This window comes from Rhodococcus quanlei (assembly GCF_055231015.1).
The window spans coordinates 57,672-115,342 of sequence record NZ_JBUYWD010000002.1 but is presented as its reverse complement, the minus strand read 5'-3'; the positions used below and the strand labels follow the sequence as shown (position 1 = coordinate 115,342).

52 protein-coding genes (2 of these 52 cut by a window edge) are annotated in these 57,671 nt (G+C 64.7%); 40 read left to right on the top strand and 12 right to left on the bottom strand.

What is annotated here, in order from left to right; all coding sequences use genetic code 11:
- The 35 genes from ACZI8Q_RS01295 to ppc all read left to right on the top strand — a co-directional run.
- A protein-coding gene (locus tag ACZI8Q_RS01295) for a M24 family metallopeptidase (protein ID WP_463371692.1) crosses the window boundary here: on the top strand, positions 1–464 show its final stretch. The gene continues 631 nt to the left of window position 1, outside the view; the window shows 464 of its 1,095 coding nt (coding positions 632–1,095); its start codon lies off the left edge, out of view; it ends in the stop codon at positions 462–464.
- 39 nt (positions 465–503) lie between these two features.
- Positions 504–1,067, top strand: a complete 564-nt coding sequence (efp, locus tag ACZI8Q_RS01290) for an elongation factor P (protein ID WP_463371691.1) — start codon at positions 504–506, stop codon at positions 1,065–1,067.
- Positions 1,068–1,616, top strand: a complete 549-nt coding sequence (nusB, locus tag ACZI8Q_RS01285) for a transcription antitermination factor NusB (RefSeq protein ID WP_463371690.1) — start codon at positions 1,068–1,070, stop codon at positions 1,614–1,616.
- A 169-nt stretch (positions 1,617–1,785) separates the two neighbouring features.
- Positions 1,786–2,397: a bifunctional pyr operon transcriptional regulator/uracil phosphoribosyltransferase PyrR gene (gene pyrR, locus ACZI8Q_RS01280; protein WP_463371689.1), complete on the top strand. Its 612-nt coding sequence runs from the start codon at positions 1,786–1,788 to the stop codon at positions 2,395–2,397.
- On the top strand, positions 2,394–3,338 hold the full coding sequence (locus ACZI8Q_RS01275; RefSeq protein WP_463371688.1) for an aspartate carbamoyltransferase catalytic subunit: 945 nt from the start codon (positions 2,394–2,396) through the stop codon (positions 3,336–3,338). The genes pyrR and ACZI8Q_RS01275 overlap by 4 nt, the downstream gene beginning before the upstream one ends.
- A gap of 47 nt (positions 3,339–3,385) precedes the next feature.
- The gene (locus ACZI8Q_RS01270) at positions 3,386–4,702 is read left to right on the top strand and encodes a dihydroorotase (RefSeq protein ID WP_463371687.1); all 1,317 of its coding nucleotides are present in this window, start codon (positions 3,386–3,388) and stop codon (positions 4,700–4,702) included.
- Between the two features lie 3 nt (positions 4,703–4,705).
- Positions 4,706–5,248, top strand: a complete 543-nt coding sequence (locus tag ACZI8Q_RS01265; protein WP_463371686.1) for a PH-like domain-containing protein — start codon at positions 4,706–4,708, stop codon at positions 5,246–5,248.
- 29 nt (positions 5,249–5,277) lie between these two features.
- Entirely contained in the window at positions 5,278–6,447 is a 1,170-nt protein-coding gene (gene carA / locus ACZI8Q_RS01260) for a glutamine-hydrolyzing carbamoyl-phosphate synthase small subunit (protein WP_463371784.1), read from the top strand.
- Positions 6,447–9,794 carry a carbamoyl-phosphate synthase large subunit gene (gene carB / locus ACZI8Q_RS01255; protein WP_463371685.1) on the top strand — a complete coding sequence of 1,116 codons (3,348 nt, stop codon included), beginning with the start codon at positions 6,447–6,449 and terminating at the stop codon, positions 9,792–9,794. Before carA ends, carB begins: the two co-directional genes overlap by 1 nt.
- A gap of 14 nt (positions 9,795–9,808) precedes the next feature.
- Complete coding sequence (pyrF, locus tag ACZI8Q_RS01250; RefSeq protein ID WP_463371684.1) at positions 9,809–10,639, top strand: orotidine-5'-phosphate decarboxylase; 831 nt, start codon at positions 9,809–9,811, stop codon at positions 10,637–10,639.
- Positions 10,640–10,765: 126 nt separating this feature from the next.
- On the top strand, positions 10,766–11,086 hold the full coding sequence (gene mihF / locus ACZI8Q_RS01245; protein ID WP_463371683.1) for an integration host factor, actinobacterial type: 321 nt from the start codon (positions 10,766–10,768) through the stop codon (positions 11,084–11,086).
- An 8-nt stretch (positions 11,087–11,094) separates the two neighbouring features.
- Positions 11,095–11,697: a guanylate kinase gene (gene gmk / locus ACZI8Q_RS01240; RefSeq protein WP_463371682.1), complete on the top strand. Its 603-nt coding sequence runs from the start codon at positions 11,095–11,097 to the stop codon at positions 11,695–11,697.
- A gap of 92 nt (positions 11,698–11,789) precedes the next feature.
- On the top strand, positions 11,790–12,092 hold the full coding sequence (rpoZ, locus tag ACZI8Q_RS01235; protein ID WP_463371681.1) for a DNA-directed RNA polymerase subunit omega: 303 nt from the start codon (positions 11,790–11,792) through the stop codon (positions 12,090–12,092).
- Between the two features lie 38 nt (positions 12,093–12,130).
- The gene (coaBC, locus tag ACZI8Q_RS01230; protein ID WP_463371783.1) at positions 12,131–13,399 is read left to right on the top strand and encodes a bifunctional phosphopantothenoylcysteine decarboxylase/phosphopantothenate--cysteine ligase CoaBC; all 1,269 of its coding nucleotides are present in this window, start codon (positions 12,131–12,133) and stop codon (positions 13,397–13,399) included.
- A gap of 200 nt (positions 13,400–13,599) precedes the next feature.
- Positions 13,600–14,814, top strand: coding sequence for a methionine adenosyltransferase (gene metK, locus ACZI8Q_RS01225; RefSeq protein WP_463371782.1), 1,215 nt, complete (start codon positions 13,600–13,602; stop codon positions 14,812–14,814).
- A 28-nt stretch (positions 14,815–14,842) separates the two neighbouring features.
- A complete protein-coding gene (locus ACZI8Q_RS01220; protein WP_463371680.1) occupies positions 14,843–16,885 on the top strand; it encodes a primosomal protein N' in 2,043 nt (680 codons plus the stop codon).
- Positions 16,886–17,061: 176 nt separating this feature from the next.
- On the top strand, positions 17,062–18,045 hold the full coding sequence (locus ACZI8Q_RS01215) for an esterase/lipase family protein (RefSeq protein ID WP_463371781.1): 984 nt from the start codon (positions 17,062–17,064) through the stop codon (positions 18,043–18,045).
- A gap of 319 nt (positions 18,046–18,364) precedes the next feature.
- Entirely contained in the window at positions 18,365–19,288 is a 924-nt protein-coding gene (gene fmt, locus ACZI8Q_RS01210) for a methionyl-tRNA formyltransferase (protein WP_463371679.1), read from the top strand.
- Complete coding sequence (locus ACZI8Q_RS01205) at positions 19,285–20,724, top strand: RsmB/NOP family class I SAM-dependent RNA methyltransferase (protein ID WP_463371678.1); 1,440 nt, start codon at positions 19,285–19,287, stop codon at positions 20,722–20,724. Before fmt ends, ACZI8Q_RS01205 begins: the two co-directional genes overlap by 4 nt.
- Before the next feature lie 55 nt (positions 20,725–20,779).
- Positions 20,780–21,637, top strand: coding sequence for a mycofactocin-coupled SDR family oxidoreductase (locus tag ACZI8Q_RS01200; RefSeq protein ID WP_463371677.1), 858 nt, complete (start codon positions 20,780–20,782; stop codon positions 21,635–21,637).
- 125 nt (positions 21,638–21,762) lie between these two features.
- Complete coding sequence (rpe, locus tag ACZI8Q_RS01195) at positions 21,763–22,446, top strand: ribulose-phosphate 3-epimerase (protein WP_463371676.1); 684 nt, start codon at positions 21,763–21,765, stop codon at positions 22,444–22,446.
- Positions 22,447–22,454: 8 nt separating this feature from the next.
- Positions 22,455–23,531 carry a bifunctional diaminohydroxyphosphoribosylaminopyrimidine deaminase/5-amino-6-(5-phosphoribosylamino)uracil reductase RibD gene (gene ribD, locus ACZI8Q_RS01190; protein ID WP_463371675.1) on the top strand — a complete coding sequence of 359 codons (1,077 nt, stop codon included), beginning with the start codon at positions 22,455–22,457 and terminating at the stop codon, positions 23,529–23,531.
- 6 nt (positions 23,532–23,537) lie between these two features.
- Positions 23,538–24,146: a riboflavin synthase gene (locus ACZI8Q_RS01185; RefSeq protein WP_463371674.1), complete on the top strand. Its 609-nt coding sequence runs from the start codon at positions 23,538–23,540 to the stop codon at positions 24,144–24,146.
- A gap of 83 nt (positions 24,147–24,229) precedes the next feature.
- Positions 24,230–25,483: a bifunctional 3,4-dihydroxy-2-butanone-4-phosphate synthase/GTP cyclohydrolase II gene (locus tag ACZI8Q_RS01180; protein ID WP_463371673.1), complete on the top strand. Its 1,254-nt coding sequence runs from the start codon at positions 24,230–24,232 to the stop codon at positions 25,481–25,483.
- On the top strand, positions 25,480–25,971 hold the full coding sequence (gene ribH / locus ACZI8Q_RS01175; RefSeq protein WP_463371672.1) for a 6,7-dimethyl-8-ribityllumazine synthase: 492 nt from the start codon (positions 25,480–25,482) through the stop codon (positions 25,969–25,971). Before ACZI8Q_RS01180 ends, ribH begins: the two co-directional genes overlap by 4 nt.
- Positions 25,968–26,423 (top strand): PH domain-containing protein, encoded by a 456-nt coding sequence (locus ACZI8Q_RS01170; RefSeq protein ID WP_463371671.1) that lies wholly within the window; start codon positions 25,968–25,970, stop codon positions 26,421–26,423. The genes ribH and ACZI8Q_RS01170 overlap by 4 nt, the downstream gene beginning before the upstream one ends.
- A gap of 46 nt (positions 26,424–26,469) precedes the next feature.
- Entirely contained in the window at positions 26,470–28,722 is a 2,253-nt protein-coding gene (uvrC, locus tag ACZI8Q_RS01165) for an excinuclease ABC subunit UvrC (RefSeq protein WP_463371670.1), read from the top strand.
- Between the two features lie 44 nt (positions 28,723–28,766).
- Positions 28,767–29,633: an RNase adapter RapZ gene (gene rapZ, locus ACZI8Q_RS01160; RefSeq protein ID WP_463371780.1), complete on the top strand. Its 867-nt coding sequence runs from the start codon at positions 28,767–28,769 to the stop codon at positions 29,631–29,633.
- Positions 29,630–30,667: a gluconeogenesis factor YvcK family protein gene (locus tag ACZI8Q_RS01155; RefSeq protein ID WP_463371669.1), complete on the top strand. Its 1,038-nt coding sequence runs from the start codon at positions 29,630–29,632 to the stop codon at positions 30,665–30,667. The genes rapZ and ACZI8Q_RS01155 overlap by 4 nt, the downstream gene beginning before the upstream one ends.
- The gene (whiA, locus tag ACZI8Q_RS01150; protein WP_463371668.1) at positions 30,658–31,641 is read left to right on the top strand and encodes a DNA-binding protein WhiA; all 984 of its coding nucleotides are present in this window, start codon (positions 30,658–30,660) and stop codon (positions 31,639–31,641) included. Before ACZI8Q_RS01155 ends, whiA begins: the two co-directional genes overlap by 10 nt.
- A 176-nt stretch (positions 31,642–31,817) precedes the next feature.
- Positions 31,818–32,837: a type I glyceraldehyde-3-phosphate dehydrogenase gene (gap, locus tag ACZI8Q_RS01145; protein ID WP_463371667.1), complete on the top strand. Its 1,020-nt coding sequence runs from the start codon at positions 31,818–31,820 to the stop codon at positions 32,835–32,837.
- A gap of 17 nt (positions 32,838–32,854) precedes the next feature.
- Positions 32,855–34,066: a phosphoglycerate kinase gene (locus ACZI8Q_RS01140; protein ID WP_463371666.1), complete on the top strand. Its 1,212-nt coding sequence runs from the start codon at positions 32,855–32,857 to the stop codon at positions 34,064–34,066.
- 2 nt (positions 34,067–34,068) lie between these two features.
- Positions 34,069–34,884 (top strand): triose-phosphate isomerase, encoded by an 816-nt coding sequence (gene tpiA / locus ACZI8Q_RS01135; protein ID WP_463371665.1) that lies wholly within the window; start codon positions 34,069–34,071, stop codon positions 34,882–34,884.
- Between the two features lie 137 nt (positions 34,885–35,021).
- Entirely contained in the window at positions 35,022–35,255 is a 234-nt protein-coding gene (gene secG, locus ACZI8Q_RS01130) for a preprotein translocase subunit SecG (protein WP_463371664.1), read from the top strand.
- 40 nt (positions 35,256–35,295) lie between these two features.
- Positions 35,296–38,103: a phosphoenolpyruvate carboxylase gene (gene ppc, locus ACZI8Q_RS01125; protein WP_463371663.1), complete on the top strand. Its 2,808-nt coding sequence runs from the start codon at positions 35,296–35,298 to the stop codon at positions 38,101–38,103.
- On the opposite strand, the gene ACZI8Q_RS01120 is transcribed toward ppc, so the two are convergent.
- Positions 38,059–39,477 carry a GH1 family beta-glucosidase gene (locus tag ACZI8Q_RS01120; protein WP_463371662.1) on the bottom strand — a complete coding sequence of 473 codons (1,419 nt, stop codon included), beginning with the start codon at positions 39,475–39,477 and terminating at the stop codon, positions 38,059–38,061. The two genes, ppc and ACZI8Q_RS01120, sit on opposite strands and share 45 nt — an antisense overlap.
- Before the next feature lie 67 nt (positions 39,478–39,544).
- Between ACZI8Q_RS01120 and ACZI8Q_RS01115 the strand changes: the two genes are divergently transcribed.
- Together ACZI8Q_RS01115 and ACZI8Q_RS01110 are read left to right on the top strand one after the other, a co-directional pair.
- A complete protein-coding gene (locus ACZI8Q_RS01115; RefSeq protein WP_463371661.1) occupies positions 39,545–40,138 on the top strand; it encodes a TetR/AcrR family transcriptional regulator in 594 nt (197 codons plus the stop codon).
- Positions 40,139–40,245: 107 nt separating this feature from the next.
- A complete protein-coding gene (locus ACZI8Q_RS01110; RefSeq protein WP_463371660.1) occupies positions 40,246–41,904 on the top strand; it encodes a Coagulation factor 5/8 type domain-containing protein in 1,659 nt (552 codons plus the stop codon).
- Positions 41,905–42,176: 272 nt separating this feature from the next.
- Here ACZI8Q_RS01110 and pgl read toward each other — a convergent pair whose 3' ends face one another.
- From pgl to tkt, 5 genes are read right to left on the bottom strand one after another with little or no spacing between them, the layout of a single operon-like run.
- Positions 42,177–42,944 (bottom strand): 6-phosphogluconolactonase, encoded by a 768-nt coding sequence (pgl, locus tag ACZI8Q_RS01105; protein ID WP_463371659.1) that lies wholly within the window; start codon positions 42,942–42,944, stop codon positions 42,177–42,179.
- On the bottom strand, positions 42,937–43,848 hold the full coding sequence (opcA, locus tag ACZI8Q_RS01100; RefSeq protein WP_463371779.1) for a glucose-6-phosphate dehydrogenase assembly protein OpcA: 912 nt from the start codon (positions 43,846–43,848) through the stop codon (positions 42,937–42,939). The genes pgl and opcA overlap by 8 nt, the downstream gene beginning before the upstream one ends.
- Before the next feature lie 2 nt (positions 43,849–43,850).
- Positions 43,851–45,395, bottom strand: a complete 1,545-nt coding sequence (gene zwf / locus ACZI8Q_RS01095) for a glucose-6-phosphate dehydrogenase (RefSeq protein WP_463371658.1) — start codon at positions 45,393–45,395, stop codon at positions 43,851–43,853.
- Positions 45,396–45,399: 4 nt separating this feature from the next.
- Positions 45,400–46,524 (bottom strand): transaldolase, encoded by a 1,125-nt coding sequence (gene tal / locus ACZI8Q_RS01090; protein WP_463371657.1) that lies wholly within the window; start codon positions 46,522–46,524, stop codon positions 45,400–45,402.
- Between the two features lie 5 nt (positions 46,525–46,529).
- Complete coding sequence (gene tkt, locus ACZI8Q_RS01085; protein WP_463371656.1) at positions 46,530–48,638, bottom strand: transketolase; 2,109 nt, start codon at positions 48,636–48,638, stop codon at positions 46,530–46,532.
- Positions 48,639–48,840: 202 nt separating this feature from the next.
- Here tkt and ACZI8Q_RS01080 point away from each other — a divergent pair, with 202 nt between their 5' ends.
- On the top strand, positions 48,841–49,821 hold the full coding sequence (locus ACZI8Q_RS01080) for a heme o synthase (protein WP_463371655.1): 981 nt from the start codon (positions 48,841–48,843) through the stop codon (positions 49,819–49,821).
- A 39-nt stretch (positions 49,822–49,860) separates the two neighbouring features.
- Here ACZI8Q_RS01080 and ACZI8Q_RS01075 read toward each other — a convergent pair whose 3' ends face one another.
- The gene (locus tag ACZI8Q_RS01075; RefSeq protein WP_463371654.1) at positions 49,861–50,826 is read right to left on the bottom strand and encodes a quinone oxidoreductase family protein; all 966 of its coding nucleotides are present in this window, start codon (positions 50,824–50,826) and stop codon (positions 49,861–49,863) included.
- Positions 50,827–50,883: 57 nt separating this feature from the next.
- Here ACZI8Q_RS01075 and ACZI8Q_RS01070 point away from each other — a divergent pair, with 57 nt between their 5' ends.
- Positions 50,884–51,261: a hypothetical protein gene (locus ACZI8Q_RS01070; protein WP_463371653.1), complete on the top strand. Its 378-nt coding sequence runs from the start codon at positions 50,884–50,886 to the stop codon at positions 51,259–51,261.
- Here the strand turns inward: ACZI8Q_RS01070 and ACZI8Q_RS01065 are convergent.
- From ACZI8Q_RS01065 to mptB, 5 genes are read right to left on the bottom strand one after another with little or no spacing between them, the layout of a single operon-like run.
- Positions 51,258–52,241 (bottom strand): COX15/CtaA family protein, encoded by a 984-nt coding sequence (locus tag ACZI8Q_RS01065; RefSeq protein WP_463371652.1) that lies wholly within the window; start codon positions 52,239–52,241, stop codon positions 51,258–51,260. The two genes, ACZI8Q_RS01070 and ACZI8Q_RS01065, sit on opposite strands and share 4 nt — an antisense overlap.
- A gap of 56 nt (positions 52,242–52,297) precedes the next feature.
- Positions 52,298–53,833 (bottom strand): hypothetical protein, encoded by a 1,536-nt coding sequence (locus tag ACZI8Q_RS01060; protein ID WP_463371651.1) that lies wholly within the window; start codon positions 53,831–53,833, stop codon positions 52,298–52,300.
- 52 nt (positions 53,834–53,885) lie between these two features.
- Positions 53,886–54,680 (bottom strand): ABC transporter permease, encoded by a 795-nt coding sequence (locus tag ACZI8Q_RS01055; RefSeq protein WP_463371650.1) that lies wholly within the window; start codon positions 54,678–54,680, stop codon positions 53,886–53,888.
- On the bottom strand, positions 54,677–55,621 hold the full coding sequence (locus tag ACZI8Q_RS01050) for an ABC transporter ATP-binding protein (protein ID WP_463371649.1): 945 nt from the start codon (positions 55,619–55,621) through the stop codon (positions 54,677–54,679). Before ACZI8Q_RS01050 ends, ACZI8Q_RS01055 begins: the two co-directional genes overlap by 4 nt.
- Positions 55,618–57,321 (bottom strand): polyprenol phosphomannose-dependent alpha 1,6 mannosyltransferase MptB, encoded by a 1,704-nt coding sequence (gene mptB / locus ACZI8Q_RS01045; protein ID WP_463371778.1) that lies wholly within the window; start codon positions 57,319–57,321, stop codon positions 55,618–55,620. Before mptB ends, ACZI8Q_RS01050 begins: the two co-directional genes overlap by 4 nt.
- A gap of 204 nt (positions 57,322–57,525) precedes the next feature.
- Here mptB and ACZI8Q_RS01040 point away from each other — a divergent pair, with 204 nt between their 5' ends.
- A protein-coding gene (locus ACZI8Q_RS01040) for a helix-turn-helix transcriptional regulator (protein WP_463371648.1) crosses the window boundary here: on the top strand, positions 57,526–57,671 show its start. It continues 637 nt past the right edge of the window; 146 of the gene's 783 nt are visible here — the first part of the coding sequence; the start codon lies at positions 57,526–57,528; the stop codon falls past the right edge of the window.

Below are 57,671 nucleotides of genomic sequence, written 5' to 3'. Positions count from 1 at the left end.
GCGACATGTTGGCCTCGGGTGACTTCGTGAAACTCGATTTCGGGGCCGAGGTCGGTGGCTATCACTCGGACATGACGCGAACACTCGTGTTGGGAGAGCCGGCCGACTGGCAGCGGGACGTGTACGACCTGGTTGCACGCGCTCAGGCGGCCGGGCGAGAGGCCCTGGTTCCGGGCGCCGAGGTCGCGTCGGTGGACGCCGCGGCGCGACGAGTCATCGAGGATGCGGGCCACGGGGAACTGTTCCTGCACGGACTCGGACATGGCGTCGGTCTCGAGATCCACGAAGCTCCGGGAATCGGCAAGCTCGGCACCGGTACACTTCTGTGCGGTGCGACGGTGACCGTCGAGCCGGGCGTGTACTTCTCCGGGCGCGGAGGTGTGCGGATCGAGGACACGCTCGTGGTCCGTGAGCAGGGTCCGGAGCTGCTCACACGCACCACCAAAGACCTGACTGTCGTGTAGACGGTCCCGAACCGAACGTACATAGGAGACGCGAAGCAAGTGGCTTCCACCACCGATTTCAAGAACGGTCTTGTCCTGAAGATCGAAGGACAGCTGTGGGCGATCATCGAGTTTCAGCACGTGAAGCCGGGTAAGGGCCCCGCGTTCGTGCGTACGAAGCTGAAGAATGTCGTGTCCGGCAAGACCGTGGACAAGACCTTCAACGCCGGTGTCAAGGTGGAGACGGCGACAGTCGACCGCCGTGACATGACATACCTGTACCACGACGGTTCCGACTACGTCTTCATGGACGGCGAAACTTTCGACCAGATCCCGGTCTCCGCCACGGTCGTCGGCGACAGCGCACGTTTCATGCTCGAGAACATGGCCGTTCAGGTTGCCGTGCACGAGGATCTACCGCTGTTCGTGGAGCTGCCCGTCACGGTCGAGCTCGTCGTGAAGCAGACCGACCCCGGTCTGCAGGGTGACCGCTCCACGGGCGGAACGAAGCCGGCGATCATGGAGACGGATGCCGAGATTCAGGTTCCGCTGTTCATCAACACCGGTGACAAGCTGAAGGTCGACTCGCGTGATGGCAACTACCTCGGGCGTGTGAATTCCTGAGTGGCCGGTACGCACAAGAAGCTCGGCGCCCGTCACAAGGCGCGTAAGCGGGCTGTCGATTTTCTCTTCGAGGCCGAGGCCCGCGACGTCGATCCGGTGAATCTTGCCTCGGAGCGCGCAGATCTGTCCGGCAAGGACGACACGGTCGCTCCGGTTCCGCCGTACACCGTCACCGTGGTGACGGGAGTAGCAGAAAACCTCGACCGACTGGACCAGGTGATTTCCTCGCACCTGCAGGACTGGACGCTCGAGCGACTCCCGGCAGTGGACCGCGCGATCCTGCGCATCGCCGTGTGGGAACTCTTTCACGCCACCGACGTGCCACCCGTGGTGGCCGTCGACGAGGCGGTCGAACTGGCGAAGCAGTTGTCCACCGACGATTCACCCGGCTTCGTCAACGGTGTCCTCGGCCAGGTCGTGCTGGTCGCACCGCAGGTCAGGTCCGCGGCAGCGGCCACGTCGTCACGGGCTGCAGATTCCGCGACAGACGACGTCGATGCATCGCACGCTCCGCGAACTTCGAGCGGAAATACCGATTCGATCGAGTAGCGAGCATTCGTTTCGAGCAGGCGGGGCACACATGCATGCATGTGTGCCCCGACGCATGTGTGCACTGTCACGGGCAAGCTGTTCGGATGGTCCGACCGCCGCTGATAAAGTGAGATCGTCAGACATCCTTTAACGATCCGTCCCGTGAGGCGGAGAAGGAGGTCGTTGCGTGAGCGAACCCGAAGGGTCTCTCCCCGTAAACGAATCTGCCGACCCGAGTCGGTCGGCTCGCGAGTTGTTGTCGGCGGCAGACGTGAGTCGTACCGTTGCGCGAATCGCGCACCAGATCATCGAGAAGACTGCGCTCGACGCGGATGGCGGCGAGAGCGCACGGGTCGTCCTCATCGGCATCCCCACCCGTGGAACGACTCTGGCTCATCGCCTCCGTGATCGCATCGAAGATTTTTCCGGTGTGCGGCTGCCGATCGGGTCACTCGACATCACGTTGTATCGCGATGATCTGCGGAACAAACCGCACCGTCCTCTCGAGCGAACTTCGGTGCCCGATGGCGGCATCGACAACACCCTGGTCGTGCTGGTGGACGATGTGTTGTTCTCCGGGCGCACCGTGCGGTCCGCTCTCGATGCTCTGCGCGATCTCGGTCGCCCGAAAGCCGTACAACTGGCGGTGCTGGTCGATCGGGGGCACCGCGAACTTCCTCTCCGCGCCGATTACGTCGGCAAGAATGTGCCGACGGCTCGCACCGAGGACGTCAAGGTCCTGTTGGACGAACACGACGGCCGCGATGCGGTCATGATCTCCGGGGGAAAGCACCTGTGAAACATCTGCTGTCGATCGCCGACCTCGACCGGGAGAATGCGATCGAACTTCTCGACGAGGCAGAACGTTTCGAACAGGCCCTTCTCGGCCGTGAGGTTCGGAAGCTCCCCACTCTTCGCGGTCGCACCGTGATGACCGTGTTCTTCGAGAACTCGACCCGCACACGCGTGTCGTTCGAGGTCGCCGGCAAGTGGATGAGTGCGGACGTCATCAACGTCAGCGCGTCGAGTTCGTCGGTGTCGAAGGGGGAGTCCCTGCGTGACACCGCGCTGACGTTGCGAGCGGCGGGTGCCGATGCGCTGATCGTGCGTCATCCTGCGTCGGGTGCGGCGCATCAGATCGCCGCATGGACGGGTGGTCTCGAAGACGGTGGTCCGGCGGTGATCAACGCCGGCGATGGAACGCACGAACACCCCACCCAGGCACTCCTCGACGCATTGACGTTGCGTCAACGGTTGGGCGGCCTCGACGGCAAGCGCGTCGCGATCGTCGGTGACATTCTGCACAGTCGTGTCGCCCGGTCGAACGCATTGCTTCTGTCGCTGCTCGGTGTGGAAGTCGTTCTGGTGGCGCCGCCGACCCTGCTCCCCGTCGGCGTGTCCACGTGGCCGGTGACGGTGGCGCATTCGCTGGATGCGGAGCTTCCGGGGCTGGACGCGGTGCTGATGCTGCGTGTTCAGGCCGAACGCATGAACGGCGGGTTCTTTCCTTCACAGCGCGAGTACTCGATCAATTACGGACTGTCCGAGAAGCGGATGGCGCTTCTGCCCGACCATGCGGTGGTGCTGCACCCGGGGCCGATGCTGCGCGGCATGGAGATTGCGTCCGCAGTCGCGGACTCCTCGCGCACCGCGGTTCTGCAACAGGTGACCAACGGTGTGCACATGCGCATGGCCGTGTTGTTCCGGCTGCTGGTGGGCTCCGCGGACGTGACCATATGAGTGACAACCGGACGAACGACGACGAGACGAAAACAGGAGATGCGCGCGTGGCAGACCGGACCGGTGAGTTGCTGATCCAGAACGTCCTGATCTACGGCGAGGGCGAACCGACGGATGTGCTGGTGCGTGACGGGGCCATTGCGGAGATCGGCTCCGGGCTGGCGGCCGACGGCGTAGAGGTGGTCGAGGGGCATGGGCAGATCCTGTTGCCCGGATTCGTGGATCTGCACACGCACCTGCGTGAGCCGGGCCGGGAAGACACGGAGACCATCGATTCGGGTTCGGCTGCCGCGGCGATCGGTGGGTACACCGCCGTGTTCGCAATGGCGAACACGGCGCCCGTCGCAGACTCGGTCGTGGTGACGGACCACGTCTGGCGTCGCGGCCAGGAAGTCGGTCTCGTCGACGTGCATCCGGTGGGCGCTGTCACGGTGGGCCTCGAGGGCAAGCAGCTCGCGGAAATGGCGACCATGGCCGCGGGAACCGGCCGCGTGCGCATGTTCTCCGACGACGGGCACTGCGTGTACGACCCGCTCATCATGCGACGCGCACTCGAATACTCGAGCGCGTTGGGTGTGCTCATTGCGCAGCACGCCGAGGAGCCGCGTCTCACCGTTGGTGCGGTCGCACACGAGGGGCCTACCGCGGCACGGCTGGGCCTGACAGGCTGGCCGCGGGCCGCGGAAGAATCGATCGTCGCTCGTGACGCCCTCCTTGCGCGGGACGCTGGAGCACGGGTCCACATCTGCCACGCGTCGACCGCCGGAACGGTGGAGTTGGTGAAATGGGCCAGAACGCAGGGGATCACGATCTCGGCGGAGGTGACCCCGCACCACCTGCTGCTCGACGATTCACGTCTCGAAACCTACGATGCGGTCAACAAGGTGAACCCACCACTGCGTGAGGCCAGCGACGTCGACGCGCTGCGTAAAGGTCTTGCCGATGGAGTGATCGACTGTGTGGCCACCGACCACGCGCCGCACGCGGAGCAGGACAAATGCTGTGAGTTCGCTGCTGCGCGCCCCGGAATGCTCGGATTGGAAACAGCGTTGTCGATCGTCATCGACACGATGGTGAAGCCGGGTTTGCTCGATTGGCGCGGTGTGGCGCGGGTGATGAGCGAGCGTCCCGCCGAGATCGTCGGGCTCGACGATCAGGGTCGCCCCGTGGAGGTAGGGGAGCCGGCCAACCTGGTGTTGGTGGACCCCGACGTGGAGTGGATCGTGCACGGGCCCGAGCTGGCGAGCGTGGCGTCCAATACCCCGTACGAATCGATGACCTTACCGGGCCGCGTCACCGTCACGGTGCTGCGCGGCAGGATCACCGCCCGCGACGGAGCGGTTCGCTCGCGAGAAGAGGTATAGCTGGTGGAACGAGCATTGTGGGTCATCGGCCTGGCGATCTTCTGGGCAGTGATGATCGGACTCATGTACCGAGGTTGGCGCGGACGCGCCCGCCGGCAGGCCGACCGTATCGGGCAATTGCCGCCCGTGCCACGGGAACTGGGGCCGCCTGTGGTTGCTCCGGTGACGGGTCTGTACGTCGGCAGCACGGTGGCACCGAGTTGGCAGGACCGGATCGCGGTGGGTGATCTGGGCTTTCGCGCCGCCGGTGAGATCGCGCGCTACACGAGCGGAATCCTGCTCGAGCGCGACGGTGCGACGCCGATCTGGATTCCCGAGACCTCGATTCGCGCGGTGCGTACGGAACGCGGACTTGCGGGCAAGGTCATGACGAAAGACGGAGTGCTGGTCATTCGGTGGGAACTGCCGACCGGCACCGAGATCGACACGGGGTTCCGCGCCGACGACAAATCCGTATACCCGACCTGGGTGCGGAGCAAAGACAACGAAGATTCATCGAATGCGACGGGCTCTGGTGAGGTCGAGCAGAACGGAGAGAACGCGTGAGCGGCCCAGGCACGACATCCAACACCCCGATCGGTGCTGCATCGGCAGCACTCGTCCTCGAAGACGGACGAGTGTTCCGGGGAATGTCCTTCGGCGCGGTGGGGCAGACGTTGGGAGAGGCGGTCTTCAGTACCGGAATGACCGGGTACCAGGAAACCCTCACCGACCCGAGCTACCACCGGCAGATCGTGGTGTCGACCGCACCCCAGATCGGCAACACCGGGTGGAACGAGGAGGACGACGAGTCCGTCGGTCCGACCGGTGACAGTGCGGAGGCGAAGATCTGGGTGGCGGGTTACGTGGTGCGCGATCCGTCGCGTTGCACGTCGAGTTGGCGCGCCACCGGGTCGCTCCACGACGAACTCGTCCAGCAGAACATCGTCGGAATTGCCGAGATCGATACTCGGGCTCTCGTGCGCCACCTGCGCTCACGCGGTTCGATGCGCGCCGGTGTGTTCTCCGGAGACGCGCTCGCATGGTCCGGTGAGAGTCTCGACGTCGACACACTGGTCGCCCGGGTCCGGCAGCAGCCGTCGATGCTCGGCGCGGATCTCGCCGGGGAAGTGACCACCACCAGTGGGTACACGGTGGAACCGGTGGGTGGTCAGGCTCGGTTCACCGTCGCCGCGATGGACCTCGGCATCAAGACGAATACCCCGCGCATGTTCGCGGAGCGGGGAGTTCGGGTCCACGTGTTGCCGTCGAACGCCACCCTCGACCAGATTCGCGATCTGAAGGCAGACGGTGTCTTCCTGTCCAATGGGCCCGGTGACCCCGCCACTGCGGACGGTGCCGTGAACCTGACCAAGGAGGTGCTGGGGCAAGGGATTCCGCTGTTCGGCATCTGTTTCGGTAACCAGATTCTGGGGCGGGCACTGGGCCTGGGCACATACAAGATGAAGTTCGGTCACCGTGGAATCAACATTCCGGTCGTCGAGCACGAGACCGGTCGTATCGCCATCACAGCCCAGAACCACGGCTTCGCTCTCGAAGGCGAGGCCGGCCAGGAGTTCGACACCCCGTTCGGTAAGGGTGTCATCAGCCACACGTGCGCCAACGACGGCACGGTCGAGGGTGTTCGCCTCGTCGACGGTCGCGCCTTCTCGGTGCAGTACCACCCGGAGGCGGCGGCCGGACCGCACGATGCCGCGTACCTGTTCGATCGTTTCACCAGCCTGCTCGAGGGAGACAAGAAGTAATGCCACGCCGTACAGATCTCTCGCACATCCTGGTGATCGGATCGGGTCCGATCGTGATCGGTCAGGCCTGCGAGTTCGACTATTCCGGAACCCAGGCGTGCCGGGTGCTACGCGAGGAAGGTCTGCGCGTGAGCCTCGTGAACTCCAACCCGGCCACGATCATGACCGACCCCGAATTCGCGGACGCCACCTACGTGGAGCCGATCACCGCGGAGTTCGTGGAAAAGGTCATCGCACTCGAAGCGGAGAAGGGACACCCTATCGACGCAGTGCTCGCGACGCTGGGTGGGCAGACGGCTCTCAACACCGCGGTCGCTCTGCACGAACAGGGAATCCTCGAGAAGTACGACGTCGAACTCATCGGCGCCGATTTCGACGCCATCCAACGCGGTGAGGATCGCCAGAAGTTCAAGGACATCGTCGCCAAGGTCGGCGGCGAGTCGGCACGGTCCCGCGTTTGCTACACGATGGACGAGGTGCGGGACACGGTGTCCGAACTCGGCTTCCCGGTGGTGGTCCGTCCGTCGTTCACGATGGGAGGTCTCGGCTCGGGCCTGGCCTACAACGATGCAGATCTCGATCAGATCGCCGGTGGGGGGCTGGCCGCGTCGCCCACAGCGAATGTGCTGATCGAGGAGTCGATCCTCGGCTGGAAGGAATACGAACTCGAACTGATGCGGGACGGCCGCGACAACGTCGTGATCGTCTGCTCGATCGAGAACGTGGACCCGGTCGGTGTGCACACCGGTGACTCGGTGACGGTCGCCCCGGCGATGACGCTCACCGACCGCGAGTACCAGAAGATGCGCGACCTGTCGATCGACATCCTCCGTGAGGTCGGCGTCGACACCGGCGGCTGCAACATCCAGTTCGCGATGGACCCCACCGACGGGCGCCTCGTCGTCATCGAGATGAACCCGCGTGTGTCGCGGTCGTCTGCGCTGGCGTCGAAGGCGACGGGGTACCCGATCGCGAAGATGGCTGCGAAGCTGGCCATCGGCTACTCGCTCGACGAGATCGTCAACGACATCACCAAGGAGACCCCGGCCTGCTTCGAGCCGACCCTCGACTACGTGGTGGTCAAGGCTCCCCGGTTCGCCTTCGAGAAGTTCCCGGGTGCGGACGGAACGCTGACCACCACGATGAAATCCGTCGGTGAGGCGATGTCGATCGGGCGCAACTTCACCGAGGCGCTCGGCAAGGTGATGCGCTCACTCGAAACCAAGAGCACCGGGTTCTGGACGGGTCCGGAGTCGGAGCGGGGCGATCTGGATTCTCTGCTGGCAGAGCTGGCGGTCCCGCACGAGGGGCGCCTGTACGGCATCGAGCGGGCGATGAGCTGGGGTGCCACCGACGAGCAACTGTTCGAGGCAACCAAGCTCGATCCGTGGTTCCTCGACCAGATTCGGCAGATCCACGAACTCGGCAATGCTGTTCACGATGCCCCGACGGTCGACGAGACCCTGCTGCGCAGGGCCAAGTACCGCGGGCTATCGGACCGCCAGATCGCGGCGTTGCGGCCGGAACTGGGTGGGGAGGATGCCGTCCGTGCCCTGCGCGAAGAGCTGCGCGTGCATCCCGTCTACAAGACGGTCGACACCTGCGCTGCGGAGTTCGAGGCGAAGACGCCGTATCACTACTCGACGTACGAACTCGACCCCGAAGCGGAGTCCGAGGTCGCGCCGCAGACCGACCGTCCGAAGGTATTGATCCTCGGTTCGGGGCCCAACCGAATCGGACAGGGAATCGAGTTCGACTACTCGTGCGTGCACGCGGCGCAAACGTTGTCGGACGCCGGATACGAGACCGTCATGGTCAACTGCAACCCCGAAACCGTGTCGACCGACTACGACACGGCCGACCGGCTCTACTTCGAGCCGCTGACCTTCGAGGACGTCTTCGAGGTGTACCGGGCGGAGTCCGAGTCCGGCACGGTCGCCGGCGTCATCGTGCAGCTCGGCGGTCAGACCCCCTTGGGTCTTGCACACGCTCTCGAGGCGGCCGGTGTGCCGATCGTCGGCACCAGTCCCGAGGCCATCGACCTCGCGGAGGACCGCGGTGAATTCGGTAAGGTGCTGACCGAAGCAGGGCTGCCCGCACCCAAGTTCGGTACCGCCACGTCGTTCGAGGGCGCCCGCGAGATCGCGACCAAGATCGGATACCCGGTCCTGGTCCGTCCGTCGTACGTGCTGGGTGGACGCGGAATGGAAATCGTCTACGACGAAACCTCGCTGGAGAACTACATCTCGCGTGCGACCGAGATTTCCGACGACCGGCCGGTGCTGGTCGACCGATTCCTCGAGGACGCGGTCGAGATCGACGTCGATGCGCTGTGCGATGGCACGCAGGTGTACCTGGGCGGGGTCATGGAACATATCGAGGAGGCCGGTATCCACTCCGGTGATTCCGCGTGTGCACTACCCCCGATCACGCTCGGTCGGGCGGACATCGAGAACGTCCGCCGATCGACCGAGGCACTGGCCAAGGGGATCGGCGTCAAGGGTCTGCTGAATGTGCAGTACGCGCTCAAGGACGACATCCTGTACGTCCTCGAGGCGAATCCGCGTGCCAGCCGCACCGTGCCTTTCGTCTCGAAGGCGACGGCCGTTCAGCTTGCCAAGGCGTGCGCCCGGGTGATGCTCGGTGAGTCGATCGCCGACCTACGGAAGAAGGGCCTGCTCCCAGCGGAAGGCGACGGCGGCACACTCCCGCCCGACTCTCCGGTGGCGGTCAAGGAAGCGGTGCTGCCGTTCAATCGCTTCCGGCGTGCGGACGGGACCGGTGTCGACACCCTCCTGAGCCCCGAGATGAAGTCCACGGGTGAGGTCATGGGAATCGATGCCGACTTCGGTACCGCGTTCGCGAAGAGTCAGGCCGGCGCCTACGGCTCGTTGCCGACCACGGGATCGGTGTTCGTCTCCGTCGCGAACAAGGACAAGCGGTCGCTGATCTTCCCGGTCAAGCGCCTCGCAGACCTTGGGTTCCGGATTCTGGCCACCGAGGGCACCGCGGATGTTCTCCGCCGCAACGGCATCGCATGCGAGCGGGTGCACAAGCATTCCGGTGAAGATCTTCCGGAAGGTTCACGCACAATCGTCGAGCAGATCCGCGACGGCGAGGTCGACATGGTGATCAACACTCCGTACGGCAATTCGGGCCCGCGCGTGGACGGCTACGAGATTCGGAGTGCGGCCATCGCCGCAACGATCCCCTGCGTCACGACCGTGCAGGGAGCGTCTGCGGCGGTTCAGGGCATCGAGGCCGCCATTCGAGGCGATATCGGTGTGCAGTCGCTCCAGGACCTCCATGCGCGTCTGCGCGAGCCCGCCGAGGCCTCCGAATCGTGACGGATGGTCGGACTGTGAGGGATGGGCCGGCATGGGGCGAGCGGCTGCGTGAGGCGGTCGCTCGCCGCGGGCGACTGTGCGTGGGGATCGATCCCCACCCCGAACTGCTCCGTTCCTGGGGGCTGCCGGTATCGGCGGTGGGCCTCGAGTCGTTCGCCGAAATCTGTGTGGAGGCATTCGTCGGAGAAGTAGCCCTCGTGAAGCCCCAGGTGGCCTTCTTCGAGGCGTACGGCTCCCAGGGCTATGCAGTCCTCGAACGAACCATTTCTGCCCTGAGAAAGGCCGGCACGCTCGTCGTGGCAGACGCCAAACGTGGCGATATCGGCTCGACGATGGCGGCCTACGGGCAGACGTGGCTCGGAAGCGATGTGCCGCTGGCGGCGGATGCACTCACGGTGTCGCCGTACCTGGGCTTCGGATCGCTGGAACCGGCGGTGTCGTTGGCTGTGCGCAACGGTCGTGGATTGTTCGTGCTCGCCCGTACGTCCAACCCGGAAGGCAGCGGTATTCAGGAGTCTCGCACCGCCGCCGGCGTGAGCGTCGCGCAGTCCATCGTGGACGAATCGGAGGCGGTCAACGCGGGTGAACCGGACATTGCGGGGCTGGTGGTGGGCGCGACACGCGGACACGGCTTGGATTTGTCGAAATTTTCCGGACCAATCCTCGCACCGGGGCTGGGCGCTCAAGGTGCGACGGTTGCAGATCTGGCCGAAATTTTCCCCGACTCGCGAAAGTTATTGCTCCCCAACACTTCTCGAGGAGTTCTCAAGTTCGGCCCGTCTGTTGGATCGTTGCGTGACGCCGCGATGAAGGTTCGCGACGAGATCGAGGTCGGGCTCGCATAGCCGACCCGAATCTGCCGCTGACCTTGGGGGGTGGGTTCGCAATCGGCGCGAAGGCTGAGTACGGTCGCTATCGCCGCTGGTTAACCAGTGGTTTGGACTGTTTGCCAACGATGAGACGGAGGAACCGTGGCCCTTCCCCAGTTGACTGATGAGCAGCGCGCCGCTGCTCTGGAGAAGGCGGCTGCTGCCCGTCGTGCCAGGGCTGAGCTCAAAGATCGCCTCAAGCGCGGCGGCACGGACCTGAAGCAGGTTCTGGCCGACGCCGAGAACGACGAGATCCTCGGCAAGATGAAGGTGTCGGCGCTGCTCGAGGCCCTGCCCAAGGTGGGTAAGGTCAAGGCGCAGGAGATCATGACCGAGCTGGAGATCGCTCCGACCCGTCGCCTTCGTGGCCTCGGCGATCGGCAGCGTAAGGCTCTCCTCGCGAAGTTCGATTTCGAGGCCTGAGTACGACAGTGGTGGCTGACGCACAAGTGTCAGAGAGTGAGACCGCAGTGCGGAGGGGTCGGCTGGTTGTACTGGCCGGCCCCTCGGCTGTCGGAAAGTCGAGTGTGGTGCGGGTGCTGCGCGAGCGGATGCCGGAACTGATGTTCAGCGTTTCCGCGACGACGCGTGCACCGCGCCCCGGTGAGGTCGACGGTATCGACTATCGCTTCACTTCGCGCGAAGATTTTCAACGGATGATCGACGACGGAGAACTCCTCGAGTGGGCGGAGATCCACGGCGGTCTTCAGCGGTCGGGCACACCGGCAGCGCCGGTCCGCGACGCGCTCGAGGCAGGCAAGCCTGTTCTCGTCGAGGTCGATCTTGTCGGTGCTCGCGCCGTTCGGGAAGCCATGCCGGAGGCTGTGCTGGTGTTCATGGCACCTCCGAGCTGGGATGTTCTGGTGGAGCGTTTGGCAGGTCGGGGCACCGAACCGCCCGAGGTGGTGGAGCGCCGTCTCGAAACTGCACGTGTCGAACTGGCAGCACGTGACGAATTCGACGAGGTCATCGTCAACGAGGATGTCAACCAATCGTGCGACGAGTTGGTATCCTTGTTGGTTGGACGGCCGTGATGGTCGATCAGTAAGCATTGTTCGCCCGCGAACCGCACTGGTTTCCGTGGGTAGTACAAACCGAATCCCAGATCCAATTCAGGAGATACCGAGTGAGCAGCACCCCCGCAGCAGCGTCCGCAGTCGAGGCCCACGGTCTGCCTGCATACGACACCCCGCTCGGCATCACCAACCCGCCGATCGACGAGCTCCTCGAGCGCACATCGTCGAAGTACGCGCTGGTGATCTACTCGGCGAAGCGCGCTCGCCAGATCAACGACTACTACAACCAGCTCGGTGACGGCATCCTCGAGTACGTCGGCCCGCTCGTCGAGCCCGGTCTTCAGGAGAAGCCGTTGTCCATCGCACTTCGTGAGATCCACTCCGACCTGCTCGAGCACACCGAAGGCGAGTGAGCGGAGGGGCTGCTGTGCCTGAGCAGACGTCCGCTTCGATCGATCCCGGTGCGTTCGGCGCCGGGCGTGGCGGCGGTAAGCGGATCGTCGTCGGAGTCGGCGGTGGAATCGCCGCGTACAAGAGTTGCGCGATCATTCGCAGTTTCACCGAAGCGGGTCATCACGTTCGCGTGATCCCGACCGCGTCCGCGTTGGAGTTCGTCGGTGCGGCGACCTTCGAGGCCTTGTCGGGCAATCCGGTGTACACAGGTGTGTTCGCGGACGTTCCACAGGTGCCGCACGTTCGTCTCGGACAGGAAGCGGACCTCGTGGTCATCGCGCCTGCCACGGCAGACCTCATGGCCCGGGTGGTGGCAGGACGGGCAGACGACCTGCTGACGGCGACGCTGCTGACCGCCCGATGTCCGGTCGTGTTCGCTCCGGCGATGCACACCGAGATGTGGGAGCACCCCGCGACGGTTGCCAATGTCGCCACTCTTCGTGAACGCGGTGTGACGGTGATCGAACCGGCCTCCGGCCGGCTGACTGGTAAGGACACGGGGGCAGGACGCCTGCCCGAACCCGAGGAGATCGTCGGCCTGGCGTCCCTGCTCCTCGAACGCGCCGACGCGCTGCAGCGTGACCTGGTCGGGCAGAAGATCCTGGTGTCTGCCGGCGGGACGCGCGAACCCCTCGATCCGGTGCGTTTTCTGGGTAACCGCAGTTCGGGCAAGCAGGGTTATGCGATAGCTCGTCTCGCTGTGCAACGCGGAGCCCGGGTCACGTTGGTCTCGGGATACACCGCGGGCCTGGCGGCGCCTGCTGCCGTCGAGGTGGTCGAGGTGAAGACCGCAGAAGACATGCGTATTGCCGTCTCGAAGCGCGCACCGGACTGCGATGCGGTCGTCATGGCCGCGGCCGTCGCGGATTTTCGTCCGACGACCGCCGTGGCGAGCAAGATCAAAAAGGGGCCGGACGAGCCCGACTCGATTCCGCTGACACCCAACGCCGACATTCTCGCCGGTGTGGTGCAGTCGCGGCGAGCCGGTGAGGTCGACGCCTCGACCGTGATAGTCGGCTTCGCAGCGGAGACCGGCGACGCGGGAGGTGACGTCCTGTCTTATGCGCGTGCGAAACTCCAACGCAAAGGCTGCGACCTGCTGGTGGTCAACGCAGTAGGTGAGGGCAAAGCATTCGAAGTCGATCACAACGACGGATGGTTGCTCGGCGCCGATGGATCCGAATCGGCGCTCGAACACGGATCCAAGGCGCTGATGGCGAGTCGTGTCCTCGATGCGTTGGCTGCACTGTTGGGGTCCAACGAATAGGGCCTGTTGGGGTCCAACGAATAGGACACTGTTGGGGTCCAACGAATAGGACACTGTTGGGGTCCAACGAATAGGACACTGTTGGGGTCGGGTGATGAGATCCGTCCCGAATCGCGTGACTAAGCTGTTTCATGAAGGCAGGAATCGAGTTTCTGTCGTGGACCGTTCGTAAGAGAACACGTCGTCGAGAGGGTATGTCTGTGAGCAAGTCCGGTAGTCGGCTATTCACCAGTGAGTCCGTGACGGAAGGGCACCCGGACAAGATCTGTGACGCGATCAGCGACGCCATTCTCGACGCACTGATCGCGGACGACCCTCGCTCGCGTGTCGCCGTCGAGACGATGGTGACCACGGGGCAGGTTCACGTCGCCGGTGAGGTCACCACTACGGGGTGGGCGGACATTCCGAAGATCGTTCGCGACACCGTGCTCGAAATCGGATACGACTCCTCGGCGAAGGGATTCGACGGAAACTCGTGCGGTGTGAACGTTGCGATCGGGTCGCAGTCTCCTGAGATTGCGCAGGGCGTCGACCATTCGCACGAGGTGCGCACCGGCGCGCTCAGTGACGACGAGGTCGATCGCCAGGGCGCCGGCGACCAGGGGCTGATGTTCGGTTACGCCTCCAAGGAAACTCCGGAACTGATGCCGTTGCCGATCGCTCTTGCTCACCGACTTTCACGTCGTCTCACCGAGGTGCGCAAGACGGGTGTACTCCCTTACCTGCGACCCGACGGCAAGACACAGGTCACGATCGAGTACGACGGCGACAAGCCTGTTCGGCTCGATACCGTCGTCATCTCCACTCAGCACGCCGCCGACATCGACCTGGACAATCTTTTGACACCGGACCTGCGGGAAAAGGTGTTGGGTGTGGTGCTAGCGGGGCTCGACATGCCGGAGCTCGACACCTCCGAGGTGCGGTTGCTGGTCAACCCGACGGGCAAGTTCGTGCTCGGTGGGCCGATGGGTGACGCCGGTCTGACCGGACGCAAGATCATTGTCGACACCTACGGCGGTATGGCTCGCCACGGCGGTGGCGCGTTCTCGGGTAAGGATCCCTCGAAGGTCGACCGTTCCGCCGCGTACGCCATGCGGTGGGTCGCGAAGACCGCGGTCGCTGCGGGCTTGGCGGACCGTATCGAGGTACAGGTCGCCTACGCCATCGGCAAGGCTGCTCCGGTCGGTCTGTTCGTCGAGACCTTCGGTACCGAGAAGACCGACCCCGCACGTATCCAGCAGGCTATTTCGGATACGTTCGATCTGCGCCCGGGCGCGATCATCCGTGACCTCGACCTGCTGCGTCCGATCTACGCGCAGACCGCTGCCTACGGACATTTCGGTCGCACCGACATCGACCTTCCGTGGGAGAACACGGATCGGGCCGACAAGCTTCGCGCCGCAGCCGGTCTCTAGAACGGCGAAGTCCGTCGCCCGGCCGAAGGTGACCAAGGAGCGGACAGCAGCGGAGCAGAACCCTGTTGCCCGGGTTCTGCCATTGTTGCCCTTGGCGCATCTGGATCGCGAGTTCGACTACCTTGTCACCCAGGAACTGAGTGACAAGGCAAAGCCGGGCGTTCGGGTTCGGGTCCGATTCGCCGGCAGACTGGTCGATGGCTTCGTGGTGTCTCGTACCGCGACGAGTGATCACAGGGGCAAGTTCGGGTGGATCGAGCGTGTGGTGTCGCCCGAGGTGGTCCTCACACCCGAGATCACCGCGCTCGTCGACTCGGTGGCGGATCGCTATGCGGGAACGCGTGCCGACGTTCTCCGCCTCGCGATTCCGCCCCGGCACGCAAAGGTGGAATCGGAGAAACCGCTTGCGAGCGATTCGGGTACACAGGATGCGGTCGCCGCGAATGCCATCCAGGTTGTGGGGTTCGACGGCTGGGACCGCTACGTGCACGGCAACGCATTCGTGAACGCGCTGACCGCGGGCCGACATCCACGGGCCGTGTGGCAGGCGCTGCCCGGTGAGGACTGGGCGCAGCGGCTGGCGGAACTGGCAGCTTTGACCGCTGCAGCGGGCAAAGGTGCGGTTCTGGTCGTACCCGATCAGCGTGATCTCGATCGTGTGGTCGACGCCTGTGCGGCACGGGCGGGAGAAAAGAACGTGGTGGGGCTCGCGGCCGGTCTCGGACCGGCAGCCCGGTATCGCAGATGGCTTGCCGCATTACGGGGGACCGCGAGGATCGTGGTGGGTACGCGGTCTGCGGTGTTCGCTCCGACACCCGACATCGGGCTCGTTGCGGTGTGGGACGACGGGGACGACAATCTGTCCGAGCCACGCGCGCCCTACCCGCACGCGCGCGAAGTCGCACTCTTGCGGGCTCACGGCAGCGGGTGCGGGCTGGTCCTCGGATCGCATTCGCGTACCGCCGAAGCGCAGGCCTTGGTCGATTCGGGGTGGGCGCACGACATCGTGGCGGCCCGCGAGGTCGTGCGCGCATGTGCTCCGAAGGTCACTGCGCTGGCGGACAGTGACCAGGCGTTGGCCCGCGACCCCGGCGCCCGAGCGGCCCGATTGCCGGCTGTTGCATTTGCGGCGGCGCGGGAGGCGTTGAAGAACGATCGTGCGGTGTTGGTGCAGGTGCCTCGCCGCGGGTACATACCGAGCTTGGCCTGTGGGAAATGCCGGGCTCCTGCCCGATGTCGCCGATGCAACGGTCCACTCGCGCTCCCGGCTGCTGCCGGAGCAGACGGTGTGGTGACTCCAGCCTGCCGATGGTGTGGCGTTGTCGATGCGGCATATCGATGTCATGCCTGCGGCACCCGCAAGTTGAGGGCGGTGGTCGTCGGGGCGGGGCGCACCGCGGAGGAACTCGGGCGGGCGTTCCCTGGGGTCACGGTGCGGATGTCGGGCGGGACCGAGGTGCTCGCCGAGGTGCCTGCGGGCGCTGCGCTCGTAGTGGCGACGGTGGGGGCGGAGCCGCAGGCTGCCGAAGGCTACGGTGCGGCTCTGCTGCTCGACGGGTGGGCGCTACTCGGTCGACCCGACCTACGCGCAGCCGAAGAGGCACTTCGTCGTTGGATGACGGCGGCGTCGCTCGTCGTCCCGTTTGCGGACGGGGGACAGGTCGTGGTGGTTGCGGACTCGGGCATTCCGACGGTTCAGGCGTTGGTGCGTTGGGATCCGGTGGGGCACGCGCGTTCGCAGATCGAGGAGAGAGCAGAAGTCGGCTTTCCTCCGATGGTGCATCTGGCCGCCGTCGACGGGAGCCCGGAGGCGATCGGGGAACTGGTCGACACCCTGGAACTTCCGGAAGGCGCCGAGATCTTGGGCCCGGTGGAGTTGCCGGTGGGGGCCCGGCTCCCGTTCGCGGGAGACGACCCCGAACCAGGAGATGTGGCGCGCATGCTGGTACGTGTTCCGAGGTCGAAGGGACGTGCGGTGGCACGCGCACTCACCTCGGCCCAGGCGGCCCGGAGCGCACGTCGTTCGACTCGTCCCGTGCGTGTGCAGATCGATCCCATGCGAATAGGCTGAACGGTCGAGGAGCTTGTCGTGATCGAGAGGGTCGAGGGGCGCAAGACTGCGCGTCCAACCTAGGAGGTTAGGGGCGTACCGTTTCGCAATCGTGACCCCGTTGTGACGAATTACCCATTCGCGCCGTGCAGTCTCGAACAGAGGCGTCGGCACGTCCGGAGAGGTTCGGTGTCACGATGGGTTACGGCGGAGCACGCGGATGGGGTGTGATCGGTGCGTTCGCCTGCGTGATGGCACTCGGGGGCACTGCGGTTCCGGCGCACGCGGCCGATGTTGTCGTTCCGGCGTCTCCAGGGCCGGCCCAGGTCAGTCGTAGCGCGGCCGTGGCCTATGCGGAGTCGCATCCGGGAGCAGCGCCCAGTGGTGCCAACCGCTTCGAATGCAGCCCGTCCGACGCGCATCCGCGGCCGGTGATTCTTGCGCACGGCACCGATTCCAATGCCTACAGCGACTGGGCCATGTTGTCGCCGATGCTGGTGAGAGACGGGTACTGCGTGTTTGCACCGAACTACGGCGCAGACGCCGCAAGTTCGGAGGACGAGAAGTTCGGACGAGGCGATCTCGTGGAGAGCGCGCGGCAGTTCGGCCGATTCGTCGATTCCGTTCTCGCCGCCACCGGAGCGGCGAGCGTGGACATAGTGGGGTATTCGCAGGGCGCGAACGTGTCCCGCTACTTCGCGAACGAGCTCGGTGGCGCGGACCGAGTCGGCAAGTGGATCGGTCTGTCCTCGCCGACATACGGCGGCACCATGTACGGACTGGGTCCGGTGCTGCATTCGCTGAGCGGTGGCGACGATGCAATCGTGGGACTGTCGTCGATCGCGGTACTTCAGCAACTTGCGGGATCAGACTTTCTGCGGCACTTGAACTCCGGCGGCGATACCGTTTCGGGAGTCGAGTACACGACTATCGGTTCGCGCTACGACGAGATGATTCAGCCGTACACGAACCAGGCTCTGCGCGACCCACGGGCAACCAACATCATCGTGCAGGACCTCTGTCCACAGAACGCGTCGGGCCACTTTCGGGCGCCGTACGATTCGTTCACTCTGGATCTTGTTCGTGATGCGCTCGATCCAGTCGGGGTGCTGCGGGGCGAATGTTCATTCGTACCGCTCGGAGCAGACATTCCCCGAGTGATCCTGGACAGCAATTCGTGACCTACCCTCGAGGAGGTTGGCCGCATGCGAAACTCGGCCGAGTGTCATGGCTTGCGCACGGTCCTCGTCCGGGTTCCCGATTGCGGGGCTGCCTACTCGGCCGGTGTTGCGGCCGATTTCGCGCGTCCGAAGAGAACGCGGGGGTCGGTCCGAACATTGTTCCGTCGTTCTCCGAATGTTTTCTGGGCGCTCGACTCCCTAGAATGAGCCGGCAGTGCTCATATGAGTCAGTTCTTAGTGAGGGAGTCTTCTTGGTGTCGGACACCGTGGCCTTGTCCGTGGTCGGTAAAGCCCGCGTCGGAAACGAGGGGTGGCGGCTGTGCGCATAGTCTTCGCGGGTACGCCCGAGCCGGCGGTGCCCTCTCTCGAACGTTTGATTGCCTCCACCAGGCACGAGGTGGTTGCCGTCGTGACCCGTCCCGACGCAATGGCAGGTCGCGGCCGCAAGGTTGTGCGATCGCCGATCGGCGCACTCGCGGACCAGCACGGAATCGAAGTCCTGACACCGGCGCGGCCATCGGAGCCTGATTTCGTGGCGCGCATGACCGAACTGGCGCCTGAATGTGCTCCGGTCGTCGCCTACGGCGCATTGCTGCCGCGCACGGTGCTCGACATCCCCGAGCACGGATGGGTCAATCTGCACTTCTCCCTGCTTCCCGCGTGGCGCGGTGCTGCTCCCGTTCAGGCGGCCATCGGTGCGGGCGACGACATGACAGGGGCGAGCGCTTTCGGTCTCGACGAGGGAATGGACACCGGGCCGGTATACGGCGTCGTAACCGAGCGCGTCCACGACACCGATACGGCCGGTGGTCTGCTCGGCCGCTTGTCCGACAGCGGTGCCGTGCTGCTGGAATCGGTACTGGACGGCATCGAAGAGGGTGCACTGACAGCAGTACCGCAGTCGGGTGACGGGGTCTCCTATGCCCCCAAAGTCACGGTCGATGCGGCGCGCGTGCGCTGGGACCGGTCCGCAGATGCTGTGGATCGTCATATTCGCTCGGTCACTCCCGCGCCGGGGGCGTGGACCACGATCGGCGATCTGCGCGTCAAGATCGGACCTGTGGTTCGCACGGAAGAATCCCTCGAACCTGGGCAGATATCGGTGACGAAAGTGGGGATGTTCGTGGGTACGGCGACCACTGCCGTACGGCTCGACCGGGTGCAGCCGCAAGGAAAGAAACAGATGGCCGCACTGGACTGGGCGCGGGGAGCGCGACTCGACTCGGAGGTACGGGCACAGTGAGCGAATTCAGGAAGCCGGCGCGCCGCGGTAGGCCGAGTTCGGGAGGCCGGAACAAGCGGCCCAAGCAGTCGCGTCGGCCCGATCCGGTGCTCGCCGGCCTCGATCAACCACGGTTGGCCGCGCGTGACGTGCTGAGAGCCGTGCGGGAGCGAGATGCTTACGCGAACCTGGTGCTCCCGGGGCTGCTCCGCGAGCGCAGCCTCGGCGGACGCGACGCTGCTCTCGCGACCGAACTCGCCTACGGTGCGGCACGTGCTCAGGGACTGCTCGATGCGGTGATTTCGGAGTGTGCAGGCCGTCCGACCGCGGAGATCGACGGGACTCTGCTCGACGCACTGCGGTTGGGCACCTACCAGTTGTTGCGTACCCGCGTGGCTTCGCACGCGGCCGTGGCCACGACTGTCGATCTGGTTCGTGCCGAGTCGGGGCCGGGGAAGTCCGGCTTTGTGAATGCCGTGCTGCGCCGCGCTTCCGAGCGTTCCGAGGACGAGTGGGTCGACCGACTGGCACCGACGGACCCGGTCGGACGACTGGCGTTTCGGTATGCACATCCGACCTGGATCGCACAGGTGTTCTCGGACGCGCTCGGGGCCGATGCCGGTGAACTCGAAGATGTACTGATCGCCGACGACGCCCGCCCGGCGGTGCATCTCGTCGCGCGGCCTGGTGAGATCTCTGCCGAGGAGTTGTCGCTCGTCACCGGTGGTGACGTCGGGAAGTATTCGCCGTACGCCGTCCATCTGGACGGGGGAGATCCTGGCTTGCTCGACGCGGTGCGAGAAGGGCTTGCCGGTGTTCAGGACGAGGGGAGTCAGCTGGTGGCACTGGCGTTGGCGAACGCTCCTGTCGAGGGGGCAGACGAGGGCCGTTGGCTCGATCTGTGCGCCGGACCAGGGGGGAAAGCCGCGTTGTTGGGCGCGTTGGTCGGTATCGAGGGAGGCCGGCTCGACGCCGTCGAGTTGGCCGAGCACCGCGCCGATCTCATCCGCAAGACCACTCGGGAACTGCCGGTCGACGTCAGGGTCGCCGACGGCCGGGAATCCGGCCTCGAACCTGGCTACGACCGCATCCTTGTGGATGCGCCGTGCACGGGGCTCGGGGCGCTTCGGCGTCGACCGGAGTCGCGGTGGCGACGACAACCCTCCGACGTCGCGGGATTGGTGAAGCTTCAGCGGGAGTTGCTGGCCGCGGCGATCGACTTGGTGCGTCCCGGTGGGGTGGTTGTGTACTCGACCTGCTCGCCGCATCTGTCCGAGACCGTGACCGTGGTCGCCGATGCTGTGCGCAGATACGGGATGCGCGAGTTGGACACGGCGAGCTTGTTGCCGGGCGTCCCGGACCTCGGCGGGGGACCGGGTGCGCAGTTGTGGCCGCACCGGCACGGTACGGACGCGATGTTCCTGGCCGCCCTGCAGAAGCCTGTCCAAACAAATTAAAACGTGTTCTAATCCCTTCGAAAGAGACGAATGTCACTTCGACTGGAGGTATTCGATGAATCGCGTGGCCGGCAAAGTTGTACTCATCACAGGAGCAGCACGTGGGCAGGGGCGCAGTCACGCAGTCCAGCTCGCTGACGAGGGCGCCGACATCATCGCTGTCGACATGTGTCAGGACATCGCGTCCAACGAGTACCCCCTCGCCACGGAGGCCGATCTCGAGGAAACCAAGAATCTCGTCGAGAAGGCCGGACGCCGCATCGTGACCGCAAAGGTCGACGTGCGCGATCGTGCTGCGTTGAAGGCGGCGGTCGATTCCGCGGTCGCAGAACTGGGCAAGCTGGATGTGGTCGTGGCCAACGCCGGCATCGCGCCGCTCGGGTTGGAGGTCCCCGTCGAGGGTTTCGTGGACGCATTCGACGTCGACTTCGTCGGCGTGATCAACACGATCCACGTTGCGATTCCGCATTTGGACGAAGGGGCATCGATCATTGCCACGGGATCGGTGGCCGGTCTTGTCCCGCAGACCGGACTCAACGGACAGCAGGCACTTCCGGGTCCCGGTGGGGACGGCTACGGGCTGGCGAAGAAGATGCTCTGGACGTACACGAACTCACTCGCACTGACGTTGGGGCCGAAATCGATTCGTGTCAATGCCGTTCACCCGACCAACTGCAACACGGACATGCTGCAGAGCCCACCGATGTACCGGACGTTCCGCCCTGACCTGCCGAACCCCACGGCAGAGGACGCCAAGGTGACGTTCCCGTTCATGCAGTCGATGCCCACCCCGTGGGTCGAGCCGTCCGATGTGTCGCACGCGGTGGTGTTCCTGGCCTCGGACGAGTCCCGGTTCGTCACCGGACAGCAACTGCGCATCGATGCCGGAGCAGGACTGAAGTTGGGTGTCTGACGCTCGAGAATCAGTGCCCTCGTGGCCGCGTTCGGGGAAATCGAACGCGGCCACGAGGCGTTTCGGGACTGTGATGCGCCAGCCTTCTTCGAGTCGTGAAGGCGTCAACGACTAAACTTCCCGGCGTGGCACATCCGATGATCGCACCGTCCATTCTGTCCGCCGATTTTGCACGTCTCGCAGACGAGGCGGCTGCCGTCAAAGGGTCGGATTGGCTCCACGTCGACGTGATGGATGCGCATTTCGTACCCAACCTCACTCTCGGCCTGCCTGTGGTCGAGAGTCTGCTGAAGGCGACCGACATTCCGCTCGACTGCCACCTGATGATCGAGAACCCGGGCCGCTGGGCGCCACCGTACGCAGAAGCAGGCGCACACAACGTCACCTTCCACGCCGAAGCGACGGACGATCCTCGTGCCGTCGCGCGAGATATCCGTGCTGCCGGCGGCAAGGCAGGGCTGAGCGTCAAGCCTGGTACACCGATCGAGCCCTACCTCGAAATTTTGAAGGACTTCGACACGTTGCTGGTCATGAGCGTGGAACCGGGATTCGGGGGGCAGTCGTTCATGCCGGACGTTCTCGACAAGGCGCGGGCGGTCCGCAAGCTGGTCGATTCGGGTGAATTGAAACTGCTGGTCGAGATCGACGGCGGCATCAACACCTTCACGGTGGAGCAGGCTGCCGAAGCTGGAATCGATTGCTTCGTCGCGGGCTCGGCCGTCTACGGCACCGCTGATCCAGGCGAAGCGGTGCGATCTCTGCGCAATCAGGCAGCCAACGCATCGCCGCACTTGACGATCCCGAACTGACACCTGACGTGGCACACACGAACAGTCCTGCCGACATCGAGGCGGCGATGCTGATCGCCATCGAGGCTGCCGAATCCGCGCGGGGGTTCAGCAGCCCCAATCCGCCGGTCGGCGCGGTGATTCTCGCTGCCGACGGCACCATCGCCGGGGTGGGGATGACGCAGCCACCGGGCGGACCCCATGCGGAGGTCGTCGCGCTTGGTCAGGCCGGTGCCGCCGCGAAGGGGGGGACCGCGGTCGTCACGCTGGAACCGTGCAATCATCACGGACGTACCGGTCCGTGTGCGCAGGCACTCCTCGAGGCAGGGATCGTGGAGGTGCATTACGCGATCGCAGACCCCAACCCGGAGGCCGCCGGTGGTGCGAGGGTACTCGAGAAGGCGGGTGTTCGGGTCGCCGACGGCATGAAGGCGGCCGCAGTGGCCCGCGGACCGCTGCGAGCGTGGCTGCACAAGCAGCGCACCGGGCGACCCCATATCACCTGGAAGTACGCGGCGACACTGGACGGTCGCAGTGCGGCTGCAGACGGTACGAGTCAGTGGATCACCGGACCGGCGGCCCGGGCGCGGGTGCACGAGGACCGTGCGAAACTCGATGCGATCGTGGTCGGCACCGGCACCGTCATAGCCGACGATCCGTGGCTGACCGCCAGAACCACCGATGGCTCGCCGGCAGCTCGTCAGCCGCTCCGAGTGGTGGTCGGAACACGAGATGTTCCGTCCGACTCCCGCATTCTGGACGACACCGCGCCGACCCTGCATCTGCGCACCCATGACATTCGCGAAGTGATCGACGCCTTGGCCGATCTCACGGACGTGCTGATCGAAGGCGGTCCACGCCTGGCGGGCGCCTTCCTTGCAGCGGAGGGAGTGGACCGAATTCAGGCTTTCGTTGCGCCGGTGATCCTGGGATCCGGTGCTGCGGCGATCGGTGACATCGGAGTACGGACGATCGGGGACGCACGGACGTTCCGTCGCGAATCCGTGGAAACAATCGGGCCCGACACGTTGTTGAGCTTGGTTCGAGACGAGGACGGCTCGGTTCAGGGCAAGGACAGCTCGGTTCAGGGCAAGGACAGGGAGTAGGCGCACGTGTTCACAGGAATTGTCGAGGAGTTGGGCGAGGTCGTCGCCAAGGAAGAGCTGGCAGACGCAGCCCGGTTCACGGTGCGTGGGCCGCTGGTGACGTCCGATGCTTCGCACGGGGACTCGATCGCCGTGAACGGCGTGTGTCTGACCGTCGTGGAAGTGCTCGCCGATGGGGCGTTCACCGCTGATGTGATGAAGGAGACCCTCGACCGCTCGAGCCTCGCGAGGCTCGGCGTCGGCAGCCGAGTCAACCTCGAGCGGGCGGCAGCTCTCGGCAGCCGCTTGGGCGGTCATCTCGTGCAAGGACACGTCGACGGGACTGGGCACGTACTCCGTCGCACGCCGTCCGACAACTGGACGGTTGTGCGGATTGCTTTGCCGGACAGCGTGTCTCGCTACGTTGTGACGAAGGGTTCGATCACGGTGGACGGTGTGTCGCTCACTGTGTCCGCACTGGGCGGTGAGAAAGATTCGGGGTATTTCGAGATTTCGCTCATTCCCACGACGCTCGACATGACGACGCTGGGTCGGGCCGAAGTCGGTACTCCGGTCAATCTGGAGGTCGACGTGATCGCCAAGTATGTGGAGCGCCTGAATGGCGCGTCGGGATAGGTCGTACTGTTGGAGTGCATCCACCGGATGCACTCCCACGTATTCGAAGATGCACAAGTAGAGACTTTGGAGATCGAGCACACGTGACCAGGTTCGACAACATCGAGCGCGCAGTCGCCGATATCGCCGCAGGTAAGCCGGTGGTCGTCGTGGACGACGAGGACCGCGAAAACGAGGGCGATCTCATCTTCGCGGCCGAGAAGGCCACACCCGAGCTCGTTGCATTCATGGTTCGCTACACATCCGGTTACCTGTGTGTGCCGCTCGACGGTACTGATTGCGACCGACTGGGACTGCCGCCGATGTACGCGACGAACCAGGACAAACACGGCACCGCCTACACGGTCACCGTCGACGCCAGAGACGGCATCGGCACGGGTATCTCTGCGTCGGATCGGGCCGCGACGATGAAGCTGCTGGCCGACCCTTCGACGGGCGCGCAGGATTTCACCCGGCCCGGCCACGTGGTTCCGCTGCGCGCGAAGGACGGCGGCGTGCTCCGTCGACCGGGCCACACCGAGGCTGCTGTGGACCTGGCCCGGATGGCGGACCTGCGCCCTGCGGGTGTGATCTGCGAGATCGTCAGTCAGAAGGACGAAGGTTCGATGGCGCAGACCGACGAACTGCGTGTTTTCGCCGACGATCACGACTTGGCCCTGATCTCGATCGCCGACCTCATCGCGTGGCGACGCAAGCACGAGAAGCACGTCGAACGGATCGCTCAGGCGCGGATCCCGACGCGGCACGGGGAGTTCACGGCCGTCGGGTACCGCAGCATCTACGACGATGTGGAACACGTCGCGTTGGTGCGGGGCGACATTGCGGGTCCGGACGGCGACGGCAGTGATGTGCTGGTGCGGGTTCACTCGGAATGTCTCACCGGAGACGTTTTCGGCTCGCTGCGGTGCGATTGCGGACCGCAACTCGACGCGGCGCTCGACATGGTGGCTCAAGAAGGGCGCGGGGTCGTGCTTTACATGCGCGGTCACGAAGGGCGTGGAATCGGCTTGATGCACAAGCTGCAGGCTTACCAGTTGCAGGATTCCGGATCGGACACCGTCGATGCGAACCTCGAACTCGGTTTGCCTGCCGATGCGCGCGACTACGGAATCGGCGCCCAGATCCTGGTGGATCTCGGGATTTCGTCGATGCGTCTGCTCACGAACAACCCCGCGAAACGGGTCGGCCTCGACGGCTACGGACTCCAAATCACCGACCGCGTGTCGATGCCGCTGCGAGCAAATGCAGAGAATCTGACCTACCTGCGTACGAAGCGCGATCGCATGGGACACGACCTGATCGGTCTCGACGAGTACGAGGCCGGGGAACTCCGTTGAGCGGCGAGGGAGTCCCGGCCCTGGCGGTGTCCGAAGCCGAGGACCTGAAGCTGGCGATCGTGGCGGGACGCTGGCACGGAGCACTATCGGAGGCTCTGATCGCAGGGGCGCAGCGAGTCGCCGCGCAGGCTCACATCGACGACGTCACCCTCGTTCGGGTGGCAGGTGCGATCGAACTGCCGGTGGTGGCGCAGGAACTCGCACGGACTCACGACGCGGTGGTAGCTCTCGGCGTCGTCATCCGCGGCGGCACTCCACACTTCGAGTACGTGTGCGACGCCGTCACGGCAGGGCTCACCCGCGTCTCGCTCGACGAAGGGACCCCTGTGGGCAACGGTGTCCTCACGACCGACACCGAACAACAGGCCCTCGATCGTGCCGGTCTCCCGGGTTCGGTCGAGGACAAGGGCGGCGAGGCGTGCGCGGCGGCACTGGACACCGCGGTGACACTGAAGCGCCTGCGCGAGGCCGAGGGGGCCGTGGAATGAGTGTGAAGAACGACGATCAGTGGGAGTTGATCGCGCGTCCGCGGAAATCGCGCAACGCGGCGATCGTCGCGGCGGTGTTCCTGGTGGTGGTTCACGTCACATTGGCCGTATTGCTGCGCACCGAACAGACGGGCGTGTTCTTCCGCCTCTCCGATCAGCTTGCGATGGCGGGCCTGGGTTGTGTGTTCGCGGCAGGGGTGTTGCTACTGGCCCGGCCCCGGCTACGGGTCGGTCCGCGCGGAATTGCCGTGCGGAACGTTCTGAACGAGCGGGTGGTCGATTGGGATCTGGCGCAAGGTCTGTCCTTTCCCGACGGCGCGGCATGGGCACGGATCGAGCTTCCCGACGACGAGTACATCTCCGTCATGGCGATTCAGTCGAACGACCGCGACTATGCCGTGGACGCGGTTCGCCGGTTTCGGGCACTCGAGGCGGAGTACACCGCATCCTGACGGTCCGGTAAGCAGGAACGTCGGTCGCTCCCGCTAACGTGGGGGTGTGCCCGATCCTTCGACCTACCGCCCCGCGACCGGAACCATCCCGGTCGCTCCGGGCGTGTACAAATTTCGAGATCCGCACGGCCGGGTCGTCTACGTGGGCAAGGCGAAGAGTCTTCGCTCCAGATTGAACTCGTACTTCGCGGACGTCACCACGCTGCACCCGCGCACCCGCCAAATGGTGACCACTGCGGCGAGTGTCGAATGGACGGTCGTCAGTACCGAGGTCGAAGCACTTCAACTCGAATACAACTGGATCAAGGAATTCGACCCCCGGTTCAACGTTCGGTACCGCGACGACAAGACGTACCCGGTTCTCGCCGTCACGCTCGGTGAGGAGTTTCCGAGGCTGTTCGTGTATCGCGGTCCGCGCCGAAAAGGTGTCCGGTACTTCGGTCCGTACTCGCACGCCTGGGCCATTCGGGAGACATTGGATCTGCTCCTGCGAGTGTTCCCCGCCAGGACGTGCTCGGCCGGTGTCTTCCGGCGTCACCGACAGATGGGCCGGCCGTGTCTGCTCGGATATATCGACAAGTGCTCGGCGCCCTGCGTCGGGAGGGTGTCGGCCACCGAGCACCGCAACATCGTCGAAGATTTCTGCGACTTCCTCGCAGGCCGGACCGATCGCTTGGTGCGCGACGTCGAACGTCGTATGGAGGCCGCGGCGGAGGAACTCGAATTCGAGACCGCCGCGCGGTTGCGGGACGATCTCGGTGCACTCAGGAAAGCTCTGGAGAAGCAGGCGGTGGTCCTGGGCGACGGGACCGACGCGGACCTGGTGGCCTTCGCTTCCGACGATCTCGAAGCAGCGGTACAAGTGTTTCATGTGCGTGGGGGGCGGGTGCGTGGCCAGCGCGGATGGGTGATCGAGAAGTCGGGCGATGTGGCGGACGCCGCAGCAGACGAACGCCGCGACCGATCCGATCTGCCCGAACTGGTCGAGCAGTTTCTGACGCAGTTCTACGGCGAGCAGGCCTCTCTCTCCGGCGACAGCGGAGCGGAATCGTCCACCAACGCCGTCCCGCGCGAGGTGCTCGTTCCCGTGCTCCCCGAGGGTGCGGCCGACATCGCTCGATGGCTGAGTGAGCTTCGTGGATCTGCCGTACAGCTGCGGGTGCCGCAGCGAGGCGACAAGAAGGCGCTGGCGGAGACGGTCCAACGAAACGCGCACGAGGCGCTTGCGCAGCACAAGCTGCGACGTGCAGGCGATTTCACGTCGAGATCTGCTGCGTTGCAGGGTATCCAGGATGCGCTCGACCTCGATTCTGCGCCGCTGCGCATCGAATGTGTCGATATCAGTCACGTTCAAGGAACGGATGTGGTCGCTTCGCTGGTGGTGTTCGAGGACGGACTTCCACGTAAGTCCGACTACCGTCATTACGCGATCAAGGAAGCGGCCGGTGGGGGGCGCTCCGACGATGTCGCGAGCATTGCGGAAGTCACGCGCCGGCGCTTTCTGCGACACAACAAGGACCTTGCTCTGCTCGGCGCGCAATCATCGGTACAGGGCGGGAGACCGGGCGGCGACAGGGTGGATGGCGCAGATGTGGCCACCGAAACAGCGATCGACTCTCGGACGGGGCGTCCGCGCAGGTTTGCGTACCCACCGAATCTCTACGTCGTCGACGGGGGGCTTCCACAGGTCAATGCCGCTGCGGCTGTTCTCGACGAGTTGGGCGTCACCGATGTCGCGGTCGTCGGGCTGGCGAAGCGACTGGAGGAGGTGTGGGTACCGGGTGACGAGGATCCCGTCATTCTTCCCCGCGCCAGCGACTCGCTGTATCTGCTGCAACGGGTACGCGACGAAGCCCACCGATTCGCCATTACATTCCATCGCAGCAAACGTTCTCGCCGTATGACTGCGTCCGCGCTCGATTCGGTACGGGGTCTCGGCGAAACTCGAAGGAATGCGCTGGTCAGTCATTTCGGTTCCGTGGCGAAGCTGAAGGAGGCCACGATCGAAGAGATCACGGTGGTACCGGGGGTGGGTGTGTCCACGGCGCGAGCTGTGGTCGAGGCACTGTCCGGGTCGGACGAGAGTGCACTGTCCGGGTCGGACGAGAGTGCAGGGTCCGGGTCGGACGAGAGTGCAGGGTCCGGGTCGGATTCGGCTGCACACCGCAGCGGCGTGGGGGATGATGAAGGCCGTCTGCGGAGGGTGGGGCCCGCTACCACGGGCGAAGCCGATACGGGAGAGCCCGTCTCAGTAGATCCACGCACCCGTACACAACTAACAGGGCAGAGTGACGAGTGAGCGATCAGCAGGGCCGGGCCAGCACGGACACGACCGGCGACACGATGGACTTTCTGCTTGTGACCGGTCTGTCCGGGGCGGGGCTGCAAACGTCGGCGAAGGTGCTCGAGGATCTCGGCTGGTATGTCGCCGACAATCTGCCGCCGGAGTTGATCTCGAGGATGGTGGATCTGTCACTCGAATCGGATTCGCGCATCGAACGGCTGGCGGTGGTGATCGACGTCCGAAGTCGGCTTTTCACCGGAGATTTCGGTTGGGTCCTGGCCGAACTCGAATCGAAGCAGGTGCACACCCGCGTTCTGTATCTCGACGCCTCGGACGACATCCTGGTACGCAGGTTCGAGCAGGTTCGCCGCAGCCACCCTTTGCAGAATGACGGTATCGACGGCACGTTGTCGGAGGGGATTGCCGCCGAGCGTGATCAGTTGGCCACGGTCAAGGCTGCCGCGGATCTGGTGATCGATACGTCGGCGCTCGCGGCGCACGATCTGCGCCAGAAGATCGAGGACGCTTTCGGTGGGGACGCGAACAGCACCGTCCAGGTCACGGTGCAGTCCTTCGGATTCAAGTACGGGTTGCCGATGGACGCCGATCTCGTGTGCGACGTCCGGTTCCTTCCGAACCCACACTGGATTCCGGAACTTCGGGCACATACCGGACAATCCACCGGGGTTCGTGACTACGTTCTGTCTCGGGAAGGCGCCGACGACTATCTCACTACCTATCATCATCTGATGGAGTTGACGGTCGCTGGATATCGTCGGGAAGGAAAGCGTTACATGACAATTGCGGTGGGCTGCACCGGCGGGAAGCATCGCAGTGTGGCCATGTCGGAGGCCCTCGCCGCTCGTCTCGGAGTCGACGCGGGCTTGAACGTGCGGGTTGTCCACCGCGATCTGGGGCGCGAATGACGCGGGAGAAGCCGGTCACCGTGTCACCTCGCACAGTAGCGCTCGGCGGTGGGCACGGGTTGTTCGCGACCTTGCGAGCCGCGCGGCGCCTGAGCAAGGACATCACTGCGGTGGTCACGGTCGCAGACGACGGCGGATCGTCCGGTCGTCTGCGATCAGAGCTCGGCGTCCTTCCGCCGGGTGATCTGCGGATGGCTCTTGCCGCACTCGCCGCCGAAGATCCCGAGGTGGCCGACTGGACGGAAACGATCCAGCACCGTTTCGGTGGTACGGGCGCTCTCGCGGGTCATTCCGTGGGCAATCTGATGCTTGCCGGACTCACCGAGGTCCTCGGTGATCCCGTGGCTGCCCTGGACGAACTTGCGCGGCTGCTTCGCATTCACGGCCGGGTACTGCCCATGTCCCCCGTGGCGCTGGATATCGAGGCCGACGTTCAGGGTCTCGAGGCGGACCCACGGGTGAGTCGCTGTATCCGGGGTCAGGTGGCGGTTGCCACGACACCTGGGAAGGTGCGACGTGTTCGCCTGTTGCCGGCGAATCCTCCGGCGTGCGCTGAGGCCGTCGATGCGATCATCCGTGCGGAAATGGTTGTTCTCGGACCCGGCTCGTGGTTTTCCAGCGTGATTCCGCACGTGTTGGTGCCCGAAGTTCTCGAGGCGTTGTCGGTCACGGCCGCGCGCAAGGTGCTCGTGCTCAACCTGGCTCCGGAGCCGGGGGAGACGGCGGGATTCTCCGCCGAACGGCATCTGCACGTACTCTCCCAACACGCACCGGATCTCGATGTCGACCACGTCGTCGTCGATTCGGGGTCGGTGCCGGCAGGTCGCGAACGCGAGCATCTCGACCGGTCGGCACAAAAATTCGGAGCGAATGTGGTGTACGCAGATGTGGCGCGTAACGGCACTCACACGCATCAAGCAGACAAACTGGGCGCTGTGTTCGAACGGCTCTGGAGCGATCCCGCATCGGCGATCGTGACCGGAGCAGAGGGCAGTGACGCGGTGGAAGAAAGGGAGAGCGCCTCGTGGCGATGACAGCGGAAGTCAAGGACGAGCTCAGTCGTCTCGTGGTCAGCCAGGTCAGTTGCCGCAAGGCCGAAGTGTCGTCCCTGTTGCGGTTCGCGGGTGGCCTGCACATCGTCGGTGGACGCGTTGTGGTGGAGGCCGAGGTCGACCTCGGCAACACCGCGCGCCGCCTTCGCCGCGAGATCTTCGACCTCTTCACCTACAGCTCGGACGTGCACGTTCTGGGCGCGGGAGGTCTGCGCAAGTCGTCGCGGTACATCGTTCGCGTCGCCAAGGACGGCGAGGCCCTTGCGCGGCAGACCGGCCTGCTCGACGTACGGGGCCGCCCGGTTCGCGGGCTTCCGGCCCAGGTCGTCGGCGGTAGCGTTGCGGACGCGGAGGCAGCGTGGCGTGGTGCGTTCTTGGCTCACGGATCCCTGACGGAGCCGGGACGATCGTCGGCGCTCGAGGTGAGTTGTCCTGGACCGGAGGCAGCGCTCGCGCTGGTGGGTGCGGCGCGCCGTCTGGGTATCTCCGCGAAGGCACGTGAGGTGCGTGGCACGGATCGAGTGGTCATCCGAGACGGCGAGGCGATCGGCGCGCTCCTGACGAGAATGGGCGCCCAGGACACGCGACTGACCTGGGAGGAACGCCGCATGCGTCGTGAGGTGCGGGCAACAGCCAATCGTCTGGCGAACTTCGACGATGCGAACCTGCGCCGCTCGGCGCGCGCGGCTGTTGCTGCCGCAGCGCGCGTCGAACGTGCCCTGGCCATCCTGGCGGAGGACGTTCCGGATCACCTCGCAGCGGCCGGGCATCTTCGTGTCGAGCACCGTCAGGCTTCACTCGAGGAGCTCGGACAGCTGGCGGATCCGCCGATGACGAAGGATGCCGTCGCCGGCCGAATTCGTCGTCTCTTGTCGATGGCCGACCGCAAGGCCAAGGAGACCGGCGTGCCCGACACGGAATCGGCGGTTACCGCGGAACTGCTCGACGAGGCGTGAGACACGCGGCAGCCCGACGGTTGCCGTGTGCATGGGTGGGCGTCGCACGGTATGCGCTCGCGCATTAGGGTATGGAACACATCGACCGATGAACCGTGTCCGACCCGACCGCTCACAGGTGGTTCGGGGTGACGCGGAAGAGCTGCACTACAGATGATGGGCAAAAGGAGCGAATTGTGACTGTCCGGGTTGGCGTAAACGGTTTCGGCCGTATCGGACGTAACTTCTTCAGGGCGGTGGAGGCGCAGAAGGCGCTGGGAACCACGGATATCGAGATCGTGGCGGTCAACGACCTCACCGACAACGCTTCGTTGGCCCACCTGCTGAAGTACGACTCGATCCTCGGCCGTCTGCCGCAGGACGTCTCTCTCGAGGGAGACGACACCATCGTGGTGGGCGAGCAGAAGATCAAGGCACTGTCGCTGCGTGAGGGCCCCTCCGCACTTCCGTGGGGCGACTTGGGCGTGGACGTCGTCGTCGAGTCCACCGGCATCTTCACCAATGCGGAAAAGGCCAAGGGTCACCTAGAGGCCGGCGCCAAGAAGGTCATCATCTCGGCCCCCGCAAAGGGCGAGGACATCACGATCGTCATGGGTGTGAACGACGACAAGTACGACGGTAGCCAGAACATCATCTCCAATGCCTCGTGCACCACAAACTGCCTCGGCCCCATCGCCAAGGTGCTCGACGACGAGTTCGGCATCGTCAAGGGCCTCATGACCACCGTTCACGCGTACACCCAGGACCAGAACCTCCAGGACGGCCCGCACAGCGACCTCCGTCGCGCACGCGCTGCAGCTCTCAATGTCGTGCCCACCGGCACCGGTGCTGCCAAGGCGATCGGTTTGGTGCTCCCGCAGCTCCTCGGCAAGCTCGACGGCTATGCCCTTCGCGTTCCGATCCCGACGGGTTCGGTCACCGACCTCACCGCGAACCTGGCGAAGTCGGCTTCGGTCGAAGACGTCAACGCTGCGATGCAGGCCGCCGCGGAGGGCCCGCTCGAGGGCATCCTGAAGTACACTGACGCGCCGATCGTGTCCTCGGACATCGTCACCGACCCGCACTCCTCGATCTTCGACTCCGGTCTCACGAAGGTCATCGACGATCAGGTCAAGATCGTCTCCTGGTACGACAACGAGTGGGGATACTCGAACCGCTTGGCCGACCTCATCGGTCTCGTTTCCAAGTCTCTCTGAGCGAAAGTTCGATAACCGTGGCAGTTCAGACACTCAAGGATCTGCTGGACGCTGGGGTGGAGGGGCGCACCGTGCTGGTGCGCTCCGACCTCAACGTTCCGCTCGACGGTCCGAACATCACCGACCCCGGCCGCATCGTAGCCTCTGCGCCGACCTTGAAGGCGCTGGCCGAGGCGGGTGCGAAGGTCATCGTGACCGCCCATCTGGGACGGCCGAAGGGTCAGCCGGACCCGCAGTTTTCGCTGGCCCCTGTGGCAGCGAAGCTCGCCGACGTTCTGGGACGCAATGTTCAGCTCGCCGGCGATGTGGTCGGCCAGGACGCGCTGGCGCGTTCCGAGGGACTGACGGACGGTGATGTTCTCCTGCTCGAGAACATCCGTTTCGATCCTCGCGAGACCAGCAAGGACGAAGCCGAACGCACCAAGCTCGCCAAGGCACTCGTCGAGCTGGTCGGCGACGACGGTGCCTTCGTCTCCGACGGCTTCGGGGTTGTTCACCGTGCTCAGGCGTCGGTGTACGACGTCGCCAAGTTGCTTCCGCACTACGCAGGAAAGCTCGTCGCGGCCGAGGTCGACGTCCTCGAGAAGCTGACCGATGACGCACAGCGGCCGTACGCGGTGGTACTGGGTGGCTCGAAGGTGTCGGACAAGCTCGCAGTGATCGAGGCGTTGGCACCCAAGGTCGACACTCTCGTCATCGGCGGCGGCATGTTCTACACGTTCTTGGCTGCCCAGGGAGTGTCCGTCGGAAACTCGCTCTGCGAGGAGTCGATGATCGACACCTGTAAGGACCTGCTCGACCGTTACGCGGATGTATTGCACATTCCGCACGATGTCGTGATCGCCGACGCGTTCTCCGCCGATGCGGAGGCGAGGAACGTTGCCGTGCTCGACATTCCGGATGGCTGGATGGGACTCGACATCGGACCGGAGTCGGTGGAGCGATTCGGTGCGATTCTGCGAGGCGCCAAGACCATCTTCTGGAACGGACCGATGGGCGTCTTCGAGTTCGAGAAGTTCGCGGCGGGCACGAAGGGTGTCGCGGAAGCGATCGTCGAGGCGACCGGCAAGGGTGCGTTCAGTGTCGTCGGTGGCGGCGACTCCGCCGCAGCGGTGCGACAACTGGGCCTTCCCGAGGACGGATTCTCTCACATTTCCACAGGCGGAGGCGCGTCCCTCGAGTACCTCGAGGGCAAGCAGCTTCCCGGCATTTCGGTTCTGGAGGACTGACTGTGACATCCCCCGTCGCTCCGCTTGCGCGCCAGGCACGGAAACCGCTCATCGCAGGCAACTGGAAGATGAACCTGAATCACTTCGAGGCCATCGCCCTGGTCCAGAAGATCGCGTTCTCGCTTCCGCCGAAGTACTTCGACAAGGTCGACGTGACGGTCATCCCGCCGTTCACCGATATCCGCAGCGTCCAGACGCTGGTCGAGGGCGACAAGTTGCTTCTCACATACGGTGCCCAGGATGTCTCGGCACACGAGTCGGGCGCCTTCACCGGTGAAGTCAGTGGCTCGATGCTTGCGAAGTTGGGTTGCACCTTCGCCGTTGTCGGACACTCGGAGCGTCGCACACTGCATGGTGAGACCAACGAGACCGTGCTCGCGAAGACCACAGCGGCGTTGAAGAACGACCTGACGCCCATCGTGTGCATCGGTGAGGGTCTGGACGTTCGTGAGGCCGGCGAGCACGTGGCCTACAACGTCGAACAGTTGCGCGGTTCACTGGCGGGGCTGTCCGTCGACGAGATCGCCAAGGTCGTCATCGCATACGAGCCGGTCTGGGCGATCGGCACCGGCAAGGTGGCTTCGGCCGCCGATGCGCAGGAAGTGTGCGCCGCAATTCGCCGGGAACTGACGAATCTGGCGTCGGCGGAGGTGGCCGCATCGGTGCGGGTGCTCTACGGCGGCAGCGTGAACGCCAAGAATGTCGGCGAGATCGTCGGACAGTCGGATGTGGACGGCGCTCTCGTGGGAGGCGCATCGTTGAAGGCGGACGAGTTCTCCACTTTGTCGGCGATCGCAGCGGGTGGTCCGCTGCCCTGACCGTGACTACAGGCACTCATCCGCGCAACGTCGCGGGTGGGTGCCTGTACCGCAGGTTTGCTGCCTGTACTGTGTAGATGTTGTCGCAGTCGTAGATGTTGTCGTAGTCGTTATCGGATGGGTGGACGTAAACAGAGATGGCACTGTTCCTCGATATCTTGCTGGTCGTCACCAGTCTCTTGCTGATCCTGCTGATCCTGTTGCACCGCGCCAAGGGCGGCGGCCTGTCCAGCTTGTTCGGTGGCGGCGTCCAGTCCAGTCTGTCCGGGTCGACTGTTGCCGAAAAGAACCTCGACCGTCTCACCGTCTTCACCGGTGCCATCTGGGTCATCTCGATCGTGGGTATCGGCCTGCAGATCAAGTTCAGCTGACCAACCTGCAATATGATGCCCCTCGGTCGATACTGGGGGAATGACCGACACCGCAGACGGCACCTCTCGGCCACCCACCACCGACGCCGAAATTCGGCGTGAACTGACCGAACCATTACGCGAAGACATTCGTCTGCTCGGGGGAATTCTCGGCCAGATCGTGCGTGAGCAGGCCGGTGAAGAAATCTTCGAATTGGTCGAGAAGGCGCGCGTCGAGTCGTTTCGAGTGCGTCGATCCGAGATCGACCGAGCCCAGTTGGTCACACTCTTCGACTCGGTGTCGACGGACGACGCCATCCATGTCATTCGCGCTTTCAGCCACTTCGCACTGTTGGCGAATCTCGCGGAGGATATCCATCGGGAGCGTCGGCGTGCCGCACATGTGAGCGCCGGCGAAGCACCTCCCGACAGCACTCTCACTGCTACGTTCGCGAAACTCGACGCGACACCTCCTGATTCGGTGACCGTACGGGAGACGCTGCGCGGGGCGTTGGTTGCGCCGGTGATCACGGCACACCCGACCGAGACCCGTCGACGGACTGTCTTCGAAACTCAGACACGGATCACCGATCTGATGCGGTATCGAGAGCGGACCGCGCTCACCGAATCCGAGATCGCCGACGTCGAAGTCAAGTTGCGTCGGCAGATTCTGACGCTGTGGCAAACCGCCCTGATCAGGCTGTCACGTCTGCGCATCCAGGACGAGATCGATGTCGGTCTGCGGTACTACGAGATGTCTCTGTTCGAGGTCATTCCGCAGCTCAATGCAGACGTTCGCCGCGAATTCCGTTCTCGTTGGCCGGACGTGGACTTGCTCAGTGAACCGATCCTGCGTCCGGGATCGTGGATCGGAGGCGACCGTGATGGTAATCCGTACGTGACTGCGGACGTGGTGCGTGCTGCGACCACCCGCGCCGCCGATGCCGCGTTGTCGCACTACCTTGCCGAGCTCGTGATCCTCGAGCGTGAGCTCTCGATGTCGGCGCGACTGGTCGACGTGACTCCGGCTCTGGATCTGTTGGCTACTGCATCGGACGACGAATCGCCGTCCCGGGCGGACGAGCCGTACCGCCGTGCTCTTCGCGGTATTCGCGGCCGATTGACGGCGACCTGTGAACGGGTACTGGGGGAGATTCCCGATGCCGGGCTGGATGCAGGTCTCGAGCCGTACGGCGATCCGGCGGAACTTCTGGCGGACCTGCGGATCGTGGACGAATCCCTGCGGTTCGGGGGTGACGATTCGATCGCGGACGACGGCCTCGCTCGGCTACGAGACGGCGTGGAGACGTTCGGATTTCACCTGTCGAGCCTCGACATGCGCCAGAACTCGGACGTTCACGAAACTGTGATCGCCGAGTTGTTGGCGTGGTCGGGGGTGCATGCCGATTATCGGTCGCTGCCGGAGGACGACAGAATCGAGTTGCTGGCGGCAGAGCTGTCGAATCGGCGTCCGCTCACGTCGCCAGATGCTCGTTTCAGTGAGTTGACCAGCAAAGAACTCGGCATTCTGCGGGCCGGTGCGGACGCGGTCCGCAGCTTCGGCCCGGAGGCTGTGCCGAATTACGTCATCAGCATGTGTACGTCCGTCAGCGACATGCTCGAAGCCGCCGTGCTGCTCAAGGAAGTGGGCCTGCTCGACCCGGGCGCAGGGGAATCCAGCACGTCCTCCTCGAGCCCGGTGGGTATCGTGCCGCTGTTCGAAACGATCGAAGACCTTCAGCAGGGCGCCGCCACGCTGACCGCTGTCCTGGGTATACCCGTGTATCGGGCCCTCGTCACATCCCGCAGTGAACAGCAGGAGGTGATGCTGGGGTACTCGGACTCGAACAAGGACGGCGGTTATCTCGCCGCGAACTGGGCGCTCTACCGCGCGGAACTGGAGTTGGTGGCAGCAGCGAAGGAAGCTGGGGTTCGGCTGCGACTCTTCCACGGTCGTGGCGGAACCGTGGGGCGTGGCGGCGGTCCCAGTTATGACGCCATTTTGGCGCAGCCGCCCGGTGCGGTTGCGGGCTCCCTCCGAATCACCGAACAGGGGGAGGTGATCGCAGCGAAGTATGCGCAGCCGCGCCAGGCGCGCCGCAACCTCGAGTCGCTGCTGGCTGCCACCCTCGAATCGAGTTTGCTGGACGTCGAGGGGCTCGGTGATTCCGCAGACGAGGCATACGAGATCTTCGACGAGTTGGCGGCTTCGTCTCGGCGCGTGTACAGCGAACTGGTGCACGACACCCCAGGATTCGTCGAGTATTTCGAGACGTCGACACCAGTAGCCGAGATCGGCGCGCTCAACATCGGCAGCCGGCCGACATCGCGTAAACAGACCACCTCTATCTCCGACCTTCGGGCGATTCCGTGGGTGCTGTCGTGGAGTCAATCGCGCGTGATGCTTCCCGGCTGGTATGGAACCGGATCGGCGCTCGAAGAATGGACACGTGGCGATCCGGACCGGATTGCGACCCTGACTCGCCTGTACGAAACCTGGCCGTTCTTCCGGACTGTGCTCTCGAATCTGGCGATGGTCATGGTCAAATCCGACATGGGATTGGCTGCCCGCTACTCCGAGCTCGTACCCGACGCCGCGCTACGTGAACGGGTGTTCGGAATGATCGCGGCCGAGCATGAGCGAACGATCGCGATGTACCGCCTCGTCACCGGAAACGAGTCGTTGTTTGCGGACAACCCGGGAATAGGAAGGTCCGTCCACAACCGATTTCCGTACCTCGAACCACTCAATCATCTGCAGGTGGAGCTGCTGCGGCGCTTCCGTGCGGGCGACGACAGTGACCAGGTGCGGCGCGGAATCGCGCTAACGATGAACGGTCTTGCCACTGCTCTGCGCAACAGTGGGTAGGTCGTCGGACTCGCGCGCGGCAAGCAACCGTTGGAACCAGTAGAAGGAGTCCTTCGGGGTACGCCGCTGGGTGTCGAAGTCGACGTGTACCAGGCCGAATCGTTCGTCGTATCCGGCAGCCCATTCGAAGTTGTCGAGCAAGGACCACGCAAAGTAGCCGCGAACGTCGACGCCGGCGGCTATGGCGTCGCCGACAGCCCGCAGGTGCCGGTCGTGGTAGTCGATACGGCGTTCGTCGTGCACCCGTCCTTCGGCGTCTACCGTGTCGTGGTAAGAGCAGCCGCTCTCGGTGACGTACACCGGCGGCAGGTTCTCGCCATAACGCTCCCGGGTTTGGACGAGGATCTGAGTGAGGCCTTCGGGGATGATTGCCCACCCGAAGTCGGTTTCGGCCACGTTCGGGATACGACGTGGCTCGAACGGAACACCTTCGGGGACGGTCGCGTCCTCGAGTGCGGGTGAGTCGGGGGAAGCCGACCCGGGCGCGCCGACGAGCACCGGTTGGTAGTAGTTCACGCCGTACCAGTCCAGGGACGTCGAGATGATGTCCAAGTCGTCGTCTACTGGGCCGGGCATCGCCTCGGCGAACCCGTCGGGGTAACTGCCGGTCAGGATCGGGTCGGCGAAAAGGCGGTTGGTCAATACGTCGTAGAGGTCTGCCGCGGCATGGTCGTCCGGGGAGTCACCGGCTACCCACACGGGTTGATGGTTGTTCGCGATACCGATTTCCGTCGATCCTGCCGCTCTCAGTGCGCGAGTGGCAAGTCCGTGCCCGAGCAGCATGTGGTGGGCGACGGGAAGGGCGTCGAGGCCGAGGGTCTTGCCTGGTGCATGCGTCCCGACGGCGTAACCGAACATGGTCGCCGTCACGGGCTCGTTGAGGGGCATCCAAAGTTCGACCCGGTCACCGAGGCGCTCCGCAACCAGCGTGGCGTAGTCGGCCAGGCGGAAGGCGGTGTCACGATTCGACCAGCCTCCTGCATCCTGCAGGGCTTGCGGTAGGTCCCAATGATAGAGCGTGACTGCTGGTCGGACGCCTGCTTCCAAGAGGTCGTCGACGAGCCTGTCGTAGAACGCCAATCCTGCCGCATTCGCCTGTCCGGTGCCGGTGGGCTGGATTCGCGGCCACGCGACCGAGAAGCGGTAGATGTCTATTCCGAGTTCACCCATAAGGGAGACGTCTTCGTTGTGACGGTGGTAGTGGTCGCAGGCGACGTCGCCGGTGTCTCCGCCCCGGATCCGCCCGGGCTCCGCGCAGAAAGTGTCCCAAATCGACTGCCCCCGTCCCTCTTCGGACACTGCTCCCTCGATCTGAAAAGAGGCAGTGGAGACGCCGTACCGGAACTCGCGGGGCAGCTGCGGAAAGGAAACCATGAGGATGATTCTAACTGAAAACCGAATGAGCGCTAGGTGTTCAAAACTGCGCGGCTACACTCACGCTGTGACGAGCGGTAACAAACGCGGCAGCTACGCCAAGACGCCGGAGCAGCGGCGCCGCATCCTCGAGGTGGCGATTGACGTTTTCGGGCGGTTGGGTAACCGGGGCGCGTCTTTGCGTGAAATTGCGGACCGGGCGGGCATGAGTCAAGCGGGCATCCTGCACCACTTCGGCTCGAAGGACGGCGTGCTCATGGCCGTTCTTGCCGACCGCGACGAGGAGCACGGGCGGATCGACTCCGTTGCCGGCGGCGTAGCCGAGCTCCGGTCGCTCCTGGTCCAGGCGCAGCGAAACCCCGGGCTCACACAGCTGTTCACCACGATCGCGGCGGAGGCAACCGACCCCGATCACCCAGCGCATACGTTCATGGTCGATCGGTACCGCCGCACGGTCGGTGTATTCACCGCTGCCGTCGAGGCGGCCAAGCGGGATGGCGATCTCGACGATCGTGTGGACTCCGAGGCCCTCGCGAGGCTGATGATCGCCGCTATGGACGGCCTGCAAACGCAGTACTTGCTGGAGGGGGATGCCATCGATGTTCTGGCGGCCTTCGACGTGCTCGTCGAGACGCTCACCGTCGCCCTCGTTCAGCGCTGACCAGCGCATTCATGGACTCGCCGTCCGATTCCCTTGACGGGAACAAATTGTGCCGTCATGATCTTGCGAATTCCAAATGATCGTTCGAGATTCGCTCGGGAGGGCCCATGGCGGGTATCGGTGTCAAGGTTCGTGTGGTCCTCGTGCTGGTCCTCGCGGCATTGGTCGCGACGAGTGCACCCACGGCAGGCGCAGCCCCTCCATGGTGGGAGCCGGTTGCCAGGCCGTCGCTGGACTCGCAGATCAACGTCACCGGCGAACCGTTCACGGGCACCGGTCCGGATGGCAGGGTGCGGGGCTGGATCGACGCGCACAACCACCTGATGACCGGCGAGGCTTTCGGGGGACGGCTCGTCTGCGGCAAGCCCTTCTCATGGGAGGGTGTCGCCGACGCCCTGAAGGACTGCCCCGAGCATTACCCGGACGGGACAGGGGCGCTGTTCGAGATCATCACGGGTGGATCGGATGTCACCCATGATCCGGTCGGGTGGCCCACCTTCGAGGACTGGCCGTCACGAAAGTCGTACAGTCACCAGCAGAACTACTACGCGTGGGTGGAGCGGGCCTGGCGCGGCGGTGAGCGAATCATGGTCACCAATCTGACCAGTAATGACGTGCTCTGCGACCTTCCGGTCTTGCCCGATGACGGTCGCAGCTGTGACGAGATGGACTCCGTCCGGTTGCAGGCCGCCAAAACGTACGAGATGCAGGACTACGTCGATGCCATGTACGGCGGCGAGGGAAAGGGCTGGTTCCGTATCGTCACCTCGCCGGCACAGGCAGCCGACGTCATCAAGCAAGGCAAGCTCGCGGTCGTTCTCGGAGTCGAGACCTCGGCGCCGTTCGGTTGCAAGCAGATTCGCGATGTTCCGCAGTGTTCGAAGGACGATATCGACCGCGGGCTCGACGAGCTGAAATCGCTGGGTGTGAGCAGTATGTTCCTGTGCCACAAGTACGACAACGCGCTGTGCGGCGTACGGTTCGACTCCGGTACGAGCGGGCTCGCAGTCAATGCGGGGCAGTTCGTTTCCACCGGCACGTTCTGGGCCACCGAACCCTGCACGACCGCCCGCACCGACAATCCGATCGGCCTTGCCGACCCGGCGCTGGAGGAGGCGGTCGGAGTCGACCTGCCGGAGTACGACGCATCGAAGCAATGCAACTCCCGGGGAATGACCGAGCTCGGCGAGTACGCGATGCGCGCGATGATCGATCGAAACATGATGCTCGAGATCGACCACATGAGTGTCAAGGCCACCGAGCGGGCCTTCGAGATCGCGGAGACCTACGACTACCCCGGCCTGATCTCGAGTCACAGCTGGATGGACATCGGCTGGACCGAGCGTCTCTATGAGCTGGGTGGTTTCGCCACAACCTACGGCTTCGCACCCGAGCAGTTCGTGAAGGAGCAGGCACGCACAGCCGAGCTGCGCGACCGGTACGGCAAGGGCAGCGGTCTCGGCATCGACATGAACGGGCTCGCGAACCAGGCCCCGCCACTGGGTTCGGACTCCCCGCTCGCCGTGTCCTACCCCTTCCGCAGCATCGATGGTGGGTCCGTGCTCGACCGTCAGGTAACCGGTGAGCGCGTCTGGGACATCAACACAGACGGGGCAGCCCACTACGGACTGGTTCCGGATCTGCTGGAACAGATCCGCCTGGCCGGCGGTGACATGAACGACCTCATGACTGGTGCTGCTTCGTATCTCGACACATGGTCGGCGACTGTGGCGTACGGGGACCGGCAGGACACCCGCAACGGGTAGCGGGAACCAACCTGGGTCCAGCTGCGTCGAAACCTATAAGAGTCGACGCAGTAGGGGGTCTCATGGGGCACGGTGGAGCCGAACGACGGGGCGGTGCAGGAAGGGGCGGAGCCGAACGGCAGGGGATATGCGGGAGACGATTGCCACATCATGTGTCGTCCATCAGTGCGCCGTCGCGGGGTGGTCGCTACCGGCAGACCTGCCAGGTCACCAGGAGTCCTCGGGAAGGGGCCGATCGGCCGTCCGAAGACTCGGGCGGCGCGTGATCGGTGTCAGTGTCGTGCGGACCGGTGTGTATCGGGAAGGGACGCGGCTGCTGCTTCGTCAATCAGCCACCGCGTAGCCCGCCGACCACGGGCGCCCGCAGCAGGTACATCGACCGGCTCGGCGCCGCCGAGCGCGGCGGCAACGGCATCCGCCTTCGCTTCACCCGACACGATCAGCCAGACTTCGGTTGCGTGCGCGATTGCGGGCAGCGTCAACGTGATTCGCGTCGGAGGCGGTTTCGGGCACCCGGTGACGGCAACCACGTTCCGGATCACTTCGCGAACCGCATCGGTGTCCGGGAACAGTGAGTTCACATGACCTTCCCCGCCCATCCCGAGGAGGTGAATGTCGAAGGCAGGCAGATCCTGTCCGTCTTCGGCTCGTGACGCAAGCATTTGGGCGTACGCCCCGGCCGCCGCATCTGGATTGTTCTCGTAGATCCCGTCCGAGGTCGGCATGGTGTGCACACGATCGGGATCGATACCGACGTGATCGAGCAATGCGGCGTGCGCCTGCACCTCGTTGCGCTCGGGATCACCGTCGGGAAGGAATCGTTCGTCACCGAAATAGACGTCGAGGGCGTGCCAGTCGATCGCTCCTGGCGCTGCCCGTACCTTCTCGAGGACGCCGATTCCGGTACCACCGCCCGTCAGCACCACGGCTGCGGATCCGCGCGCACGTTGTGCGGCTACCACCGTGTCGACGAATCGGTGTGCCACCGCCTCGACGAGAGCATCGGTATCGGCAAGGATTTCGACTACCGGGTCAGACATAGTTCACCTTCGTCAGGCCGGAAAGAGCCGCTTCGTAGATTTCGTCGGGGTCGAGCCGGCGCAACTCTTCGGCCAGGCAATCCCGGGTCTCGCGCCGCCCGAGTGCGACGCGGGAGTCGGGTTTTCCGGTCCGGCTCAGTGTGGCCGTGGTCTGAGTCTGCGGACGCGAGATGCGCATGCAATCACCACCGACGAATCGAATCTCCACATACAGTTCGCCGCTACGTCGTTCGACGGGGCCGTCGACACAACTCGCCAACCAACCGGCAATCATGTCGACCGCCGGTTCCTCGATGAGGCCGGAGACGGTCGCCGATTCGATGGGTGCGTGAGGTGGCACGTCGAGAGCTGCCGCGATCAATGCACGCCAGAAGGTCACGCGGCTCCAGGCGAGGTCCGTGTCCCCCTCGGTGTACGAAGCGAGGCGAGATTTGATCTCCGCAGTCGGGTTCTCGCGTCCGGTTGCATCGGTGATGCGGCGAATCGCCAATCTGCCCACCGGATCATGCGCGGGCACGGCGGGGGAGTTCTCCGGCCACCAGGCGACCACGGGGGTATCGGGCAGCAGGAAGGGGACCACTACGCTGCTTTCGTGATCGGCCAGTTCGCCGTACAGGCGCAGTACCACTACTTCGGAGGCCCCGGCATCGCCACCGACGCGGATCTGCGCGTCGAGACGCGAATGGGCTTCGCGTGGACCTCGAGCGACCACGATCACCCGACAGGGGTGTTCGCGACTCGCCTCGTTGGCGGCGTCGATGATCTCCTCGGCGTTCTCGCTGTCGCGGGTGCAGACGACCAAGGTCAGCACCCGTCCCAAGGTGACGGCACCACCCGTCTTGCGCAGTTCCACCAACTTCTTGCTCACGGCGGTGGTGGTCGTGGAGGGGAGGTCGGTGATCATCTCTACGGTCTCCTCCACTCGCGTCCGGTACGTGTCATCATCGCGTCTGCGGAGGGCGGACCCCAGGTGCCGGCCTCGTATGATTCCGGCTTCCCGGTGGTGGCCCACCGCTCGATCACGGGATCGAGGATCTCCCATGACAACTCGACCTCGGCGTTGACCGGGAACAGTGACGGCTCACCGAGCAACATATCCAGGATGAGACGTTCGTAGGCCTCGGGCGACGACTCGGTGAATGCCTGCCCGTAGGAGAAGTCCATGTTCACGTCACGGACTTCCATGCTCGAGCCGGGAACCTTCGAACCGAACCGCATGGTCACGCCTTCATCCGGCTGAACTCGAATCACCAGTGCGTTCTGGCCGAGTTCCTCGGTCATCGTCTGGTCGAACGGGAGGTGCGGCGCGCGCTTGAACACCACCGCGATCTCGGTGACGCGACGTCCCAGACGCTTACCGGTCCGGAGGTAGAACGGGACACCCGCCCAGCGCCTGGTGTCGACTTCCAAGGTGATGGCCGCGAACGTCTCGGTAGTCGAATCGGACGCGAAGCCGTCCTCGTCGAGGAGCCCCCGGACCTGTTCACCACCCTGCCACCCACCGGCGTACTGCCCGCGGGCCGTGGTTTCGTCCAGTGGTTCGGCCAGCCGGGTTGCAGACAGGACCTTGATCTTCTCTGCCTGCAGTTCCGAGGGTTCGAAACTGATGGGTTCTTCCATCGCCGTGAAGGCGAGCAGCTGAAGAAGGTGATTCTGGATGACGTCCCGGGCCGCGCCGATCCCGTCGTAATATCCGGCTCGGCCCCCCAGACCGATGTCCTCGGCCATGGTGATCTGCACGTGATCGACGTAGTGCGCGTTCCAGATGGGATCGAACAGTTGGTTGGCGAACCGGAGCGCCAGGATGTTCTGCACCGTCTCCTTGCCGAGGTAGTGGTCGATCCGGAACACCCTGTCTTCCGGGAAAACCCTGTTGACCACTGCGTTCAGATCGCGCGCACTGGACAGGTCGTGGCCGAACGGTTTCTCGATCACCACACGACGCCACTGGCCTTCATCCGACTGCGCGAGACCTGCATCGGACAACTGCTTCAGCACCAGCGGGAACGCATTGGGCGGAATCGCAAGGTAGAAACCATGATTTCCGCTTGTACCACGTTCGAAGTCCAGCGTTTCGAGAGTGGTTGCAAGCTTGGCGAAGGCTTCGTCGTCGTCGAACGAGCCCTGAACGAACCGAATACCCTCGGCCAGCTTGTCCCAGACGTCTTCACGGAACGGCGTTCGTGAGTGTTCGCGAACGGCGTCGTGAACGATCGTACCGAAATCCTGGTCGCGCCAGTCGCGGCGAGCGAACCCGACGAGAGCGAACCCGGGCGGCAGGAGACCACGATTGGCCAGGTCGTAAATCGCGGGCATCAATTTACGGCGTGCCAAGTCACCGGTCACGCCGAAGATGACCAGAGCGCACGGTCCCGCGATGCGCGGTAATCGCTTGTCCCGGCTGTCTCGGAGCGGGTTGGCCCAGCCTTTCGACGCCTCGGGGTCGCTCACGGGCTCAGGCCTTCTGACCTGCTGCGCGCAACTGCTCGGCTGTGGCGTCCAGCAATTCGTTCCACGCCACTTCGAACTTCTCGACGCCCTCGCGCTCGAGAACGACGAACACGTCGGGAAGATCGATTCCGATCTCGGTGAGTTGATCGAACACGACCTGGGCGGCCGTGGCGGTCCCGGATACCGTGTCGCCGGTGATCTCGCCGTGGTCGGCGACCGCGTCGAGTGTCTTCTCGGGCACGGTGTTCACCGTGTTCGGAGCCACCAGTTCGGTGACGTACAGGGTGTCCGGGTAGTCGGGATTCTTGACACCCGTCGACGCCCAAAGGGCCCGTTGGGGAAGCGCACCGGCTGCGAGCAGGTTCTGGAACCGCGGCTCCACCTCGAACGCCTGCTGGTAAGCGGCATACGCGAGACGTGCGTTCGCGAGCGCTGCCTTGCCCCGGAGTGCGAGGGCATCCGGAGTGCCGATCTGGGTGAGCCGGTTGTCGATCTCGGTGTCCACGCGGGAGACGAAAAACGATGCGACCGAGTGGATGTGCGAGAGATCGTGCCCCGCAGTCTTCGCCGCTTCGAGACCGGAGAGATAGGCGTCGACAACCGCTTCGTACCGCTCGACGGAGAAGATCAGCGTGACGTTGACGCTGATGCCCTCGCCGATGACCTTCGCGATCGCCGGAATCCCTGCCTGGGTGGCGGGAATCTTGATGAACAGATTTCGGCGGTCGACGATCTTCCACAGCTCGACCGCCTGGGCGATGGTCTTGTCCGTGTCGTGCGCGAGCCGGGGATCGACCTCGATGGACACTCGACCGTCGACTCCGCTACTCGCCTCGTACTGAGGTGCCAGCACATCGCAGGCGTCACGGACGTCGTCGGTGGTCACTGTGCGAACGGTCGCCTCGACGTCGGCTCCCCGCTCGGCCAGTTCGGTCACCTGTGCGTCGTAGGCGGTGCCCTTGCTGAGCGCGTTCTGGAATATGGACGGGTTCGTGGTGACGCCGACGATGCTCTTCGTCGCGATCAGTTCGGCCAGGTTTCCCGACTTGATCCGATCCCGAGACAGGTCGTCGAGCCAGATGGACACCCCCGCTTTCGAGAGCTTGTCGAGGTTGACGTTCTGGGTCATGAGCCTTATCCCTTCACGTTGGCGAGCGAGCGCTGGGCGGCCGCAACAACGGCTTCGGCGGTGATGCCGAACTCGCGGAACAGGGTCTTGTAGTCGGCGGAGGCACCGAAGTGCTCGATGGACACGATTTCGCCGTTGTCGCCGACGAATCGGTACCACGGCATGGCGATACCCGCCTCTACCGCGACACGTGCTTTCACCGACGGCGGGAGCACGCGCTCGCGGTACGCCTGGTCCTGCGCGTCGAACCACTCGACACAGGGCATCGACACGACGCGGGTGGGAACGCCGTCCGCTTCCAGCGTTTCGCGGGCCGCGACAGCAAGCTGAAGTTCCGAACCGGTACCGACCAGCACGACCTGGGGAGTGCCGGTCGATGCCTCCGCCAGTACGTAACCGCCACGCGAGACACCCTCGTAGTCGGTGCCCTCGAGGATCGGCAGGTTCTGGCGAGTCAGAGCGAGACCGGCGGGGGCACGGGTCGCCTCGTCGGTCCCCTTTTCGAGCACGGCACGCCATGCATGCGCCGTTTCGTTGGCGTCGCCGGGTCGTACGACGGACAGACCGGGAATGCCGCGGAGTGCAGCAAGGTGCTCGATCGGCTGGTGGGTGGGTCCGTCTTCGCCGAGGCCGATGGAGTCGTGCGTCCACACGTACGTGACCGGTGTCTTCATGATTGCTGCGAGGCGCACCGCGGGACGCATGTAGTCACTGAACACGAGGAACGTGCCACCGTACGGCCGGGTGGGGCCGTGCAGGGCGATGCCGTTGAGGATCGAGCCCATGGCGTGTTCGCGAACACCGAAGTGCAGAGTGCGACCGTAGGGCGTTGCCTTCCACATGTCGGTCGAAATCGACTCCGGGCCGAACGATTCGGAACCCTTGATGGTGGTGTTGTTGCTTTCGGCGAGGTCGGCGGAACCGCCCCACAGTTCCGGTAGCACCGGTCCGATGGCATTGAGGACGGCCGCGGACGCCTTTCGGGTGGCGATCTCGTCACCGCCGGCCTCCCAGGTGGGAAGAACGTCGGCCCAGCCGGACGGCAGGTCACGGCCCGTCAGGCGCTCGAGAAGAGCCTTTCCGTCGGTGGACCGCGTTGCCCATTCGTCGAACGAGCTCTGCCAGGTCTTGTGCGCTTCGGCGCCGCGATCGCGTGCCTTGCGCGCGTGTGCGATGACCTCGTCCGAAACCTCGAACGACTTCTCGGGGTCGAATCCGAGGGCCTTCTTGACGCCCGCCACCTCGTCGGCGCCGAGTGCCGCGCCGTGTGCTGCGCCGGTGTTCATCTTCTCCGGTGCCGGGTAGCCGATGATGGTGCGTAGGAGGATCAACGAAGGTCGCGACGTCTCGGCGTTGGCGGCCTTCAGTGCTTCCTCGATGGCAACGACGTCCTCGCCGCCCTTGACGACCTGCACGTGCCAGCCGTAGGCCTCGTAGCGAGCTGCGGTGTCTTCGGACAGCGCGATTGCGGTGTCGTCCTCGATGGAGATCTCGTTGTCGTCGTAGACGACGGTCAGGTTGCCGAGCTGCTGAGTACCGGCGATCGACGAGGCCTCGGAAGTGACGCCCTCCTCGATGTCACCGTCCGACGCGATCACGTAGATGTGGTGATCGAAGGGGCTCTCTCCCGGTGCGGCGTCGGGATCGAACAGCCCCCGCTCGCGTCGCGCAGCCATGGCCATACCCACAGCGGATGCGAGACCCTGTCCGAGCGGACCGGTAGTGATCTCGACGCCACGGGTGTGTCCGTGTTCGGGGTGACCAGGTGTCTTCGAACCCCATTTACGGAGGGACTCGAGGTCTTCGAGTTCGAGTCCGTATCCGGCGAGGTACAGCTGGATGTACAGCGTCAGACTCGAGTGGCCACACGACAGGACGAAGCGATCGCGACCGATCCAATCCGCGTCGTTGGGGTCGTGTCGCATCACGCGCTGGAAAAGGGTGTACGCGAGCGGAGCCAGGCTCATTGCCGTGCCCGGATGACCGTTTCCGGTCTTCTGCACTGCGTCGGCGGCGAGCACGCGAGCGGTGTCGACGGCTTTGGTGTCCAGCTCGGTCCAGTCGGCCGGGTGGACCGGTTGTGTTAGGGCGCGGATCTCGTCGGTGATCGACACGGGCAGAAGTCTCCTGACATTGGTGAACGTGGAGCCTGAGGATGCGTAAGCCTCTTGTGCAACACCAGCCTAGTAGGCGGCGCTATCCGGGTCGATTCGGTTCGCGCATATCGGCGGTCTACCATCGTCTGTAGTAGTCGTCGTCGCTATCGACGTTCGGCAATGGACGGATGTGTGATCGAACGTGGTACGAGGAGAGAACGTGCGGACAGGGCAGCAGCCGAGCGGTCACGGACTCGGCAGCCCGAGCCCCGCGCGGGAGATCACGTCCGACACTCTGGTCGGCCGGGCCGCCGCCAAGGTTCTCGCCTACATCGCGTTGACGAAACCGCGGGTCATCGAATTGCTGCTCGTCGCCACGATTCCGGCGATGCTCCTGGCAGACCGCGGGTCGGTCGACATCGTGCTCATTCTCAGTACCCTGTTCGGCGGATGGATGGGTGCCGCCAGCGCGAACTCCCTGAACTGCGTCGTGGACGCCGACATCGACAAGGTCATGAAGCGCACTGCGCGTCGTCCGCTGGCTCGCGCGGCCGTACCCACCTCGCACGCCTTCGTTTTCGGCATGGTGCTCGGAATCGCGTCCTTCCTGTGGCTGTGGTGGCAAGCGAACCTTCTCGCGGCGGCGCTCATCGTTCTCACCATTGCCTTCTACGTGCTCGTATACACCATGGTCCTCAAGCGTCGTACCTGGCAGAACGTCGTGTGGGGCGGTGCCGCCGGCTGTATGCCCGTGATGGTCGGCTGGGCAGCGGTCACCGGCTCGCTCAGCTGGGAACCTGTGGTGCTGTTCCTCGTCATCTTCTTCTGGACGCCGCCGCACACCTGGGCGCTCGCCATGCGTTACAAGGAGGACTACAAGGCTGCCGGTGTTCCCATGCTTCCGGTGATCGCGACCGAGGAGCATGTGACGAAGCAGATCGTCCTGTACAGCTGGGCGATGGTCGTGACGTCGCTGACGCTCGTTCCCGCGGCGGGCCTCGTATACCTCGTCGTGGCGCTGCTGACCGGCATGTGGTTCCTTGTCTCGGCACACCAGTTGTACCGCAGCGTGCGCGGGGGAGCCCCGGTGAAGCCGCTCAAGCTCTTCCTTCAGTCGAACAACTACTTGGCAGTGCTATTCGTCGGACTGGCTGTCGACGCAGTGCTCGGACTCCAGACGATCGCCGAGATGGTGGGCTGAGCCGGGTCCGAGCGAGCTTTCGTTCGCACCGTAGTCATGTCAGGGAAGTAGGACCGTCGAGCCGGTGGTGGCTCGCCCTTCGAGATCGCGGTGCGCGCAATGCGCCTGTGAGAGGGGGTACTCGCCGCCCACCCTCAGAGTCAACGAGCCGTCCGACAATGCGCCGAACACGTCGCCGGCGCGCCACTCGAGTTCGTCGCGGGTGCGTATGTGGTGCACGAGTGTGGGCCTCGTCAAGAAGAGTGACCCGCCCGAATTGAGTCGTTGTGGATCGATCGGGGGGACGGCACCGCTCGCGGCCCCGAACAACGCGACCGTGCCACGGATGCGTGTAGACGCCAGACTGGCATCGAAGGTGGAGGCGCCCACACCGTCGTAGACAGCCGCCGCGCCCTCTCCGTCGGTGAGGACGCGTACCCGCGATGCGATGTCGTCGTCGTACCGGAGGACCTCGTGGGCCCCGGCCTGGCGGGAGAGCTTCTCCTTGGCGTCCGTGGACACCGTGGTGACGACGCGAGCGCCCAGGATCACCGCCATCTGGGTGAGTAGCAATCCGACCCCACCGGCCCCGGCGTGTACGAGGACGGTGTCTCCCTGTTGGATCGGATAGGTCGAATGGGTCAGATAGTGCGCAGTCATGCCCTGCAGGAGGGCGCTCGCTGCGACCGGGGCCGGCACTGCGTCGGGCACGGACACCGCCACCGCGGCGGACACGCACACGAACTCCGCGTAGCTACCGGGCGCTGCGGCCCACGCGACTCGATCGCCGACCGAAAAGTTCGTGACCGCCGCGCCGACAGCGTCGACGACCCCCGAGCCTTCGTCGCCGGGAACGTAGGGGAGGGGACGCGAATAGGCGCCGGTCCGGAAGTAGGTGTCGATGTAGTTGATTCCGATTGCTTCGGTGCGGACGAGGAGATCATGTTCACCGGGAACAGGAGTGTCGATCTCGACCGGTTCGAGGACATCCGGGCCACCGTGGCGGTTCACCTGAATTGCACGCATGGGTTCCGTTCTACACCTACGGGCGAGTGCCGATTGCCACCCCAGTATTCTCGAAGCATGAGCACCGACACCACCAAATCGGACGCGACCGCCGACGGTACTGCGACCACCGGACCGAAGCTCCCGGAGCGAACAGTCAAGGCGATCGAGAAGTTTCTTGCCGAACACGGCGACTCCGCCAACGCCGTGATTCAGCCCATCGGACTGTCGGGGGTGCGCATCACCCTCGTCGGCGCCGACGGCATTCTCGGCGACCAGGTGGTTGCCGATCTGCCTACTGCGAACGCAGTCGTCGCATCGTTCGACACGATCACGGTGTCCGAGTGGGAGCGCTCGGTCACCAGCATCGTTACCCCGCGTGAGGGGCATTTTGCCAAGATGGCGGGATGGGTTGCCAAGCAGAAGCGTTTCCCGAAGGCGCGTAACGAGCGTTAGACGTTCGCACTCCGGTTCTGTACCGGAGTTTCGGTGGGCTGTGAGGCGCGCACGCGAGTGCGTCCCGCAGCCCACACTGCTGCCGTGGCCGCAGTGCACAGCCCTGCCCCGGCGACGTGGACGGTGACGAGCACAGCCGGAACGCCGGTGAAGTACTGCACCACTCCGACGAGTGCCTGAGCGACCACCAGGGCGAGCAGCACCTTCAGCCGCAGCATCACTGCGCGGGGGGCGGACGTTGCGTACAGCGCGAACACCAGGCCGATCAACAGCGCAAGGTACGCGATGAGGAACTGAGAGTGCAGGTGCACAAGCGTCACGATATCGACGTCCAGGCGCGGGACGATGCGGTCGACACTTTTGTCGCCGGCATGTGGTCCGGCGCCGGTGACGAGTGTTCCGGCCACCAACGTTCCCGCGAGTGCAACACCGGACAGGGCGGTCAGCCACCGCAGCGGGGTGGGCATCACCTGTGTCGGGATGCCGTCGTCGTGCTCGCTGACCTTGGCGAACATGACCGTTGCCACCCAGACCATGGCCATCGATGCCACGAGATGAATGGCAACCGTCCACCACAGCAGCCCGGTGAGAACGGTGATCCCTCCGATGATTGCCTGGACGACCGTCCCGAGCGGCATCAGCCACGCGTACACGAGCACTTCTTTGCGACGTCGTGCGCGCGTGACGGCCAGAACGATGAGCGCGGCGGCGATGACGACGACGAACGTCAGGAGCCGGTTTCCGAACTCCACCACTTGATGAATGACCGGAACCTCGCCGTGGAGCATCGGCGTGAGACTGCCCTCGAAGCACTGCGGCCACGTCGGGCAACCCAGCCCGGATGCGGTCACGCGGACCACCGCTCCGGTGACAGCGATGCCGCCCTGCGTGAGTATCACCACGAAGGCGAGAATTCGCTGCAGACGCGCAGACGGAAGTGGAAGTCGGTCGACCAGGCTCAGAAACCCGCGATATAGCACGTAAGCGATGGTAGTGGGCGATCAACTACAGCTTGTCGTTGGGTTTGCCGCAGGCCTCAGTCGCCGCGGACTCGGAGCAGCCCCGAAATGGTTCCTTGCAGGTAGGACCCAGACTCGGTGATCACGCCCGACATCTGCAGGGTGTCGTGTGCCATTGTTCCGGGCAACGGTGTGGAGCCGAGGACGTGGCCGTTTGCGGGATCGATCGCCACGAACGAGAAACCGTCGAGCGGTGTCGTGCGGTCGAACCCGCGGCGCACCACGGTGTAGATGGTGCCGTCACCGGTGGACAGGTGCGGAACCGCTGCACTGCGTACCGGGGCGTTCCACACCTGGCGGCACCCGGCCGGGTCGAGGTCGACACGCGTGAGACCTCCGCTGAAAGGAGCCGAGGGCGGAACAGCCGGACCGGCGGAATCCGGAGTCGCCGGATACGGGTAGCCGTACGTTCCGGCGACGTACACCGAGTTGCCGATACCGATGGGTGAGTTCTCGCTCCCGTCAGGTCGCTCGCTGCCGAGAACCGGGATGGTGCACACATCGGCTCCCGTGGACGACTCGAATACGCGTAGCGACACCGTCGGGTCTGCGTTGTCGACCACAGCGACGTAATCGCTACCGGTGGTGGGTCCGAAATAGGACGGGGTCGATCCGGTGCCCCAGCTGAGTTGCCCCGGTTTGCGGGCCGGCCCACGATCGTACGTTCGGCGCCAGTCGACGACGATCGTGTCGCCGACGAGATGCAGTTGGTAGAGGGCATGGGTGGTGGCAACAGCTGTTCCCGCGGGTGACGTCGAGATGCTGTTGTGCACCGCCTCTTCGGTCGGCAGCGCCGTAGAGTGCACTTTTCCGGACCTCTCCACCGCGCCGACGGTTCCGGAAGTCGTGGCGAACCAGACATTCCCGTCCCAGTCGGGGCTGAGTCCGGTGACGTGGTCACCAGGAGCCAGCGCGTGGGAGAGGTCGACTGCCTCGTCGATGCGGAATACCCATCGGCCGGCGGCATCCTGCGCGTGTGCGATCCGCAGCAATCGCTGCTCACCGTCCACGGCGACGAGACGATTCTGATGGTCGAGGTAGGCGTAAACGCCACCGAGCAACGACCCCTTCGTCAACTCGAACGAGGCCAGGGGTTTACCGAGAACCGACATCGGCGCGGTCGGATCGAAGAGGTGGAGTGTCGGCGTGCGACCGAGGATGGGGGTGCACAGAGTTACGACCAACCCATCCGATCCTTGCAAGATCGTGGGGCATGCGGCCGCCAGAGGCTGTGCGTCCACCGCATGTGGTCCGGCGCCCGGACCAGGGATCGGGGTCACGTCCGACGAGGCCGTGTCGCCGTGCATCGTGGCGGTTCCCGTTGGCCCGAGGAAGGGATTAGGGGGCGTGGTCGGGCCCCATGACGGAGTCGCCGAAAACTGCGGAGTCGCCGAAAACTGCGGAGTCGCCGAGAACTGCGGAGTCGCCGAGAACTGCGGAGTCGCCGAGAACTGCGGAGTGGCCGATGCCGGGGGTGCGCACAGTACGAGAACCGCGAGGACCACGACGAAGAGGGGGAACCTGTGGCGGCGCTTGGCGCTGGCGAGGTGCACCCGGCGACCATATGTGAAACAGGTGTGTGAAACGGTCGATTGGGACGAGAATTCAGATGAACTTGAACGTTCGGACGGCGACCGCGCCGGCGATGGCCGCCCACGTGGTGAGGACGACGACACTCAGCCAGTCGATCCCGTTGTCGAGTGCGGACCGAAGGGCGGTGGCCAGGGCACCGGAGGGGACGAGTCGTGCGGCCGTGTGCAGTGCGGCCGGGACATCGTCGGTGACGAAAACGATACTGCCGATACCCACCATCACGAACCATGCGATGTTTGCCAGAGCGAGTACGATCTCGGCGCGGAGTGTGCCGCCGAGAAGCAGGCCCATCGCGGCGAACGTAACCGTTCCGAGAGCGAGAATCACAGCTCCGAGTGCGAGGCCGGCGAGAGAAGGCCGCCATCCGAGCAGGAGTCCGATCGTGCCGATCAGCAGAGCCTGCAACGCCACCACCAGAACGACGGCAGCGCTCTTGCCTGCGATGATTCCCCACTTGGGGAGTGGGGTGGCGCCGAGACGTTTGAGGGCGCCGTATCGGCGGTCGAAACCGACGGCGATGGCCTGGCCGGTGAAAGCCGTCGACATCACGGCCACCATCATCACTGCCGGTACTACGGTGTCGACCCGGGTCGTGCCGAGGTCCCCGATCGGAAGCAGGCACAGTCCGATGAGCAGCGTGATCGGAATGAACATGGTGAGCAGCAGCTGTTCGCCGTTGCGGAGAAGGAGTTTGAGTTCGAGCGTGGTCTGCGCGCGCAACATCGAGGGGGCGCTGTTCGGGCGCGGATCGGGGACGAACGTGCCCTCGTCGAATCGGTTGCCGACCAGACGGTCACCCACACTCATCCCCTCAGTTCTTTGCCGGTGAGCTCGAGGAAGACGTCTTCGAGGCTCCGTTGATCTACTTTGAGCTCGCCCACGAGTGCGCCGAGGTCGGAGCACCACGTGGCGACGCGCGTGACGACGGCTGGGTCGATGGCACCTTCCACAACGTAGTTTCCCGGCGAGGATTCGTGGGCACGAAACCCGGCGGGGAGTGTCGATGTGAGCGAACCGACGTCGAGACCGGGACGTGTGGTGAGACGCAGCGTGCCTTCGGCGCCGTGCCGGGTCACCTGTGCGGGCGTTCCGGACGCCACGATCGAACCGTGGTCGATGATGACGAGTTCGTCTGCGAGTTCTTCTGCCTCGTCCATCAAGTGGGTGGTCAGGAGAACACTGACGCCGTCTCGGCGGAGTGCGTCGATCAGTTCCCACACGAGAAGGCGGGCTTGGGCGTCCAGTCCCGCGGTGGGTTCGTCGAGGAAGACCAGTTCGGGTCTGCCGACGAGTGCGCACGCCAGTGACAAGCGTTGTTGCTGGCCGCCGGACAGCCGTCGGTACGGTGTGCGACGCGCATCGTCGAGTCCGAGACAGCGGAGCAACCAATCGACGTCGAGGGGGTTTGCCGAGTACGCGGCCACCAGCTCGAGCATTTCGCCGGCCTTCGATCCGGGATAGGCGCCACCGCCCTGAAGCATGACGCCGATGCGGGAGCGTACCTCGCCGGAATCCGCGATCGGGTCGAGCCCGAGGACACGGACGGTGCCCGAATCGGGGTGAACGAATCCCTCGCACATTTCGACGGTGGTGGTCTTGCCTGCGCCGTTCGGGCCGAGCAGGGCGAGGACCTGCGACCGCTGCGCGGTCAGGTCGAGGCCGGCGACGGCACTCACACCGTCGTATGACTTCGACACGCCTTGCAGGCGCACTGCGGGGTCCGCCGATAGTGGCGCATTGGACGTCATGGGGAATCAGCGTAAGCGTCGGAGGTATCCGTGCGACCCGCTGCCCTGGCTTTCTGGGTGGAGGGTTCGACCCGCCAGGGCAGACGATTCCGTGTGATAACGATGAGCGTCCCGATGGTGAACAGGGTGGCAATCACTGCCTGAACGATGACGAAAGGCTGTACCTCGCCGCCTTTGGGCATGACGATCATGCTGACGATGGACGAGAAGATGACCGCGGGAATCCGGAACGCCCGGGTGGTCGCCCATGCCGCCAGTGGAAGGACGGCCCACAGTAGGTACCACGGCTGCACGACGGGGAACAGCAGCACGATCGCACCGACAGCGAGACCGAGAGCGCCGACGGCATGGATGCGTCCGTGCAGGACCGCGAACAGCATTCGGACCGTGATGAAGGCCGCAGCGACCGACGCGATCGGCCGGGTGAGGCCGAGAACGGCTGTGGTGTGGTCACCGAGACCGAGCAGAACACCACCCAGACCCGTTGCCATGCCGAGAAGCGTGGGGATGGACATCCAGCTTCGGACTTCGTTCGCCGTCCCCAACGTATGTATCCAGCCGATTCCGAGGCCGCTCGCGAGACTGACAGCGGCGGTGACGACAGCGGCGATCCCGGCCATCAATGTGGCAGCCATCAGTATTGATTTGACTGTGCCACCCCATCGTCTGGCGAGGGCCATCCCGACGAACCCGAGAGCGAGCAACGATGGGATCTTGATCGTGGAGGACAATGCGATGAGTACGGCACCGGCGACCAGGAGCCACATTCGTCGACCTCGGATGGGGTCCGAGTTCTCGATCGCTCGCAGTGCGAACTCGATTCCTGCCAGCATGAGTCCCAGCATGAGGGCCTCGTTGTGAATGCCGCCGACGAGGTGGAACAGCACGAGTGGATTGGCGGCGCCGAGCCACAGTGCTGCGACAGCCGACACGTGGCAACGCCGCGCGAGCCGCGGGAGTGCCCAGACGATCATTGCGACGCCGGCGATGGCGAGGAGGCGGTGCAAGAAGATGCCCGCAACAATGTTGTCGCCGGTCAGTGCGCTGATTCCCTCGCCCAGCCATAGGAAGAGGGGGCCGTAGGGCGCTGGGGTGTCACGCCAGATCGTGGGAACGGTACGCGTGAGCACATGGTCGACGCCCAGGGCGCCTGCGGGGCCGATCGCGTAGGGGTCGAGCCCGCGGGCCGCGATCTCGCTTTGCGCGAGGTATGAGTAGGAATCCTTGCTGAACAGTGGAGGGGCGATGGTGAGGGGAAGTATCCACAGGAGCAACGTGCGATCGAGTTGCGAGCGGCTGAGTTGCCGGCGGATGGGACCATGCGTGCTGCGTCCGAGGTTTCCGATCGCGAATCGGCCGAGCAGAAGCCATGCCAGTACCACCATCACCATTCCGGTCATGGTGAGAGTCAGTGCGGCGCTGGGCATGCGCGCCGGCAGTCCGAGCAGGCGTAGCCCCTGTACCGGATTTTGGAGTACTGGATGAGATCCTGCGCCGAGTGAACCGACGAGCATCAGCACCGCACCGGTCGCTCCGAAGCGTCGAACTCCACGGAATTGAGCGTTCTCACGGCTGTCGAGCGGAGGGGATTCGAGCAGTTCTGCGGACTCGGCGTCGTCGTGCAGGGCTTCGGCCACCGAGGGACGCTGGGTCCGGTTTCCTTCGCCGATCGGATACACGCCTGCGAGGAGACGCCGCAGGGAATCGAGCGGTTGCCGGCGGTCTACGAGCGGCTGCTGCCGCGGCGGCGGGTTCGCCGGAACGGGGGATTCCGGTGTCTCGGGTGTCTGCGGCACACAGGCAGCGTAGTCGTGGCAGCAGGTGCGCGGTCACACCCCGGCCCCTGGGGCGGTGAACAAGCGCGGGTGCCTCGATGTTCCCCGATGTCATGCAGGTAACCCTTAGTGGACCAGCTCGAGGAATTCCGTCACACTAGTGTTGTGAAAACGGATGCAACGCGACGCGTGATGGATGAAGGTGCAGGTCCTGCACCTTCATCGGACCCGTCGTCGCCTGTTGTGATCGGTCACGAAGGCCAAACCCGCGCCGC

Coding starts and splice junctions, on each gene's coding strand:
- carB (WP_463371685.1), top strand. CDS start 6,447: ATGCCACGCCGTACAGATCTCTCGCACATCCTGGTGATCGGATCGGGT.
- ACZI8Q_RS01215 (WP_463371781.1), top strand. CDS start 17,062: ATGGGTTACGGCGGAGCACGCGGATGGGGTGTGATCGGTGCGTTCGCC.
- ACZI8Q_RS01200 (WP_463371677.1), top strand. CDS start 20,780: ATGAATCGCGTGGCCGGCAAAGTTGTACTCATCACAGGAGCAGCACGT.
- ACZI8Q_RS01170 (WP_463371671.1), top strand. CDS start 25,968: ATGAGTGTGAAGAACGACGATCAGTGGGAGTTGATCGCGCGTCCGCGG.
- rapZ (WP_463371780.1), top strand. CDS start 28,767: ATGGACTTTCTGCTTGTGACCGGTCTGTCCGGGGCGGGGCTGCAAACG.
- ACZI8Q_RS01155 (WP_463371669.1), top strand. CDS start 29,630: ATGACGCGGGAGAAGCCGGTCACCGTGTCACCTCGCACAGTAGCGCTC.
- secG (WP_463371664.1), top strand. CDS start 35,022: ATGGCACTGTTCCTCGATATCTTGCTGGTCGTCACCAGTCTCTTGCTG.
- ppc (WP_463371663.1), top strand. CDS start 35,296: ATGACCGACACCGCAGACGGCACCTCTCGGCCACCCACCACCGACGCC.
- ACZI8Q_RS01120 (WP_463371662.1), bottom strand. CDS start 39,477: ATGGTTTCCTTTCCGCAGCTGCCCCGCGAGTTCCGGTACGGCGTCTCC.
- ACZI8Q_RS01110 (WP_463371660.1), top strand. CDS start 40,246: ATGGCGGGTATCGGTGTCAAGGTTCGTGTGGTCCTCGTGCTGGTCCTC.
- pgl (WP_463371659.1), bottom strand. CDS start 42,944: ATGTCTGACCCGGTAGTCGAAATCCTTGCCGATACCGATGCTCTCGTC.
- opcA (WP_463371779.1), bottom strand. CDS start 43,848: ATGATCACCGACCTCCCCTCCACGACCACCACCGCCGTGAGCAAGAAG.
- tal (WP_463371657.1), bottom strand. CDS start 46,524: ATGACCCAGAACGTCAACCTCGACAAGCTCTCGAAAGCGGGGGTGTCC.
- ACZI8Q_RS01075 (WP_463371654.1), bottom strand. CDS start 50,826: ATGCGTGCAATTCAGGTGAACCGCCACGGTGGCCCGGATGTCCTCGAA.
- ACZI8Q_RS01070 (WP_463371653.1), top strand. CDS start 50,884: ATGAGCACCGACACCACCAAATCGGACGCGACCGCCGACGGTACTGCG.
- ACZI8Q_RS01055 (WP_463371650.1), bottom strand. CDS start 54,680: ATGAGTGTGGGTGACCGTCTGGTCGGCAACCGATTCGACGAGGGCACG.
- ACZI8Q_RS01050 (WP_463371649.1), bottom strand. CDS start 55,621: ATGACGTCCAATGCGCCACTATCGGCGGACCCCGCAGTGCGCCTGCAA.